Annotated in this window: 43 protein-coding genes and 1 tRNA gene (1 of these 44 running past the window's edge); 18 read left to right on the top strand and 26 right to left on the bottom strand. The window is 72.3% G+C overall.

Going from position 1 to position 57,671, the window contains the following annotated elements; all coding sequences use genetic code 11:
* Window positions 1–973, bottom strand: partial view of a tRNA (N6-isopentenyl adenosine(37)-C2)-methylthiotransferase MiaB gene (miaB, locus tag A6A06_RS07500; RefSeq protein ID WP_073760337.1) — the 5' portion only. The gene continues 518 nt to the left of window position 1, outside the view; the window shows 973 of its 1,491 coding nt (coding positions 1–973); its start codon is at window positions 971–973; the stop codon falls past the left edge of the window.
* A 219-nt stretch (window positions 974–1,192) separates the two neighbouring features.
* On the opposite strand from miaB, the gene A6A06_RS07495 reads away from it, so the two are divergent.
* Window positions 1,193–2,191 (top strand): TAXI family TRAP transporter solute-binding subunit, encoded by a 999-nt coding sequence (locus tag A6A06_RS07495; protein WP_073760335.1) that lies wholly within the window; start codon window positions 1,193–1,195, stop codon window positions 2,189–2,191.
* Between the two features lie 102 nt (window positions 2,192–2,293).
* Here the strand turns inward: A6A06_RS07495 and A6A06_RS07490 are convergent, their stop codons facing one another.
* The 4 genes from A6A06_RS07490 to A6A06_RS07475 form a co-directional block, all read right to left on the bottom strand.
* Window positions 2,294–3,877: a DEAD/DEAH box helicase gene (locus tag A6A06_RS07490; RefSeq protein ID WP_199930743.1), complete on the bottom strand. Its 1,584-nt coding sequence runs from the start codon at window positions 3,875–3,877 to the stop codon at window positions 2,294–2,296.
* 58 nt (window positions 3,878–3,935) lie between these two features.
* A complete protein-coding gene (locus tag A6A06_RS07485; protein WP_030020343.1) occupies window positions 3,936–4,139 on the bottom strand; it encodes a cold-shock protein in 204 nt (67 codons plus the stop codon).
* Between the two features lie 225 nt (window positions 4,140–4,364).
* Complete coding sequence (locus A6A06_RS07480; protein ID WP_073760333.1) at window positions 4,365–5,774, bottom strand: sensor histidine kinase; 1,410 nt, start codon at window positions 5,772–5,774, stop codon at window positions 4,365–4,367.
* 19 nt (window positions 5,775–5,793) lie between these two features.
* A complete protein-coding gene (locus A6A06_RS07475; protein ID WP_073760331.1) occupies window positions 5,794–6,534 on the bottom strand; it encodes a response regulator transcription factor in 741 nt (246 codons plus the stop codon).
* 339 nt (window positions 6,535–6,873) lie between these two features.
* Here A6A06_RS07475 and A6A06_RS07470 point away from each other — a divergent pair, with 339 nt between their 5' ends.
* The 8 genes from A6A06_RS07470 (at window position 6,874) to A6A06_RS07440 (ending at window position 13,805) form a co-directional block, all read left to right on the top strand.
* Window positions 6,874–7,659: an amino acid ABC transporter ATP-binding protein gene (locus A6A06_RS07470; RefSeq protein WP_073760329.1), complete on the top strand. Its 786-nt coding sequence runs from the start codon at window positions 6,874–6,876 to the stop codon at window positions 7,657–7,659.
* A gap of 55 nt (window positions 7,660–7,714) precedes the next feature.
* The gene (locus A6A06_RS07465; RefSeq protein WP_073760555.1) at window positions 7,715–8,623 is read left to right on the top strand and encodes a glutamate ABC transporter substrate-binding protein; all 909 of its coding nucleotides are present in this window, start codon (window positions 7,715–7,717) and stop codon (window positions 8,621–8,623) included.
* 268 nt (window positions 8,624–8,891) lie between these two features.
* The gene (locus tag A6A06_RS07460) at window positions 8,892–9,539 is read left to right on the top strand and encodes an amino acid ABC transporter permease (protein ID WP_073760327.1); all 648 of its coding nucleotides are present in this window, start codon (window positions 8,892–8,894) and stop codon (window positions 9,537–9,539) included.
* A complete protein-coding gene (locus tag A6A06_RS07455; protein WP_073760325.1) occupies window positions 9,536–10,507 on the top strand; it encodes an amino acid ABC transporter permease in 972 nt (323 codons plus the stop codon). Before A6A06_RS07460 ends, A6A06_RS07455 begins: the two co-directional genes overlap by 4 nt.
* Before the next feature lie 163 nt (window positions 10,508–10,670).
* Window positions 10,671–12,695 carry an FAD-dependent monooxygenase gene (locus A6A06_RS07450; protein ID WP_079193859.1) on the top strand — a complete coding sequence of 675 codons (2,025 nt, stop codon included), beginning with the start codon at window positions 10,671–10,673 and terminating at the stop codon, window positions 12,693–12,695.
* Between the two features lie 33 nt (window positions 12,696–12,728).
* Complete coding sequence (locus tag A6A06_RS43700; protein WP_324607239.1) at window positions 12,729–12,815, top strand: putative leader peptide; 87 nt, start codon at window positions 12,729–12,731, stop codon at window positions 12,813–12,815.
* A gap of 76 nt (window positions 12,816–12,891) precedes the next feature.
* Window positions 12,892–13,431, top strand: a complete 540-nt coding sequence (locus A6A06_RS07445) for a cysteine dioxygenase (protein WP_073760322.1) — start codon at window positions 12,892–12,894, stop codon at window positions 13,429–13,431.
* Window positions 13,428–13,805: a rhodanese-like domain-containing protein gene (locus A6A06_RS07440; protein WP_073760320.1), complete on the top strand. Its 378-nt coding sequence runs from the start codon at window positions 13,428–13,430 to the stop codon at window positions 13,803–13,805. The genes A6A06_RS07445 and A6A06_RS07440 overlap by 4 nt, the downstream gene beginning before the upstream one ends.
* 80 nt (window positions 13,806–13,885) lie before the next feature.
* Here the strand turns inward: A6A06_RS07440 and A6A06_RS07435 are convergent, their stop codons facing one another.
* On the bottom strand, window positions 13,886–14,791 hold the full coding sequence (locus A6A06_RS07435; protein WP_073760318.1) for an NmrA family NAD(P)-binding protein: 906 nt from the start codon (window positions 14,789–14,791) through the stop codon (window positions 13,886–13,888).
* Window positions 14,792–15,142: 351 nt separating this feature from the next.
* Here A6A06_RS07435 and A6A06_RS07430 point away from each other — a divergent pair, with 351 nt between their 5' ends.
* Complete coding sequence (locus A6A06_RS07430; RefSeq protein ID WP_073760316.1) at window positions 15,143–16,219, top strand: helix-turn-helix transcriptional regulator; 1,077 nt, start codon at window positions 15,143–15,145, stop codon at window positions 16,217–16,219.
* Between the two features lie 280 nt (window positions 16,220–16,499).
* Here the strand turns inward: A6A06_RS07430 and recX are convergent, their stop codons facing one another.
* The 4 genes from recX to A6A06_RS07410 all read right to left on the bottom strand — a co-directional run bounded on the left by recX (window position 16,500) and on the right by A6A06_RS07410 (window position 20,416).
* Window positions 16,500–17,192: a recombination regulator RecX gene (recX, locus tag A6A06_RS07425; protein ID WP_073760314.1), complete on the bottom strand. Its 693-nt coding sequence runs from the start codon at window positions 17,190–17,192 to the stop codon at window positions 16,500–16,502.
* A 6-nt stretch (window positions 17,193–17,198) separates the two neighbouring features.
* Entirely contained in the window at window positions 17,199–18,326 is a 1,128-nt protein-coding gene (gene recA / locus A6A06_RS07420) for a recombinase RecA (RefSeq protein ID WP_073760312.1), read from the bottom strand.
* 278 nt (window positions 18,327–18,604) lie between these two features.
* A complete protein-coding gene (locus A6A06_RS07415) occupies window positions 18,605–19,897 on the bottom strand; it encodes an AI-2E family transporter (protein ID WP_079193858.1) in 1,293 nt (430 codons plus the stop codon).
* A 324-nt stretch (window positions 19,898–20,221) separates the two neighbouring features.
* A complete protein-coding gene (locus A6A06_RS07410) occupies window positions 20,222–20,416 on the bottom strand; it encodes a DUF3046 domain-containing protein (RefSeq protein ID WP_073760308.1) in 195 nt (64 codons plus the stop codon).
* 365 nt (window positions 20,417–20,781) lie between these two features.
* Between A6A06_RS07410 and A6A06_RS07405 the strand changes: the two genes are divergently transcribed.
* A complete protein-coding gene (locus A6A06_RS07405; protein ID WP_073760307.1) occupies window positions 20,782–21,708 on the top strand; it encodes a hypothetical protein in 927 nt (308 codons plus the stop codon).
* On the opposite strand, the gene A6A06_RS42590 is transcribed toward A6A06_RS07405, so the two are convergent.
* The gene (locus tag A6A06_RS42590; protein ID WP_073760305.1) at window positions 21,695–23,059 is read right to left on the bottom strand and encodes a helix-turn-helix domain-containing protein; all 1,365 of its coding nucleotides are present in this window, start codon (window positions 23,057–23,059) and stop codon (window positions 21,695–21,697) included. The genes A6A06_RS07405 and A6A06_RS42590 overlap by 14 nt on opposite strands.
* A gap of 357 nt (window positions 23,060–23,416) precedes the next feature.
* Here A6A06_RS42590 and A6A06_RS07395 point away from each other — a divergent pair, with 357 nt between their 5' ends.
* Both A6A06_RS07395 and A6A06_RS07390 read left to right on the top strand, forming a co-directional pair.
* On the top strand, window positions 23,417–24,901 hold the full coding sequence (locus tag A6A06_RS07395; RefSeq protein WP_242440622.1) for an alkyl sulfatase dimerization domain-containing protein: 1,485 nt from the start codon (window positions 23,417–23,419) through the stop codon (window positions 24,899–24,901).
* Window positions 24,902–24,948: 47 nt separating this feature from the next.
* The gene (locus A6A06_RS07390; protein WP_199930742.1) at window positions 24,949–26,253 is read left to right on the top strand and encodes an MFS transporter; all 1,305 of its coding nucleotides are present in this window, start codon (window positions 24,949–24,951) and stop codon (window positions 26,251–26,253) included.
* Between the two features lie 173 nt (window positions 26,254–26,426).
* Here the strand turns inward: A6A06_RS07390 and A6A06_RS07385 are convergent, their stop codons facing one another.
* The 3 genes from A6A06_RS07385 to A6A06_RS07375 form a co-directional block, all read right to left on the bottom strand.
* The gene (locus A6A06_RS07385) at window positions 26,427–26,735 is read right to left on the bottom strand and encodes an AzlD domain-containing protein (RefSeq protein ID WP_073760301.1); all 309 of its coding nucleotides are present in this window, start codon (window positions 26,733–26,735) and stop codon (window positions 26,427–26,429) included.
* A complete protein-coding gene (locus tag A6A06_RS07380; RefSeq protein ID WP_073760554.1) occupies window positions 26,732–27,484 on the bottom strand; it encodes an AzlC family ABC transporter permease in 753 nt (250 codons plus the stop codon). Before A6A06_RS07380 ends, A6A06_RS07385 begins: the two co-directional genes overlap by 4 nt.
* Before the next feature lie 125 nt (window positions 27,485–27,609).
* The gene (locus tag A6A06_RS07375; protein WP_079193855.1) at window positions 27,610–28,581 is read right to left on the bottom strand and encodes an AraC family transcriptional regulator; all 972 of its coding nucleotides are present in this window, start codon (window positions 28,579–28,581) and stop codon (window positions 27,610–27,612) included.
* 134 nt (window positions 28,582–28,715) lie between these two features.
* Between A6A06_RS07375 and A6A06_RS07370 the strand changes: the two genes are divergently transcribed.
* The 3 genes from A6A06_RS07370 to hemC all read left to right on the top strand — a co-directional run bounded on the left by A6A06_RS07370 (window position 28,716) and on the right by hemC (window position 36,480).
* The gene (locus tag A6A06_RS07370) at window positions 28,716–33,479 is read left to right on the top strand and encodes a DEAD/DEAH box helicase (RefSeq protein ID WP_073760299.1); all 4,764 of its coding nucleotides are present in this window, start codon (window positions 28,716–28,718) and stop codon (window positions 33,477–33,479) included.
* A gap of 301 nt (window positions 33,480–33,780) precedes the next feature.
* Window positions 33,781–34,614 (top strand): Fpg/Nei family DNA glycosylase, encoded by an 834-nt coding sequence (locus tag A6A06_RS07365; protein WP_073760552.1) that lies wholly within the window; start codon window positions 33,781–33,783, stop codon window positions 34,612–34,614.
* An 891-nt stretch (window positions 34,615–35,505) separates the two neighbouring features.
* Window positions 35,506–36,480, top strand: a complete 975-nt coding sequence (gene hemC, locus A6A06_RS07355) for a hydroxymethylbilane synthase (RefSeq protein WP_073760297.1) — start codon at window positions 35,506–35,508, stop codon at window positions 36,478–36,480.
* A gap of 217 nt (window positions 36,481–36,697) precedes the next feature.
* Here hemC and A6A06_RS07350 read toward each other — a convergent pair whose 3' ends face one another.
* Window positions 36,698–37,117, bottom strand: a complete 420-nt coding sequence (locus A6A06_RS07350; protein ID WP_073760295.1) for a PPOX class F420-dependent oxidoreductase — start codon at window positions 37,115–37,117, stop codon at window positions 36,698–36,700.
* Between the two features lie 366 nt (window positions 37,118–37,483).
* Here A6A06_RS07350 and A6A06_RS07345 point away from each other — a divergent pair, with 366 nt between their 5' ends.
* On the top strand, window positions 37,484–38,653 hold the full coding sequence (locus A6A06_RS07345) for a methyltransferase domain-containing protein (protein WP_242440620.1): 1,170 nt from the start codon (window positions 37,484–37,486) through the stop codon (window positions 38,651–38,653).
* A 38-nt stretch (window positions 38,654–38,691) separates the two neighbouring features.
* Here A6A06_RS07345 and A6A06_RS07340 read toward each other — a convergent pair whose 3' ends face one another.
* The 9 genes from A6A06_RS07340 to A6A06_RS07300 all read right to left on the bottom strand — a co-directional run bounded on the left by A6A06_RS07340 (window position 38,692) and on the right by A6A06_RS07300 (window position 53,714).
* Window positions 38,692–39,162 carry a Dps family protein gene (locus A6A06_RS07340; protein ID WP_073760293.1) on the bottom strand — a complete coding sequence of 157 codons (471 nt, stop codon included), beginning with the start codon at window positions 39,160–39,162 and terminating at the stop codon, window positions 38,692–38,694.
* A 505-nt stretch (window positions 39,163–39,667) separates the two neighbouring features.
* On the bottom strand, window positions 39,668–40,051 hold the full coding sequence (locus A6A06_RS07335; protein ID WP_073760291.1) for a helix-turn-helix domain-containing protein: 384 nt from the start codon (window positions 40,049–40,051) through the stop codon (window positions 39,668–39,670).
* Between the two features lie 109 nt (window positions 40,052–40,160).
* The gene (locus A6A06_RS07330) at window positions 40,161–40,664 is read right to left on the bottom strand and encodes a CinA family protein (RefSeq protein ID WP_073760289.1); all 504 of its coding nucleotides are present in this window, start codon (window positions 40,662–40,664) and stop codon (window positions 40,161–40,163) included.
* Between the two features lie 126 nt (window positions 40,665–40,790).
* Complete coding sequence (pgsA, locus tag A6A06_RS07325) at window positions 40,791–41,480, bottom strand: CDP-diacylglycerol--glycerol-3-phosphate 3-phosphatidyltransferase (RefSeq protein ID WP_073760287.1); 690 nt, start codon at window positions 41,478–41,480, stop codon at window positions 40,791–40,793.
* On the bottom strand, window positions 41,477–42,970 hold the full coding sequence (rimO, locus tag A6A06_RS07320; RefSeq protein WP_073760285.1) for a 30S ribosomal protein S12 methylthiotransferase RimO: 1,494 nt from the start codon (window positions 42,968–42,970) through the stop codon (window positions 41,477–41,479). The genes pgsA and rimO overlap by 4 nt, the downstream gene beginning before the upstream one ends.
* 80 nt (window positions 42,971–43,050) lie before the next feature.
* Entirely contained in the window at window positions 43,051–43,860 is an 810-nt protein-coding gene (locus A6A06_RS07315) for a helix-turn-helix domain-containing protein (RefSeq protein ID WP_073760283.1), read from the bottom strand.
* Between the two features lie 380 nt (window positions 43,861–44,240).
* Window positions 44,241–47,051, bottom strand: coding sequence for a DNA translocase FtsK (locus tag A6A06_RS07310; protein WP_199930741.1), 2,811 nt, complete (start codon window positions 47,049–47,051; stop codon window positions 44,241–44,243).
* A 236-nt stretch (window positions 47,052–47,287) separates the two neighbouring features.
* Window positions 47,288–47,947 (bottom strand): response regulator, encoded by a 660-nt coding sequence (locus tag A6A06_RS07305; protein ID WP_073760279.1) that lies wholly within the window; start codon window positions 47,945–47,947, stop codon window positions 47,288–47,290.
* Between the two features lie 253 nt (window positions 47,948–48,200).
* Window positions 48,201–53,714 carry a HAMP domain-containing protein gene (locus A6A06_RS07300; RefSeq protein WP_073760277.1) on the bottom strand — a complete coding sequence of 1,838 codons (5,514 nt, stop codon included), beginning with the start codon at window positions 53,712–53,714 and terminating at the stop codon, window positions 48,201–48,203.
* A 287-nt stretch (window positions 53,715–54,001) separates the two neighbouring features.
* Between A6A06_RS07300 and A6A06_RS07295 the strand changes: the two genes are divergently transcribed.
* Window positions 54,002–56,644, top strand: a complete 2,643-nt coding sequence (locus tag A6A06_RS07295) for a SpoIIE family protein phosphatase (protein WP_242440619.1) — start codon at window positions 54,002–54,004, stop codon at window positions 56,642–56,644.
* An 83-nt stretch (window positions 56,645–56,727) separates the two neighbouring features.
* On the opposite strand, the gene A6A06_RS07290 is transcribed toward A6A06_RS07295, so the two are convergent.
* Window positions 56,728–56,803: transfer RNA gene (locus tag A6A06_RS07290), tRNA-Thr, on the bottom strand.
* Between the two features lie 99 nt (window positions 56,804–56,902).
* Entirely contained in the window at window positions 56,903–57,589 is a 687-nt protein-coding gene (locus A6A06_RS07285; RefSeq protein WP_073760272.1) for a DegT/DnrJ/EryC1/StrS family aminotransferase, read from the bottom strand.
* Between the last annotated feature and the right edge of the window lie 82 nt (window positions 57,590–57,671).

Below are 57,671 nucleotides of genomic sequence, written 5' to 3'. Positions count from 1 at the left end.
TGTGCAGGGTCTGCTCGAAGTCCTCCTCGGTCTCGCCGGGGAAGCCGACGATGATGTCCGTGGAGATGGCGGCGTCCGGCATCGCGGCGCGCACCTTCTCGATGATGCCGAGGAAGCGCTCCTGGCGGTACGAGCGGCGCATCGCCTTGAGGACCGTGTCCGAGCCGGACTGCAGCGGCATGTGCAGCTGCGGCATCACGTTCGGCGTCTCGGCCATCGCGGCGATGACGTCGTCGGTGAAGTCGCGGGGGTGCGGCGAGGTGAACCGGACCCGCTCCAGGCCCTCGATCTTCCCGCAGGCGCGCAGCAGCTTGCTGAACGCCTCGCGGTCGCCGATGTCGGAGCCGTACGCGTTGACGTTCTGGCCGAGCAGGGTGATCTCGGAGACGCCCTCCGCGACCAGCGCCTCGATCTCGGCGAGAATGTCGCCGGGACGGCGGTCCTTCTCCTTGCCGCGCAGGGCCGGGACGATGCAGAAGGTGCAGGTGTTGTTGCAGCCGACGGAGATCGACACCCAGGCCGCGTACGCGCTCTCGCGGCGGGTGGGCAGCGTGGAGGGGAACGCCTCCAGCGACTCCGCGATCTCGACCTGGGCCTCCTCCTGGACGCGGGCGCGCTCCAGGAGCACCGGCAGCTTGCCGATGTTGTGCGTCCCGAAGACCACGTCGACCCAGGGGGCCTTCTTGACGATGGTGTCGCGGTCCTTCTGGGCCAGGCAGCCGCCGACGGCGATCTGCATGCCCGGCCGCGCGGCCTTCTTCGGCGCGAGCTGGCCGAGGTTGCCGTAGAGCCGGTTGTCGGCGTTCTCCCGCACCGCGCAGGTGTTGAAGACGACGACGTCGGCCCCGTCGGCGCCCTGGGGCGCGGGCACGTATCCGGCGTCCTCCAGCAGGCCCGACAGCCGCTCGGAGTCGTGGACGTTCATCTGGCAACCGTAGGTAACCACCGTGTAGTTGCGTGGGAGTTCCGTCATGGAAGAGATCAATCCTGGTCGGTCGGTCGGCGCGTTCGTTACCGCCACGCTCGGTGAACGGCTGGTACGCCAGTCTACGTCCCGGAGCAACCTCCGGACTCTGCGGCTCCTCGGCCTGTGGGCCGCGTCCGCGGGAGACGGCGCCGTCGGCCTGCTGCACGTGCTCCCGCCGCGCCTCGCCCCTCCCTTTCCCGGGCCGGGGCTGGCAGGATCCCGCCCATGGTTTCCGCACTTCCCCGCACCGGCGGTCGTCGGGCGCTGCTCGCGGCGGCCGCGGTGCTGGTCACGCTCGGCCTGGTGCTGTGGTGGCTGCTGCCGCTGGGCAGCCCGCCCGCGCCCGGCGGGCAGCTGACGCTGTCGACCGGCGTGCGCTCCGGTGTGTACGCGCGCTACGGGGAGCTCCTCAAGCAGGATCTGCGCCGGGACCTGCCGCGGGTCGACGTACGGCTGATGAACAGCGCGGGGTCGCTGGACAACCTGGACCAGTTGACGAACGGGAACGCCCAGTTCGCGATAGCGACGGCGGACGCGGTGGTCGAGCAGCAGCGCCGCGCCCCGGAGGCCGCGGCCCGGCTGCGGGCCTGCGCGCGGCTGTACGACGACTACATGCAGCTGGTGGTCCCCGGGGATTCCCGGGTCGGTTCGACCAGGGACCTGAAGAATCTGCGCGTGGGTGTGGGGGCGGACGGCTCGGGCGTACAGCTGATCACCCGGCGGCTGCTCGCGGCGGCCGGACTGGACTTCGACGACGACATCGAGGCGGTGCGGGCCGGTATCGACCGGATGCCGAAGCTGCTGGAGGACGGAAAGCTGGACGCCTTCTTCTGGTCGGGCGGGCTGCCGACCTCGGCCGTGCAGCAGCTGGCCCGGCGGACGCCCGTACGGCTGGTCCAGCTCGGTGATCTGATCCCGGCACTGCACCGGCAGGGCGGGCGGGCCCGCCACTACCGGGCGGCCGTGATGCCGGCCGACGCCTATCCGCAGGTCCAGAAGGGGCAGGCGATCAAGACGATCGCGGTCGCGAATCTTCTGGTGACCACCGACCGGCAGGATCCGGTGCTGACGGAGGCGATCACCCGGACCGTCATAAGGAGCCGGGACCGGATCGGGACCAAGGTGCACGCCGCCCAGCGGGTGGACCTGCGGACCGCGGTGTTCACCGACCCGCTGCCGCTGCACGAGGGCGCGCGGCGCTACTACGTGTCGGAGAAGCCGTAGGCCGGAGACGCCGTAGGCAGGGAAACGTAGGGAGGCCAGGCCAGGGGCCAGGGACCCGGCGCGGGGCGCGTACGGGATCTCCCGTGCGCGCCCCGGCGCGTGTCACGCCTTGGGCGCTCGCGGGGCGCGCGGCCCCTTGGGGGCGCGGGAGGGACGGCGGGACGGGCGGCCGCCGCCCGCGGCGGGGGTGCCGCCGCCCGCCGAGCCGCCGCCACCGGAGCCGCCGCGGCGCGGACGCCGCCGGCCGCTGCCCGCGGGCTTGGGCCGTTCCTGCTGTGCGGGGACGGCGAGCACCACCGGCTGCCCGGACGGGGCCTGTGCCCCGGTGATCCGTATCAGCTCGTTGTCGCCCGGCCGGACCCGCGCCGTGCCGGGGGTGATCTTCGCCCGGGACATCAGCCGGGACATGTCCCGGCGCTGGGCGGGTGTGACCAGGGTGACGACGGTGCCCGACTCGCCGGCCCGCGCGGTGCGGCCGCCACGGTGCAGGTAGTCCTTGGCCTCGGTCGGCGGGTCGACGTTGACCACGAGGTCGAGGCCGTCGATGTGGATGCCGCGGGCGGCGACGTTGGTGGCGATCAGCGCGGTGGCCTGGCCGGTGCGGAACTGCTCCAGAGTGCGGGTGCGCTGCGGCTGGGACTTGCCGCCGTGCAGCGCCGCGGCCCGTACGCCCTGCGACAGCAGGTGCTTGGTGAGCCGGTCGGCGCCGCGCTTGGTGTCCACGAACATGATCACGCGGCCGTCGCGGGCGGCGATCTCGGTCGTGGTGGCCCGCTTGTCGGTGTCGTCCACGTACAGGACGTGGTGCTCCATGGTGGTGACCGTCGCGGCCGACGGGTCCACGGAGTGGGTGACCGGGTCGGTCAGGAACCGGCGCACGAGCTTGTCGACGTTGCGGTCGAGCGTCGCGGAGAACAGCATCCGCTGGCCGTCCGGGTCCACCTTCTCCATCAGGCGGGTGACCTGCGGCAGGAAGCCCATGTCGGTCATCTGGTCGGCCTCGTCGAGGACCGTGATGGCGACCTGGTCCAGCTTGCAGGCCCGGCGGTCCAGCAGGTCGGCGAGCCGGCCGGGGGTGGCGACCAGGATCTCGGCGCCCTTGCGCAGCGCGTCGACCTGGCGGTTGATCGAGGTGCCGCCGACGACCGTGGTGGTGCGCAGGCCGACCGCCGTGGCGTACGGGGCGAGCGCCTGGGTCACCTGGGTGGCCAGCTCACGGGTGGGCACGAGCACCATCGCGAGGGGGCTCTTGCTCTCGGCGCGGCGGCCCGCCGTACGGCTGAGCATCGCCAGTCCGAAGGCGAGGGTCTTGCCGGAGCCGGTCCGGCCGCGGCCGAGGACGTCCTGGCCCGCGAGGGTGGCGGGCAGTGTCGCCGCCTGGATGGGGAACGGCTCGGTGACGCCCTGCGCGCGCAGCGCGGTGAGAAGAGCCGGTGCCAGCGGCAGCTCGTCGAAGGAGACGGCGGGCGGCTGGGGGGCCGTCCGCGTGGACGGCTTGGGCGCGGCGCTCTGTCGCGGTGCGGTCGCTCGGGTCACTGAAAGCCCTTCTGTGGCGGGGAGGCCGAGCGCGTACGGCGCGGTGCCGTGCGGTCTCGGGGCCGCATGGGGTACGAGACGTACGCATGCGGGTCGTGCGGCTGCGGTGCGGTCGTGCGGTGGGGGGCCCGTAGGGCCGGCGGGCCGCACGGATGCGGACGGGGCCCGCACCGGCCGGTGCGGGCCCCGTCCACGGACGTTGTGTCCGTCAGGCGGGGACGATGTTCTCCGCCTGCGGGCCCTTCGGGCCCTGGGTCACGTCGAAGCTGACCTTCTGGCCCTCCAGGAGCTCACGGAAGCCCTGAGCCTGGATGTTCGAGTAGTGGGCGAAGACGTCGGGGCCGCCGCCGTCCTGCTCGATGAAGCCGAAGCCCTTTTCCGCGTTGAACCACTTCACGGTGCCGGTAGCCATGTGTTTCTCCTTCTTGGGGCGCAAACCGGAGACCGCACTGCACGGCCTCCCTGTCGCCGAGATGATCGCCCCACACCGGAGGAAGGTCCGGAAAACAAGGAACGCCCGGGGCTTCCAGCCTCCGGGCGCGCACAAAGTTCATGGGTACCACAACTGCAACGCCGTCAACGGTAACACATGTCCTCGGCCACGAACGATGGTGCGAGGACGGGGCCGGGTCCCAGGTCACGGCGCGGTGCGCGGCATCACCACGGTCACCCGCAGTCCGTGCGGCCGGTTCGGCGCGAAGGAGAGGGTGGCGCCTCCGGCGGCGAGCAGCGCGCGGGAGATCGACAGGCCCAGGCCGGAGCCGGAGACGTTCTGGTGGCGGCCGCTGCGCCAGAAGCGGTCGCCGATGCGGGCCAGCTCGTCCGCGGTGAGGCCGGGCCCGTGGTCGCGGACGGTGATCCGTACGCTCTCGCCGTCGGGCGCCGCGCCGACGGTGACCCGTTCCCCGGCGGGCGTGAACTTCAGGGCGTTGTCGACCAGCGCGTCGAGGGCACTGGACAGGGCGACGGGGTCCGCCCAGCCCGTCACGGCCCGCTGGCCCTCGTAGGACAGCAGTACGCCCTTGTCGTCGGCGAGCGGGCGCCAGGAGTCGACGCGTTCGGCGGCGAGCGCGGCGACGTCGGTGAGCTGGAGGTCGGCGGCGGCGTGCTCGGCCAGGGCCAGGTCCAGGAGGTCGTCCAGGACGCGGGCCAGGCGCTTGCCCTCCGTACGGACGGAGGCGATCTCCGGGTTGCCGTCGGGGAGATCCAGGGCGAGCAGCTCGATACGCAGCAGCAGCGCGGAGAGCGGGTTGCGCAGTTGGTGGGAGGCGTCGGCGACGAAGGCGCGCTGCTGTTCCAGCACGTCCTCGACGTTGTCGGCCATCTCGTTGAACGATCGGGCCAGGCGGCGCAGTTCCGGTGGCCCGGAGGCGGCGGCGACCCGGGACTTCAGGCGGCCGGTGGCGATGTCGTGGCTCGCGGCGTCCAGGATGCGCACCGGGCGCAGTACCCAGCCGGTGAGCCGGAAGGCCGCGCCCACCGCGACGAGCATGGCCGCGCACTCCCCCGCTCCGATCAGCAGCCATCCGTGCAGGGTGCGCGAGCGCATCCGCCCGGTGGGCGAGTCGGTGACGACGACGGCCACCACGTCGCCGTCCCGGACGACGGGTGAGGCGACCGGAATCCGGCCGCCTTCGTCCCAGGGCCAGACCTGGCGGGGATCATGGCTGCGGCGGCCCGCCAGCGCCTCGCTGAAGGCCCGCGCGCCCTCTCCCCGCTCGGGTACGCGCCAGTCGGCGGGGGCGGCCGCCATGGGTGTCCCGTCGCGGAAGAAGACGCCCGCGCGAATGCCGTACAGCTCTTGGTAGCGCTTGAGTTCGGAGCCCAGCGTGGACTGCCGTTCGTCCTCGTCGGGGTTCTTGCGCCCGGCGCCCGGCCGGGCGGTGACGTACTGGGCGAGGGAGGCGAAGCGCGCCGCATCGTCGATCCGGTCGACGACCACCCGCTGCTGTTCGACTCCGGCGGTGATGCCGGCGAGCGGGAAGCCGAGTGCGAGCAGCACGCCGGCCAGCAGGACGATCAGGAGCGGGAGGAGTCGGGTGCGCACGGGTCGCTGCCGCCGGCCGTCAGGCGTCCGGGCCGGCCGGTGGCCCGGCGGCGGGGGGCGTGACGAGCCGGTAGCCGACGCCGCGCACCGTCTCGATCAGCGCGGGCATCCCCAGCTTGGCGCGCAGCGAGGCGATGTGCACCTCCAGGGTCCGGCCGGTCCCCTCCCAGCTGGTGCGCCACACCTCGCTGATGATCTGCTCCCGGCGGAAGACGACGCCCGGCCGCTGCGCGAGCAGGGCGAGCAGGTCGAACTCCTTGCGGGTCAGGGGTACGGCGGTGCCGTCCACGGACACCTGGCGGGTGGACAGGTCGACCGTGACGGCGCCGAGCCGCAGTCCGTCGCGCGGGCCGCTCTCCTCGGCGGGCGGCTCGCCCCCGGCGGCGGGCTCGGAGGCGCGGCGCCGGCTGACGGCGTGGATGCGGGCGAGCAGTTCGCCGGTGTCGTAGGGCTTGACGACGTAGTCGTCCGCGCCGAGGTTCAGGCCGTGGATCCGCGACCGTACGTCCGCCCGCGCGGTCACCATGATCACCGGGCTGCTGCTGATCCGGCGGATCCGTCCGCAGACCTCGAAGCCGTCCTGGTCGGGCAGGCCGAGGTCGAGCAGGACCACCCCGAAGGGGGACCGGTCACCCGGGAGCAGGGCCCGCAGCGCCTCCTCGCCGCTGCGCGCGTGGGTGACGTCGAAGCCGTGCCGGGACAGTACGGCGGACAGGGCGGCCGCGACATGGTCGTCGTCCTCCACGAGCAGCAGCCGCACCGGCCCCCTCCTCACGATGTGTGCCCGGCCGCGCATACCTGGACGCGCGGGTGCATAGGTGTACACCCGCACGCGGATGCGTACAGGCCACGGGCCGTCCACGGAGCGGCCAAAAGGCATCTATGACGATGGACGGCGCGCACGTCAAGGGGGTATTCACGGCGGGGCGGTTCCGTTATGCAGCCGGTACACCGGGGCGCCGGGTCCGCGCGCCCCGTTCACACCGCGTGTCCCTCCGCAGCCGTATCGTTATGCTCAAATCCCGCTCAGATGTAATGACGCTGGTCGCAGGGCGTTACTAGGGTCCTCCCCAACCGAGGAGGACGGAGCTGTACGCCGATGAGCGAAGTATCGGTGACCAAGAACGACGAGGGACCCGCGCCGGCGGGCGACCCGCTGGTCGTGCTGGACAACGTGAACAAGCACTTCGGCGCGCTGCACGTACTCCAGGACATCGACCTGACCATCCGGCGCGGTGAGGTGGTCGTGGTGATCGGGCCCTCCGGGTCCGGCAAATCGACCCTGTGCCGCACGATCAACCGGCTGGAGACCATCGACTCCGGCTCCATAGCGATCGACGGCAAGCCGTTGCCGCAGGAGGGGCGCGAGCTGGCACGGCTGCGCGCCGACGTGGGCATGGTCTTCCAGTCCTTCAACCTCTTCGCGCACAAGACGGTGCTGGAGAACGTGATGCTGGGCCAGACCAAGGTCCGCCGCACGGACAAGAAGGCGGCCGAGGAGAAGGCCCGGACCCTGCTGGACCGGGTGGGGGTCGGCACCCAGGCGGACAAGTACCCCGCCCAGCTGTCCGGCGGACAGCAGCAGCGGGTGGCCATCGCACGGGCCCTGGCGATGGACCCCAAGGTCATGCTTTTCGACGAGCCGACCTCCGCACTCGACCCGGAGATGATCAACGAGGTGCTGGAGGTCATGCAGCAGCTCGCGCAGGACGGCATGACGATGGTCGTGGTCACGCACGAGATGGGTTTCGCCCGCTCGGCCGCCAACCGCGTCGTCTTCATGGCGGACGGCCGCATCGTCGAAGAGGCCGAGCCGAACCAGTTCTTCAACAACCCGCGCAGCGACCGGGCCAAGGACTTCCTTTCGAAGATCCTCCACCACTGACCCCGCGGCCGGTCATCATGATTGCCAACTTCCGCTGAACCGAAGGATGTTCACCATGAGGATTCGTAAGACGGCCGCGGCGGGTGCGGTGGTGCTCGCGCTGACGGCGACGGCGACCGCATGCGGCGGCGAGTCGGGCACGGCCGGCGACAAGGCGTCCGGCACCAAGGTGTTCAGCGGGACGTACCCGGTCGACGACAAGGCCAACCTGGACTCGGCGACCTGGAAGGCCGCCCACAAGGCCCAGAAGATCACCATCGGCGCCAAGGCCGACCAGCCCTACCTCGGCTTCCAGGACACCACCGGCAAGCGGACCGGCTTCGACATCGAGATCGCCAAGATGATCGCCGCCGACCTCGGCTTCTCCGAGAAGCAGATCGAGTTCAAGACGGTCGACTCCAACGTCCGCGAGACCACCATCTCCAAGGGTCAGGTCGACTACTACGTCGGTACGTACACGATCAACGAGGAGCGCAAGAAGCAGGTCGACTTCGCGGGCCCGTACTACACCGCGGGCGCGGACCTCCTGGTCCGCCAGGACGACAAGTCGATCACCGGGCCGGACTCCCTCAAGGGCAAGAAGGTCTGCTCGATCGTCGGCTCCACCCCGCTCCAGGAGATCAAGAAGCCGAAGTACGGCGCGCAGACCACCGAGCTGGCCAAGTACTCGCTGTGCGTCAAGCAGCTGCTCGACGGCCAGGTGGACGCGGTCACCACGGACGACGCGATCCTCAAGGGGTACGCGGCCGAGCGGCCCAAGAAGCTGCGGGTCGTCGGCCAGAAGTTCACCAAGGAGCCGTACGGCGTCGGCCTGAAGAAGGGCGACAAGGTGCTGCGCGACGCGATCACCGACGCGCTGGAGAAGCACATCAAGAACGGCGACTACAAGAAGGCGTACGAAGGCACCCTCGGCAAGTCCGGGACCAGCTTCGTCCCGCCGGAGACGCCGCTGCCGCGCGGCTGACCCAGGTCGCGCACCCCTGTCGGCTCCGCGCGCCCCGTACGCCGCCTCGGCGGGCGTGCGGGGCGCGGGTGCCTGAGGATCCACGCGCCGGGCCGCCCGTGCGCACACCGTCGCGGGCCGCGCCCGCACACCCGGCCGTACATCTGTACGCCGCGCACGCAAACGCCCGTACGCCGGGCCGCGCTCCCGTACCCCGCGCGCCGCGCACGCCCCGCGCCGGCCCGTCCACCCGTCCGCCGCTGACCCTGACCGCTACCGCGGAGAACCCATGAACGTACTCCTCGACTACCTCCCCGAGTTCCGCGCCGGGTTCCTCGGAACCGTGTCGCTCACCGCGGCCAGCGGGGTGCTCGCCATCCTGCTGGGCCTCCTCATAGCCGGTTTCCGGGTCTCGCCGGTGCCTCCGCTGCGCGCCTTCGGGACGGCCTGGGTGACGCTGCTGCGCAACACCCCGCTCACCCTGCTGTTCCTGGTCGCCTTCTTCGTCGTCCCGCAGATCCTCTTCCCGGGCACCAGCCCGTTCGTCCTCGCGACCCTGGCACTCGGCTTCTACACGTCCTCCTTCGTCTGCGAGGCCGTGCGATCGGGCATCAACACCGTGCCGCTGGGCCAGGCGGAGGCCGCGCGCAGCATCGGGATGACCTTCATCCAGACGCTGCGCGTGATCATCCTGCCGCAGGCCACCCGTACCGTGATCCCGCCGCTGAGCAGCATCATGATCGCGCTCACCAAGAACTCGGCCATCGCGGGCGCCTTCAGCAACGCCGAGCTGTTCAACGTCTCCAAGCTCCTGAACGACCAGGGCCGGCCGATCGCCTGGATCTTCCTCTGGGTCGCCCTCGCCTACTTGATCATCACGTTCGCCATCAGCGGCATCTTCCGGCTGCTCGAACGCCGCCTGGAGGTGGCCCGATGACCAGCGTCCTGTACGACGCCCCGGGGCCCAAGGCCAAGGTCCGCAACCGTGTCTACACCGTCGTGGGCGGGCTCGCCGTCCTCGGCCTGATCCTCTTCGCCGTGCTGCGGCTGGCCGACAAGGGCCAGTTCGAGCCGGAGATGTGGAACATCTTCAACAACGCGGGCGTGCGGACCAACATCCGCAACGGCATCCTGACGACCCTCCAGGTCTTCGCGGTGGCCGCGGTGCTCTCCCTCGCGCTCGGCGCGCTGCTCGCCGTCGCCCGGCTCTCCGACCACAAGCCGGTGCGCTGGCTGGCGACCGGCTTCATCGAGATCTTCCGGGCCGTCCCGCTGCTGATCACGATCTACGCCCTGTGGGTGATCCTGCTCTCCTACAAGGAGGAGCTGGGCCTGACCGGCGACACCCCGCAGTTCTGGGCGCTGGTCGTCGGTCTGACCGTCTACAACGGCGCGGTGCAGGCGGAGGTGCTGCGCGCCGGAATCAACGCGGTGCCCAGGGGCCAGCGCGAGGCGGCGTACGCGCTCGGCATGAGCAAGACGCAGGTCATGACGACGGTGCTGATCCCGCAGGCCGTCCGGGCGATGCTCCCGACGATCATCAGCCAGCTGGTGGTGACCCTCAAGGACACCTCGCTCGGCTACGTCATCACCTTCGAGGAGCTGCTGTACACGATCCAGCAGATGGCCAGCACCATCGTCGTCAACGACGAGAACCCGTACGTCCCGATGATCATCGTGGCCGGTGCGATCTACGTGGCGATGTGCCTGGCGCTGTCCGGGCTGGCCAACTGGATCGAGCGGCGCGGCCGGCGGGCCAAGACCGGCATCGCCGTCGCCGGTGTGGGCGAGCCGATCACCGCGTCGGACGCGCTGGAAAGCGCCGACGGCACACTCGGCGGCCCGATCGACACCCGGCGGCCCCCGGACATCCCGCCCGTGGGCGGGGGCGGCGCCGGAGGCTGACGGTGTGACACCGTGGGCGGGGGCGGTGCCGCGTGCGCCACTGCCCCCGTCACTTGACGCGGGCGCCCGCAATGGGTTGCATACGCTGTGTGATCGCGCACCGGGTTCCAACTGCCAGTTCCTGTACGTCTCGTCAGTACCTGCGGACCGGGGGAGCCACGCCGTGGACCCGGTGATCGTCGTCGGGGCCGGCCCCGTCGGCCTCGCACTCTCCCTCTCCCTCGCCCGCCTCGACGTGCCGTGCGTGGTCCTGGACGAAGCTCCCGGAGCCTGCGACCCGCGGCCCGCCCGCACGGTCGTGCTGCGCCCCGACACCACCGCGTTCCTGGACAGGCTGGGCTGCGGCACAGCTCTGGACCTGGCGGGCACCCGCTGGACGGCCTGGCGCTCGGTGCGCCGACGGCGGCTCCTGGAGCGGGTGGAGTTCGGCCCGGACAGCCCCTCCCCCGTCCACGTGCCGCAGCACGCGCTCACCCGGGCGCTGCGCACCGCCCTCGCCGCGCAACCCCGCGTCCGGATCGTCGCCGGCAGCAGGCTCGACGAGCTGCGGCAGGACGAGTACGGGGTCAGCGCCCACACCCGCGGCACGAACAGCACCTGGTGGCGAGCCAGTTACCTGGTCGGCTGCGACGGCCCGCGCTCGACGGTCCGCAAGCTGCTGGAGATCCGCTTCCCCGGCCGTACGGCGGTCGAGCGCCATGCGGTGGCGGCGCTGCGTACGGAACTTCCCTGGCCCGGAGAGGCGTTGCTGCACCGTTCGCCGGCCCGGCAGGGCGGCGGCGGGTCCGGCGGCGAGGTGACGGCCCGGCCGCTGTCCGGCGGGGTGTGGCGGCTGGACTGGCTGCTGCCGCCCGGCCGGGACCTGGTCACTCCGGACGCGCTGGTGGCCCGTATCCGCGACTCGCTGGCGGTGTGGTCCGCGGAGGCGGGTACGGGTAGTGCGGCTGGGGTGGGGACGGGGATCGGTCCGGGAGGCAGCTTCGGGGCGGGGGCCGGTTCAGGGGTGGGTGCGGGGCAGTCGTACGGGCCTGGGGGCCTTGGGAGCCCTGGGGGCGCGGGTGATCCGCGCGTACCGGCCTTGCCACCGTACGAACTCCTCGACACCGGCGTGCACACCGTGCACCACCGGCTGGCGCGGCGCTGGCGGCGCGGGCGCGCCTTCCTCGCCGGGGACGCCGCCCACCTGCTCGGCGCGCTCGGCACCCAGGGCCTGGACGAGGGCCTGCGGGACGCCGAGAACCTCGCGTGGAAGCTGGCACTGGCCTGGCACCAAGGCGCTTCGGAAGCGCTGCTCGACAGCTACCAGGCGGAGCGCAGGGGCGCCGTCACGGCCCGGCTGCGCGCCGCCGACCGGGCGCTGCCGCTGCTCCGCGACGGCGAGCGGGGCGGCCGCTGGCGGGCCGTGCTCCCGGGAGCCGCCCGCGGGCACACGGCGATGCTCACCGACGGGCATTTGGGGCGCGGGCCGCTCGGTGCGCCCCCCGCGTACGCCCGCTCCCCGCTCGCCCCGGTCATCGACCCGTCGTGCGCGATGACGGTGGGGACGCAACCGGGCGCGCCGGTCGCGGACGTCCCCGTGACGACTTCGGACGGGTCCCTGGTACCGCTCCGCTCACGGCTGGGCCCACGGCTGCTGGTGGTGCTGGTGGCGCCGGGCACGGGCGTGTGGGACCAGCGGCACTGGAAGTCGGCCGGTCTGATGCCGCGGCTGTCGAAGACGGTGGAGGCGCTGCCGATGCGTGCCGAGGTGCTGGTCGCCGAGGCGTACCCGGGCGCGGTCGCGCACACGGTCCTGGTCGTACGGCCGGACGGGCACCTGGTCGCGGCGATGGGCGGCGTCCGCCCCGCGGAGCTGTACGCGTGCGCTGACGCGGTACGGGGCGGGGGATCGGGGGGGACTGGGAGTACTGGGAGTGCGGGAGGTACGGGGGGTGCAGGGGCCGGTGGGGCCGGGGCTGGTGATGGAGCCGGGGCCGGTGGGGCTGGTGCGGCTGGTGACCGGGCCGGTGGGGCTGGTGACGGGGCTGGTGGGGCTGGTGACGGGCCTGGTACGGCCGCGGAGGGGGCTTCCCAGGAGGCGGCACGGGCGGCCGGTGGGCCACCGGCCGCCGAAGGGGCGTACCCGGGGGCCGACAGGGATGTGTCCCGGGGAGTGACGGAGGCGCAGGTCCGGTCGGTCGGCGGTTGACCCTGCGGGAAGCCCCGTGCTTGACTCCGGAACGTGACGGAGAACGGTTCGCGCTTCTGGCGGAGGGTCCACCTGGACCTGGTCCGCTACGCGGGCTGTGTGTGTCGTCCGTCCTGCTGATCCGCATCCCTGCCCCGCGCGCCGCCGCGTTCCACGCTGCCCGCGCGCCTCTTCGCGATCACTCAGGACGGTTCCTGTGCCCGACGTACGTACCCCCGCGCGCCCGCGCCCTGCCGCCACCGGCGGTCCCAGCGCCGCCGAACTCCTCGACTTCGCCCGCCGTACCGCCGCCGACGCCCCGCTCGTCGCCTCCCTGCCCCTCGACCCCGAAGGCCGTACCTGGATCCGCCTGGAAGGCCCCGGCGGCAGCGAGGCGTGGCTGATCGGCTGGCCGCCCGGTACGGGCACCGGCTGGCACGACCACGGCGGCTCGCACGGCGCGTTCGCCACCGCCGCGGGCGAGCTGACAGAACAGTCGCTCGCCGCCCAACTGCCCACCGAGGGCTGGAAGACACTGGAACTGGCGGACGGCGTGGACCGGCAGCGGACGCTGCCCGACGGCCGCGGCCGCGCCTTCGGCCCGCACCACGTCCACCAGGTGCTCAACCTCTCCGATGGCGTGCACGCCGTTTCGGTGCACGCCTACTATCCGCCGCTGCCGCTGATGCGCCGCTACAGCCGCACCGGCCCCGTACTGCGCCTCGAAGAGGTCGAGCGCCCCGAGGCCTGGGTATGAGCGCCGTCGACGCGCTCCTGGAGGCGGCGCGCGCCGGGCTGGACCGGGTGTCGCCCGCGCAGGCCGCGGCGGTCCAGCGGGACGGCGGGCTCCTGGTCGACATCCGCTACGCGGCCCTGCGCGAACGCGACGGCACCATCCCGGGCGCGCTGATCGTCGAACGCAACGAACTGGAATGGCGCCTGGACCCCACCGGCGCCCACCGCGCGCCCGAAGCCACCGGCCATGACCTGGCGGTGGTGGTCGTCTGCAACGAGGGCTACGCGTCGAGCCTCGCGGCGGTCTCCCTGCAACAGCTGGGCCTGTACCGGGCGACCGACCTGGTGGGCGGCTTCCAGGCGTGGCGGGAGGCGGGGCTGCCGGTCAGCGGGTGAGGCGGGGGCCTGCCCTGGAGGGGCCGCTGGGGTGGGCCCACCGGGAGGTGCGGGGGCCCACCGGGGGGGTGCGGGGGGGCTCACCGGGGGGTCCGCCTGCCCTGGGCTGCCAGGAACTCCTCCAGACGGGTGGGCGTGCTGGTCCGGGCCGTACGAGGCTGCTCCATGCGGATGCGGCCCGTGTTGATGGCCTCGGCCGCCTCCATCATCATGCGTGCCACGTTCTCGGAGACACCGCCGTCCCGCAGGTGCCGGTGGAAGCTGTCCAGGCTGATCCGCTCGTAGTCGATCCGGCCGTACGCCAGAGCGTCCCGCCCGGAGGCCGCGGCCAGCATCTCGGCCGCCTCACGCATACTCAGATCCCGTTCGCCCTGGAGTTCCAGCACGTGCGTGCCGTGCCAGCCGCCCGCGGCCAGTTCGTGTGCGGCGCGGCGGCCCAGGTCATGGGTGGCGACGAAGGGCAGCGGCAGGTCCGGGTCGAGGGGGGTGGTGATACGGCCCCGGGTTTCCACGTCCGTCACGTGGTCCAGCAGGTTCTCCATGAAGTAGCCGGCGCGCAGCCACAGCACGTCGATGTCCGGCACGGAGGCGAGCCGCCGTTCGAACCGGTGCAGCCCGGCGACCGGGCCGGTACCGGAGGAGTGCTGCGCGCCCCAGCTGCTCAGCCCGACCACGCGCGGAACGCCGGACGCCGCGACCGCCTCCGCAAGGCTCTCCCCCACCCGGTCCTGGAAGGCGCCGAAGTCCGGGTGATCGGGCAGGTAGTTGGGCTGGAGCACCAGGTAGGCGCCGTCCGCGCCGTGGAAGGCCTCCGTCAGGGCGACGGGGTCGGTCGGGGCGGCTTCCCGCACGTCCGCTCCCCGCTCCGCCAGCGGCCGCAGGCGGGCCGCCGACCGGCCCACCACGCGCACGGGGTGCCCGGCGGCCAGCAGCTCCTCGGCGGCGGCGCGGCCGGTCCGGCCGCCCGCTCCGGTGATCACGAACATCGGTACTCCTTCGGCTCGGTACGCGCCGCGGCTCCGGGCCGTACGCCCGGGACGGGGCGCGACGCGGCCCCCACGCTAGAAACGGCCGACGACCGCGGGGTAGGAGTGCCACACCCACGCCCGCTCGTGCCACCGTCGGGGCGGGGCGTTGTCGGGGCGGGCCGTCGTGGGGCGGGCCGTTGCCGGGGCAGGCCGTCATGGGGGCGGGCCGTTGCCGGGGCGTACCGCCGTCGGGGCGGGCCGTCGTCGGGTCGGGCCGTCGTCGGGTCGGGCCGTCGTCGGGTCGGGCCGTCGTGGGACGGGCGGGCCGTACTCGGCGTGGTGCAAGTGGGGGCGTGGCACAGTTGTGGCATGGCAGCCGCACCGCCCGGCACAGGAGCCGGTCCACCAGTCGCCGACCGGCTTACGGCGAGGGCCGCCGCGTCCGCGCCGTCCGGCGTACGGGGAGCGGATGACCGGCGCGGGGAACTGGCCGCCTTCCTGCGGTCGCGCCGGGCGCAGGTCCGGCCCGAGGCGCACGGTCTGGCCGGCGGTCCCCGGCGTCAGGTCCCGGGGCTGCGCCGCGACGAGGTGGCGTTCCTGGCCGGGATCAGCACGGACTACTACATACGTCTGGAGCAGGGCCGGGAGGCCCGCCCCTCGGACGCGGTGCTGACGGGACTCGGCGGCGCCCTGCTGCTGGACCCGCTGGAACAGCGCCATCTTCACGTCCTGGCCCGCGCCGATGAGTCCGTACCGGAACCGCGCCTGGACACCGCGCGGGCCACGTCCACACGGCAGATGCTCGACTCCCTGCCCTTCCCGGCCGTCCTGGTCGACCACCGGCTCGACCTGGCCGCCCGGAACGCGGCAGCGACCGACCTGCTGGCACCACTGCTCTTCCCGTACGACGATCCAACTGCCGGGGACGCCGACTTTGAAGGCCCCGAAGGTCCCGAAGGCTCCAGAAGTCCCGGAAGCCCCGAAAGCCCCGGAGGCCCCGGCGGTCCCGAAGGTCCCAGAAGTCCCGGAGGCCCCGAAAGCCCCGGAGGCTTCAAGGACTACGGCGACAACTACGCCCGTGCGGTCTTCCTGTCCCCTTCCGCCCACGCGTTCTTCGAGGACTGGGCACAGGCAGCCCACTGCACCGCCGCGACACTACGGACCCAGACCGGCGGCAACCGGACATCCCGACGCCTGGCACAGCTCCTGACGGAACTGCACGAGCACAGCGAGACATTCACCCGCCACTGGGAAGATCACGCCCTGCACCGGAAGACCACGGGAGACAAGCGGTTCCACCATCCCCGCCTGGGGACGCTGGACCTCACACAGCACACGATGGACCTGCCGCACGGCGGGGGCCACAGCGTCTGGCTCTTCCAGCCCCGAAACGCGGCCACGGCCGAGGCACTGCGCTCCCTTCCCCCGTCGCCCGCGGACAACTGAGGCCGACAGGCGGACAAGGGCGGCCGACAGCCCCATGACCGCATCAGCCCCTGCCCCGTCAGCCCCCTGACCGTCTCCCCTCCCGCGCCGCTCCCCCGGCCCCGGCCCTCGCAGCCCCGGCCCTCGCAGCCCCGGCCTTCACGGCCTCCGCCCTTATGCCTCCACGCTTCCCCCTCATTCCTGCGTCCCTGGGCCTCCGCCCCTAAGCCTTCACCCCTGGGCCTTCGCCGCTTACTCTCTCTCCCCCCCGCCCTTGCGCCTCCCCCTTACGCTTTCGTCCTCACGCCTCCGGCATGTGGTACTCCATCAGTTCCGAATCCTCGCCCTCTTCCTCCAGCGCCTGCCGGACCACCCGCAGGGCGAGTCCTTCCCCGTAGCCCTTGCGAGCCAGCATCCCCGCGAGGCGGCGTATCCGCTTCTCCCGCTCCAGGCCCCGGGTCGTCCGCAGCTTGCGGTCGACCAGTTCGCGGGCCGTGCGCTCCTCCTGCTCGGAGTCCAGCTGCCCGAGGGCCTCGTCGGCCGTCGCCGGGTCGACGCCCTTGGTGCGCAGTTCGCGGGCGAGCGCGCGGCGCGCCAGCCCCCGGGCGTGGTGCCGGGACTCCACCCAGGCTTCGGCGAACTTCGCGTCGTCGATCAGCCCCACCTCCTCGAAGCGGGACAGCACCTCCTGCGCGGCGTCCGCGGGGATGCCCCGCTCGTGCAGGGCGTCGCCGAGCTGCTTGCGTGTGCGCGCGGACCCGGTGAGCAGGCGCAGGCAGATGGCCCGCGCCTGCTCCTCGGGCGTACGCGGCGGCCCCGCCTCGGCCCTCGACGAGGAGGAACCACCGCCGTCCTTGCGTCTCCTACGGTTCTCGGCGCCGCCCGCGGCGCTGCCGCTCCCGCCCCGGCCGTCGTCGTCACGCCCCCCGACGTGACCGACTCCGCCGCCGTGGCCGTAGCCGTGGTCGTCGGGCCATTCCGTTCGCCGCGTCACGATGGACTAGCTCTTGGCCGCGGCGGCCTTGGAACCCTTGGCGCCCTTGACGGCCGGTGCCGGTACGGACTTGGCCGGGGCCTCCGCGTCGGCCGCCGCACCCGCCGCGTCCGCGCCGGGCTCCGCCAGGGCCTCCGGCTTCACACCGATGCCCAGCTTCTCCTTGATCTTCTTCTCCACCTCGTTGGCGAGGTCGGGGTTGTCCTTGAGGAAGTTGCGGGCGTTCTCCTTGCCCTGGCCGAGCTGGTCGCCCTCGTAGGTGTACCAGGCGCCGGACTTGCGGATGAAGCCGTGCTCCACACCCATGTCGATCAGGCCGCCCTCACGGCTGATGCCCTGGCCGTACAGGATGTCGAACTCGGCCTGCTTGAAGGGCGGGGCGACCTTGTTCTTGACCACCTTGCAGCGGGTGCGGTTGCCGACCGCGTCGGTGCCGTCCTTGAGGGTCTCGATACGGCGGATGTCGATGCGCACCGAGGCATAGAACTTCAGGGCGCGGCCACCGGTCGTGGTCTCCGGCGAGCCGAACATCACGCCGATCTTCTCGCGGAGCTGGTTGATGAAGATCGCGGTGGTCTTGGACTGGTTGAGCGCGCTGGTGATCTTCCGCAGCGCCTGGCTCATCAGCCGGGCCTGGAGACCCACGTGGGAGTCGCCCATCTCACCCTCGATCTCGGCCCGGGGCACCAGCGCGGCGACCGAGTCGATCACGATGAGGTCGAGCGCGCCGGAGCGGATCAGCATGTCCGTGATCTCCAGGGCCTGCTCGCCGTTGTCCGGCTGGGACAGGATCAGCGCGTCCGTGTCCACGCCCAGCTTCTTGGCGTACTCGGGGTCGAGCGCGTGCTCCGCGTCGATGAAGGCGACGGAACCGCCGGCCTTCTGCGCGTTCGCCACCGCGTGCAGGGTCAGGGTCGTCTTGCCGGAGGACTCCGGGCCGTAGACCTCCACCACACGGCCGCGCGGGATGCCGCCGACGCCGAGCGCGACATCGAGTGCGGTCGACCCGGTGGGGATGACCTCGATGGGCTCATTCGGGCGCTCGCCCATCCGCATCACGGCGCCCTTGCCGAATTGCCGTTCAATCTGTGCGAGCGCGGCGTCCAGCGCCTTCTCGCGGTCAGTCCCTGCCATGGCTTCCACCCGGTTTGCTTGAGTCGATCGCTTCACGTCCATGACGCTAACGCCTGCCACTGACAATGCGCCCGGACCCGGCTCCGGCCTGTGGATAACTCCCGGGAACTCCGGGTGGAAACACGGGTCGGACGTCTCATAAGAATAGATGTTCGATTTTGATGTCAAGCGCACCACGCCCGGCCCATCGCACTGCCGCACCGCCGACCGCGGTCGCCGCGTGGCCGGCCGCAGTCGTCGCGCCGCTGATCATGGTCGCCGCGCTCCGCCCCGTCCGCTCAGTCGCCCTTGCCCCCGGCGCCCGGCTCGTCCCCGTCCTGCCGGTCATGGCCGTCCGGCCCCGGCCCGTCGGCACCGCGCCCGTCGGCACCGCGCCCGTCGGTTCCACGGTCGTCGGCACCGCGCCCGTCACCGTCCCGAGCGCCGCCGGTCCCCCGGCCCTCCAGCGGCGCGGCCGGGGGCTCGTCGTGCAGGGACCGGCGCAGCCGCCGCAGGGCCGAGGACGCGCTCCGGCGCCGTCCGCCGCCCCGTACCCGTACGTCGTCCGTGACCTCGTACCGCTTCACGTACGCCCCCAGGAACGCCTGCAGCGTCGCGGTCGCCGGGATGGCGATCAGCGCGCCGACCGCGCCCATCAGCGCCGTACCGGCGATCACCGAGCCGAAGGCGACGGCCGGGTGGATGTCCACGGTCTTGGCCGTGATGCGCGGCTGGAGCAGGTAGTTCTCGAACTGCTGGTAGATCACGACGAACCCGAAGACCCACAGCGCGAACCAGGGGTCGACGGTGAAGGCGATCAGGATCGGCAGCGCACCGGCGAGGTACGTACCGATGGTCGGGATGAACTGGGAGACGAGCCCCACCCACATACCGAGCGCCGGGGCGTACGGCACCCCCAGGACCTCCAGCAGGACGTAGTGCGCGACACCGGAGATCAGCGCCATCAGGCCGCGGGAGTAGAGATACCCGCCGGTCTTGGCGACCGCGATCTCCCAGGCGCGCAGCACCTCGGTCTGCCGGGACGGCGGCAGGACCGAGCACAGGGCGCGGCGCAGCCGGGGGCCGTCGGCGGCGAAGTAGAAGGAGAACAGCGCCACCGTCAGGAGGTTGAACAGGCTGCCCAGGACGGTCGCGGAGACGGCGAGCACGTTGTTGGCGCTGTCCTGGACGTACTTCTGGAGCCAGTCGGACTTCAGCAGATTGTTCTGCACCTCGACCCGCGAGAGGTGGGTGTGGAAGGTGGTGTTGATCCAGCTGATCACCGAGTCCAGGTACTGCGGGAACTCCTGGACCATATTCGCGATCTGGCCCGCGAGCATCGAACCGAGCAGTGCGAAGAAGCCCACGGTCCCGACGAGGATGCCGAGGAAGACCAGAGCGGTGGCGGCTCCGCGCCGCATTCCGCGGGCCGCCATCCAGTCCACGGCCGGCTCGACGGCCAGGGCGAGGAAGAAGGCGATCAGCACGTTCAGCAACAGCGAGATCAGCTGGTGGAACGCCCAGCTGGCGAGCTGGAAACAGGCCACGAGGGCGAGCGCCAGCACCATGGCGCGGGGCAGCCACCTCGGCATCCGCTGGGCGGGGCCCCCGGGTCGTGGGTCGTCGTGGCTGGTGGGGGGATTCTCGGTCGCTGGCACGGGCCCAGTGTCGCGCACAGGTCCGACAACGCCCGCCCTGCCCCGCTCACCACAGCCGCCCGCCGCCGCCGGATACCTCCGTGCGGCTCTTTTTCGCCCCCTGCACCGCCCCCGAACCGCCCCCCGAACCTCCGCCAGGCCCTCCGAGCCCCCTCCGGGCCATCCAGACCCTCCCGGTCCGCCCCGGGCCGCTCGGGTTCGTTCCGGTCCGCTCCGGCTCGTTCCGGCTCGTTCGGATCCGCCCCGGTCCGCCCTCCGTCAGCGCTTGTCGTACGGCACGTCCATCGTCCCGCAGACCACCCGCCACACGTCCTTGGCCTCCCACCCGTCCGCCAGCGCCTGGTGGACGGTCCGCCCGCCGAGCCCGGCCATCACATGATCGCGCGCGAACGAGTCGGCGTAGGACTCACCGAAGTGGTCCGCCATCCGCTCCCAGAAGACCGTCAACCGCATAAAACCCACTCCGCACTCGCTTTGCCTGCACGTTTCCCACGCTGCGCACTCCCCGCGGCCGGACGGCCTCCCCATGGTGGCCCGGCCTCCCCATGGTGGCGCGGAGCGCGTGCATGTACGCAGAGTAAAGCCCGGGTCGGCGTACCGGAGCCGTCGGGTGAGACGGGCGGCCGCCCCACCGGCCCGGACAGACAGCGCCCGCGGCCGGGCGGGAGCTTTCCGGGTTTGCGGCAGCCGGGGCCGGCCGACGGCGGGCCGTCCGCCGCCGGGCGTCCGTCAACCGCATACGTCCGGTACCCCGCCCCTGAGAGTGCAGCCGCGTCCACGCCGGTGCCGGGCGGCGTCCGCGGCCCTACCGTCGGTCCATGGCGGAAAACGGAGCACCACAGCCGACCTCACTGGCGCGTGCCGAGCGCTTCATCTGGCTCACTGCCCGGGTGCTCGAACAGCGCCGTTTCGCGTATCACTTCCTGGGCGGGAGCGCGGACGGTGTCGATGCCGCGCTCGCCGCGTACGCGAATCCTGACGGCGGTTACGGGTACGCCCTGGAACCCGACCTGCGCGGACCGGTAAGCCAGCCGCTGCACACCGCACACGCCCTGCACGTCCTCGACCTCATCGGGCGCTGCGGCGGACAGCGGGCCGAGCGGATCTGCCGCTATCTGACCGGGGTGTCCACCCTGGAGGGGGCGCTGCCCGCCCTGCATCCCTCCTTGCGCGGATATCCGGCCGCGCCGTGGATGCCGGTGCCCGACGACCCGCCGAGCGACCTCCTGGCCACCGGGCCCGTGGTGGGCCTCCTGCACCGCAACGAGGTGTGGCACGCCTGGCTGTTCCGGGCCACGGACTATTGCTGGCAGGCGGTGGAGTCCCTGGAGAAGACCCATCCGTACGAGGTCCAGGCGGCGCTCGCCTTCCTGGAGGGCGCGCCGGACCGGTCGCGCGCCGAGGCCGCCGCGCAGCGCCTGGGCACGATGGTGCGTGAGCAGCAGCTGGTCCTCCTGGACCCGGGCCGGGCGGCCGTCGCCCCCGTACCCGACGGTTACGCGCCCGGTGAGCACCACTTCGCGTACGACTACGCCGCCACGCCGGGCTCGCTTGCCCGCCGCTGGTTCACGGACGAGGAGACGGACCGGGCGCTGGACCATCTCGCCGCCCTTCAGCGAGAGGACGGCGGCTGGCCCGTGAACTGGCGTGTGTGGGCTCCCGGAACGGCTCTGGAGGGCCGGCCTGTGGTGACGGTCAAGGCGCTGCTGACACTGCGCGCGTACGGGCGTGTCACCGCCCGGTAGCGGGCGGCGGCGGGCCGGTCCCGTTCCCGTCCTCCTGGCGCAGCAGCAGAGCCGTCAGAGCGAGTGCGGTCCCGCGCGGCGATGTCAGGTCGATGCCGGTCAGTTCGGTGATACGGGCGAGCCGGTTGTCGACCGTGTTCGGGTGCAGTCCGAGGGCGCGGGCGGTCGCCCGGCGGCCCTGCCGCTTCTCCAGATGCGTGCGGAGGGTCCCGGTCAGCTCGGGCCGGCCGTCGAGCGGGGAGAGCAGCGCGGCGATGGGGCCGCTGCTCTCGTCGCGGCGCGAGAGGTGGTACTCAAGCAGCACGTCGTCGAGACGGTGAAGTCCGGCGGGCCGGCCGCAGGCGTGGGCTATACGGACGACTTCGGAGGCGGTGCGGGCGGCGTACGGAACGCCCGCGGGGCGCTCGGCGCGCGCGGCGGCGCACCGCACCTCCTCGCCGCACGCCTCGCGCAGCCGCTCCCCCAGACCGTCACGGACACCGGCTCCACCTGGTACAAGGGCGTGCCCGCCGTCGGCATCCATCAAGGAGAGCACCTCGGTACCGAACTCCCGGTCCAGTGCGGTCTGCAGGCGCCGCAGCCTCCTGCGTACGGCTACGGGGGAGGATGCCGCCTCGCGGGGAGCGGGCACGGCGCCCTCGGGGGACAGAGCGCCTCCGCCCTCAGGGGGCAGGGGGCCTGCGTCCTCAGGGGGTAGGGGGCCTGCGTCCCCGGGAGGTACGGCGGCTCCGCCCTCAGGAGACACGGGGCCTGCGCCCTCGGGCGGCGCCGGGCCGAGGCGTACGGCGATCACCGTGGCCGGGCCGTGCAGCCCCAGCTCCTCCAGAGCGGCCGGGTCCCGGTGCGGCACGCCGTCGAGGAGGCAGCGCGCCAGGGTACGGCGGTGCTCACGGCGTTCGGCGTCCAGGGCCGCCCGCTCGTCCAGGTAGGTCTCGGCGACCGCGCCGAGGATGCCGCCCTGGGCCCGGAAGAGGAAGTCGCCGAGTTCGATGAGCGCCTCCGCCTCGCCGGGGCCGGCCTCCTGGCGCAGCGCCTGCCACAGCGCGTACTCCCCCATTGCATGGGTCCGCAGCAGCAGCTGCAGCGACATGCCCTCCTCGGCGCGCTGCGCGGCACGCTCACGGAAGACGCCGTAGTCACCATGCCGCCCCTCGGGGTCGCGGACCCGCCGCAGGAACAGACGCAGGCCGTGCCGGGCCGTGGCGGCGACCTCCATGTCCTTCAGGTCGGCGGGCAGCTCGGCGTACCCGGGGAGGTCCTCGAAGTCGCCCCGCGACATCCGCCGGGCCAGTTCGTTGACCCGGGGCTCGCAGCGCAGGGCGAGGGCACGGGCGGCGTCGGACAGGGGCACGGTGGCTCCTTCGCTGCGGGACGGGGCGGTGCGATGGGGGCGGTGCGATGGACGCGTGCGGTGGGTGCGATGAGTGCGGTGCGGGTGACTGTGACGCGTCACAGTACGCAGCGGGTACGGGTGTGACACCGGCGGGTGCCGCCAGGCCCGGCGGGATACCAGAATCGTGCTCACGGGGGACCGACCGGAGGGCCGGCGAGGGGGCCGCCCGGAGGACTGCCCCGGAAGACCGCCGCAGCAGACCGCCCCGGAGGACCGATCATCGGGAACCTGTCAGCGCAGGTGTCCGGCGCACACGAGGAGCCGCTCGGCATGACGGATGGTATGACACAGCACAGTCCGCACACAGACACCGGCGTGACCTGTACCGAGACCGTCGGTACCGAGCCCCTCGGTACCGAGGCCCCCGGATATCTTGCCTACGCGGACCGCGTCTGGACGGGCGAGGACACCTTGATGGCCCACTTCGAGGGCTCGTACGCCGGTGAGGGCCTCGTCCGTGTCGGGGAGCGCACCGGCTTCTTCCCCGCCTTCGCGAACGTCGCGGTCTTCGACACCGGCCCCGAGGGGCTGGTCATGGTGGACTCCGGCGAAGCCCGTACCGCCGACCGGCTGTACGCGGCCGTGTCCGCGTTCGGCGGCTCTGGGCGCGAGGTGCGCACGGTCGTCCACACACACGGCCACATCGACCACGTCTTCGGCGTCGGCCCCTTCGACGCCGCCGCGCGGGCGCGCGGCACCGCGACGCCGGAGGTCGTCGCCCATGAAGCCGTTGCCGCGCGCTTCGACCGTTACACCGCCACCGCCGGGTACAACTCCTGGATCAACCGTCGGCAGTTCGGCGTCCCCGGCATCGAATGGCCCACCGACTACCGGTACCCGGACACCACCTACCGCGACCGTCTCACCCTGCGACGCGGCGAACTGACCTTCGAACTCCACCATGCGCGCGGTGAGACCGACGACGCCACGTACGTGTGGGTGCCGGAACTCAAAACCCTCTGTACGGGTGATCTGTTCATCTGGAACGCCCCCAACGCGGGCAACCCTCAGAAGGCGCAGCGCTACCCGGAGGACTGGGCACGGGCACTGCGCGCCATGAGCGCGCTGGGAGCGGAGGTGCTGCTGCCGGGGCACGGGGTGCCCACCCGGGGCGCCGGCCGCGTCGCGACCGCGCTGGACGACTGCGCCGGGCTGCTGGAGTCGCTGTGCACGCAGACCCGCGAGCTGATGAACGCCGGGCTGCGGCTGGACGAGGTGATCCACCGGGTGCAGGCCCCGGCGGGGCTGCTGGACAAGCCGTACCTGCACCCCGCCTACGACGAGCCGGAGTTCGTCGTCCGTAACCTGTGGCGCCTGTGGGGCGGCTGGTACGACCAGAATCCGGCCCACCTCAAGCCCGCCCCGGAACGGGCGCTGGCCGCCGAACTCGCCGACGCCGCGGGCGGCGCCCCCGTACTGGCGCGCCGGGCGCTGCGGCTGCTGGCCGGCGATGAACAGCGGCTGGCCGCCCACCTGGCGGAGACCGCGGCGCTGGCGGCCCCCGAGGACCGCGAGGTGGCCCGTATACGGGCCAAGGTGTACGCGGCGCGGGCCGCCGCCGAGCCGTCCACGATGGCTCGCGGGATCTTCAGCTGGGCGGCGGCGGAGTCGGCTGCCGTGGCGGAAGGGACGGATGTGGCGACCGAGTTGACACGTACCGAGGAAGGACGGCGGCGGGCGGCCGGCGCGATCAGCGTGGGCGTGGTCGACGAGGACGCGTGCTCCTGCGGAGGCGGAAGCGAAGGCGGAAGCGAAGGCGAAGCAGGCGGCGCGGGACGGGACGGGGGGACCGTGCGGTGACCCGTACGGCCGCCGGGGCCGGGGCGCGGCCCGGCGCACCTTCCGGAATGACCGCTTCCGTACGTCGGCGGGCCTGGCGCACCACCTGGCTGCTGGTCGCGTTCATGCTCATCAACTTCGCCGACAAGACGGTGATGGGCCTGGTCGCGAACCCGGTGATGGCCGAACTGCACCTCACCCGTGAACAGTTCGGCGCCGCGTCCGCCGCGTTCTTCGCCCTCTTCAGCCTGGCGGCACTCGGCGGCTCCTTCCTCACCCGTGCGGTGCGCACTCCGGTCCTGCTGCTCGCCATGGCGCTGCTCTGGTCCGCCGCTCAGCTGCCGATGCTGCTCGGCGTGGCCGGGTTCGGCGTCCTGGTCGCCACCCGGGTGCTGCTGGGCGCGGCGGAGGGACCGGCGACCCCGGTGGCGGTACACCATCTGCACGGCTGGTTCGAGCAGCGCGACCGTACGCTGCCGACCGCCGTGTTCCTGGTCGGCGCGGCGGCGGGTGTCGCCATCGCGGCGCCGGTGCTCGGCGCGGTCACCGCCGCGTGGGGCTGGCGCTGGGCGTTCGGCGTGGTCGGTCTCGTCGGCCTGGTGTGGGCCGCGCTGTGGTTCCGGTACGGCGAGGAAGGGCCGCTGGCGCCCCCGGTGGGGCGGCGGTCCACCGGGAGCGCCCCCGGGGGCGGCGGCTCCGCCCCGTACCGGAAGCTGCTGCTCTCCGGCACCTGGCTGTCCGCGGCCCTCGGCGCGTTCGCCGCCTTCTGGACGGTGTCGGCCACCCTCACCTGGGCCGCGGACTACTTCCAGGAGGTCGGTGGGCTGGGACTGCGCCAGGCGAGCCTGCTGATCATGCTGGCAGCCCTGGCCAAGGGCACCGCGATGCTGGTCCACGGCCTGCTCGTACAGCGCGCGGGCAGGCGTGCGGCAGCCGGTCTGCGCCCCCGCATCCCGCTCCCCTCAGGTGTGAAGAACGGGCTGGTGCTGCTGCTCTCCGGTGCGGCGACCCTGGCCTTCGCGACGACGGACGCGCTGTGGCTGAAGGCCGTCCTGCTGCTCGGTCCGATGGCCGTCTCGGACATCATCCTGACGGTGGCGCAGACCTCGGTCTCCCGGATCTCCCCCGCGGACCGGCGCGGCGTCGTCCTCGGCGCACTGACCTGTGTCTTCGCCCTCGCGGGCATCCTGGCACCGGCGGTGACGGGGCGGCTGGTGGACGCCGGGGAGACCGTCGCGGACGGGTACGTCGGCGCGTACGGGACGATGGCGGGCCTGACGATCGTGGCCGGGATGGCCGTCACGCTCTTCCTGCGCCCCGAGCGGGACGCGCGGCGACTGGGGGTGGCGGAGGCGACGGTGGTGAAGGGGTGAGGGCGGGGAGTGCGACGGGCCTTCGAACGCCGGGCGCTCGTCTCCGAACGCGCCCCGCGCCCGTACCCAACGCCTCCCCCCTCCCGCGCCCGTGCCCGTCTCCGACCGCACCCGTACCTCCGCGCCCCCCGCGCCCCTCGCCCCTCGCCCTTCGCACCTCTCCCCTTCACCCCTCACCCACCCAGCGCCCGCACCCCCGCCGTCACCGCCACCGCGACCGCCACGACCAGCAGGAACGGTGCGCGCAGCAGCAGTGCGACGACCGCGGCGGCGACACCCGCCACCCTGGCGTCGAACAGCAGCTGGTGTCCGTCGCTGAACGTCTCCTGCGCGGTGAGCGCGGCGAGCAGGGCCACCGGCAGCAGGGCGGCGAGACGCTTCACGAGCGGCCGTTCCAGGACACCCGCGGGCATCAGAAGGCCGAGGTACTTCACCAGGTAGCAGCCCACGGCGGTGACGCCGATCGCGATCCAGACACTCATCGTGCGTCCGCCTTCCGTGTACCGGTACCGGCCCGGCGCCCCTCCAGGTACAGGACGGCCGGTGCGGCGAGCGCCGCGACCAGGACCGGTACGCCCGCGGGCAGCAGCGGCAGCGTCACCAGGAGGAGCACGGCCGCGAGTCCCGCGACGGCGCGTTCCGCCGCCGGCCGGAGCATGGGCGCGAGCAGCGCCACGAAGACCGCGGGACCGGCCGCGTCCAGCCCCCATGTCTCCGTGTCACCGAGGGCTTCGGCGCCCGCGGCCCCGGCGAGGGTGGTGAGGTTCCACAGGACGTACAGGGCCAGGCCGGTGACCGTGAATCCGAGGCGCGCGCTGCGCCGGTCGGGCTGGGCCAGGGCGACGGCCGAGGTCTCGTCGATGACCCAGTGGGCGGCGAACGGCCTGGCCGCGGCCCGGTATCCGAGGAGACCGGACAGCCGCAGGCCGTAGAACGCGTTACGGGTGCCCAGGAAGAACGCCCCGGCCGCCGCGGTGAACGGGTTGCCGCCCGCGGCCAGCGCGCCGACCAGCGCGAACTGTGAGGCGCCGGTGAAGACCAGCAGGCTCAGCGCGCAGGCCTGCACCACCGTCAGCCCCGCGCCCGCGGCAGTCACCCCGAAGGCGAAGCCGGACAGCCCGACGGCGACGCCGACGCCGAGCGCGTCCCTGACGACCGCGGAGGGGGGTCTGGCGTCGGCCGCGGGTTCCGGAGCCGACCGTGTTCGCTGTACCCGCTCAGTTCCCTGTATCTGCTCAGTTCCCTGTACCTGCTCAGTTCGCTGTGTCACGCCCCGGACACTAGAAAGCCCTCTGCCCACGGGTCTTGTACGTTCTTGCGCCGCCCCCTGAGCCGTCACGCCGCCCGCCCACGTCGCTACGCCCCCGCCCGCCCACGCCGGTACGCGCCCGGCGGCACCCCCACGATCCGGGTGAAGTGCCGGTTCAGGTGCGGCTGGTCGGTGAACCCGACGGCGACGGCGGTCTCCGCCGGTGCCGTACCGGCCTCCAGGAGCAGACGCGCCCGGCGTATACGGGCGTCCGTGAGCCAGGCGTGCGGCGGCATCCCGTACGCGTTCTTGAAAGCGCGCAGCAGGGCGAACGGGCTGGTGCCCAGTTCCTGAGCCAGTTGCTCCAGGGTCGGGGGTGCGGTCAGCCGCGATTCCAGGAGCGCCCTGGCGCGTTCGGCGGTACGTGCCCCCGCCGCCTGGGGCGTACGGACCGGCAACGTGCCGCCGTGGCGCCTCAGCAGCCGGGCCACCACGATGCGTAACAGGCTGTCGGCGGCCAGCGCGTTGCCTTTTTCAGCCGCGCGGTGCACGCCGTTGATCAGGTGTACGGCGTGGGCGTCGTCCGTGAGCGTCTCGGCGAACGCGGCGGTGCCGGTCAGGCCGGTCGTCTCGGCGGCGATAGCGGCGACGAGCTGTTCGGAGGGGTAGAGCGTGGAGTACGCCCAGCCCTCCGGCGCGCCGGCCTGCGCGGTGTGCGGCACCTCGGGGTTGATCATGACGATGCCGCCGTGCCCTGCATCCGTGACGCCGTCCGGCAGCCCGACCCGCTCGACGCCGCCGGTGACGGCGGCCAGGACGTAGCCGTCGTGGGAGTGGCGGGGGAAGGCGTGCCGGACGTAGCGGGCGCGCAGCAGGTCCAGGCCGGGCAGCTCGGCGTACCGCCAGTGCCGGGCCCACTCGCCGCCCTTCCGGCCAGTGCGCGCCGGGGCCGGAGACCCGCCGACGGCGGCTTCCGCGTCCGCCGCCACGACGCTCTCCGCGCTCTCCGCGTCCTCCGCGCGTTGCGATCCCGCCGTACCCGCCGTGCCCTCCGTGGCCTCCGCCCCGTTCCCCGTCATGGCGTCATTGTGTTCCGGCGCGGCCCGCCCCGGTGCCCCCGTCCGGCACATGGACGCCGCCACCGCTCGGAGATCACCGCAGGTGAGCGGCGGGTCACCGCCGATTGTCAGTGGTCCGTTGCACGATGGGGGACATGGCCAAGGCAGCGCTCGACTCGTTCTCCCCCGCGACCCGCGAATGGTTCACGGGGGCCTTCCGCGCGCCCACCGCCGCGCAGGAAGGTGCCTGGCGGGCCATCGGCGAGGGCTCGGACGTGCTGGTGGTCGCGCCGACCGGCTCCGGCAAGACCCTGGCCGCCTTCCTCGCCTCGCTCGACCGGCTCGCGAGCGTCCCCCCGCCCGCCGAGCCGAAGAAGCGCTGCCGCGTGCTGTACGTCTCCCCGCTGAAGGCCCTGGCGGTCGACGTGGAGCGCAATCTGCGCAGCCCGCTGACCGGCATCCGCCAGGAGTCCGTCCGCCTCGGACTGCCCGAACCCGACATCCGGGTGGGCATCCGCTCCGGCGACACCCCCGCCGCCGAGCGCCGCTCCCTCGCCAACCGGCCGCCGGACATCCTCATCACCACCCCCGAGTCGCTCTTCCTCATGCTGACCTCCTCCGCCCGGGAGGCCCTGGAGGGCGTCGAGACGGTGATCGTGGACGAGGTGCACGCGGTCGCGGGCACGAAGCGCGGCGCCCACCTCGCCCTCTCCCTGGAGCGGCTCGACCACCTGCTGGAGCGCCCGGCCCGGCGCATCGGCCTGTCGGCGACCGTGCGCCCGGTGGAGGAGGTCGCCCGCTATCTGTCGCCGCAGCGCCGGGTGGAGACCGTCCAGCCCCCGTCCGGCAAGGAGTTCGACCTGTCGGTCGTCGTCCCCGTCGAGGATCTTGGCGAACTGGGCGGCTCCCCCGTCCAGGAGGGCGACACCGGCGAGAAGCCGTCCATCTGGCCGCATGTCGAGGAGAAGATCGCCGACCTGGTCCAGGCACACCGCTCGACGATCGTCTTCGCCAACTCCCGGCGCCTCGCCGAGCGCCTGTGCAACCGGCTGAACGAGATCGCGTACGAGCGCGCCACCGGCGAGTCGCTGCCCGAGGACCACTCCCCGGCCGAGCTGATGGCCGAGGCCGGTGCCGCCAAGGGGGCGCCGGCGCTGCTGGCCCGCGCCCACCACGGTTCGGTGTCCAAGGAGCAGCGCGCCCAGGTGGAGGAGGACCTCAAGGCAGGCCGGCTGCCGGCCGTCGTCGCCACGTCCAGTCTGGAGCTGGGCATCGACATGGGCGCGGTCGACCTGGTGGTGCAGGTGGAGTCCCCGCCGTCGGTCGCCTCCGGCCTCCAGCGGGTCGGCCGTGCGGGCCATCAGGTCGGCGCGGTGTCCCGGGGGGTGGTGTTCCCCAAGTACCGCGGCGACCTCGTGCAGGCCGCGGTCGTCACGGAGCGGATGCGCACCGGGTCCATCGAGTCCCTGCGCGTCCCCGCCAACCCGCTGGACGTCCTGGCCCAGCAGTTGGTCGCGATGGTTTCGATGGACACCTGGGACGTGCCGGAGCTGCTGAGCCTGGTCCGTCGTTCCGCGTCCTTCACGGCCCTGCCCGAATCGGCGTTCAACGGCGTCCTGGACATGCTCGCGGGCCGCTATCCCTCCGACGCCTTCGCCGAGCTGCGTCCCCGCGTCGTCTGGGACCGCGTGGCCCAGACGGTCACCGGCCGTCCCGGCGCGCAGCGGCTGGCCGTCACCTCCGGCGGCACGATTCCCGACCGGGGCCTGTTCGGCGTCTTCCTGGCCGGAGCCGACCCGAAGAAGGGCGGCGGCCGGGTCGGGGAGCTGGACGAGGAGATGGTCTACGAGTCCCGCGTCGGCGACGTCTTCACGCTCGGTACGACGTCCTGGCGCATCGAGGACATCACCCGCGACCGGGTGCTGGTCTCCCCCGCCCCCGGTGTGCCCGGCAGGCTGCCGTTCTGGAAGGGCGACCAGCTCGGCCGCCCTCTCGAACTGGGCCGCGCGCTCGGCGCGTTCCTCCGCGAGATCGGCTCGCTCGCTCCGGAGGCCGCCCGCGGGCGGCTGGCCGCCGCCGGCCTGGACGACTGGGCGACGGGCAACGTCCTCGCGTACCTGACCGAGCAGAAGCAGACCTGCGGCCATGTGCCGGACGACCGCACCATCGTCGTCGAGCGCTTCCGCGACGAGCTGGGCGACTGGCGGGTGGTGGTGCACTCCCCGTTCGGCGCGCAGGTGCACGCCCCCTGGGCGCTCGCCCTCGGCGCCCGCCTCTCCGAGCGCTACGGCATGGACGCCCAGGTCATGCACGCCGACGACGGCATCGTGCTGCGCCTGCCGGACGCCGACCTGATGGGCCTGGACCTGCTCGACAGCGACACCGGCGACTTCGACCCGGCGGCCCGCGGCCTGGAGTACGACCCGGAGCAGTCCCCGGTGGGCGCCGCCGACGTCGTCTTCGACAAGGGCGAGGTCGACCAGGTGGTCACGGACCAGGTGGGTGGCTCGGCCCTGTTCGCCTCCCGGTTCCGCGAGTGCGCGGCCCGCGCCCTGCTGCTGCCCCGGCGCACCCCCGGCAAGCGCACACCGTTGTGGCAGCAGCGCCAGCGCGCCTCCCAGCTCCTCCAGGTGGCGGGCGAGTTCGGGTCGTTCCCGATCGTGCTGGAAGCCGTCCGCGAATGCCTCCAGGACGTCTTCGACGTGCCGGGCCTGACGGAGCTGATGGGTGACATCGAGGCCCGCCGGGTCCGTCTCGTCGAGGTCACCACGCCCGAGCCCTCCCCGTTCGCCCGCTCCCTGCTGTTCGGGTACGTGGCCCAGTTCCTGTACGAGGGCGACTCCCCGCTCGCCGAGCGCCGGGCCGCCGCCCTCTCCCTGGACTCCCGGCTGCTGGCCGAACTCCTCGGCCAGGCCGAGCTGCGCGAGCTGCTCGACGCCGACGTCCTGGCCGAGCTGGAGAGCGAGCTCCAGTGGCGTACCGAGGACCGCCGGGTCAAGGACGCCGAGGGCGTCGCGGACCTGCTGCGGATGCTCGGCCCGCTCACCGACGACGAACTGGCCGAGCGCGGCGCCGACCCCGGGTGGGTCCGGGAGCTCGCCCCGGCCCGCCGGGCGATCACGGTCCGGATCGCCGGCCGGGACCACTGGGCCGCGATCGAGGACGCGGGCCGGCTGCGCGACGCCCTGGGCACGGCCCTGCCCGTGGGCGTCCCCGAGTCGTTCACCGAGCCCGTCAAGGACCCGCTGGGCGACCTCCTGTCCCGCTACGCCCGTACGCACGGCCCCTTCACTTCCGACCAGGCCGCCACCCGCTTCGGCCTCGGCACGGCCGTCACGGACGGCGCCCTGCAGCGCCTGGCAGCCGCCGGCCGCATCGTCCAGGGCGAGTTCCACCCCTCCGGCATCGGACAGGAATGGTGCGACGCCCAGGTACTGCGCCGGCTGCGCCGCCGTTCCCTGGCAGCGCTCCGGCACGAACTCGAACCCGTACCGCCCGCCGCCCTCGCGTCCTTCCTCCCGCAGTGGCAGCAGGTGAGCCCGCTCACCTCGAAGGTGCCGTACGGGAAGGGGGCACAGCGCGGCGGGTCGTACGGACTGCGGGGCATCGACGGCCTGGTCCGCGCCGTCGAGCAGCTGCAAGGGGCATCCGTGCCCGCCTCCGCCCTCGAAAAGCTGGTCCTGCCCTCCCGGGTCGGCGACTACGCCCCGGCCCTGCTGGACGAGCTGACCTCCACCGGCGAAGTGCTGTGGGCCGGCGCGGGGTCCCTGCCCGGCAAGGACGGCTGGGTGTCCCTCCACCTCGCCGACACCGCCCCCCTGCTCCTGCCACCCCCGCACCCGCTGGAGCTGTCCCCCCTGCACCACTCGGTCCTCCAGGCCCTCGCCCCCGGCTACGGCCTCTTCTTCCGCCAGCTCGCCGACCAGGTCCGCGCCACCACCCACCCCGACTGCACCGACCCGCAACTCGCCGACGCCCTCTGGGACCTGGCCTGGTCCGGCCGCCTCACCAACGACACCCTCGCCCCGCTCCGCTCCCTCCTCGGCTCGGGCCGCACGTCCGGTTCCACCGCCCACCGGGCCAAGCGCGCGGTCCCCCGCGGCCGGTACGGCACACTGACCGCGGCCACCGGCCGTACCGGCCGCCCCACCGCGTCCCGCTCCGGCCCGCCGACCGTCGCCGGCCGCTGGTCGCTGCTGCCCGCCCCCGAACCGGATCCCACCCACCGCGCCCACGCCCTGGCGCGCACGCTCCTCGACCGCCACGGCGTCGTCACCCGTGGCGCCGTCGCCGCCGAGGGCGTCGAGGGCGGCTTCTCCGCCGCGTACCGCGTCCTGGCCGCCTTCGAGGAGACCGGGCAGGCCCGGCGCGGCTACGTGGTCGAAGGGCTGGGCGCCGCGCAGTTCGCGATGGACGGCGCGGTCGACCGGCTCCGCGCCGTCAACACCAGCCGTGAGCGCGTCGCCGACGAGTTCGCCCAGGACGGCCCGGGAGACCGCCGCTCCGCCGGACCGCAGCGGGCCCTGGTGCTGGCCGCCGCCGACCCGGCGAACGCGTACGGAGCCGCCCTGTCCTGGCCCGAGCCGCCCGACGGCTCGACGCACAAGCCGGGCCGCAAGGCGGGCTCCCTCGTCGTCCTCGTCGACGGCGAGCTGACGCTCTACATGGAGCGCGGCGGCAAGACGCTGCTGGCCTGGACGCAGTCCGGTGACGGCACCGCGCCCGACAGCGGCTCCCCCGCCGGCACCCGCCTGCGGCTCGCCCTCGAAGCCCTCACCGACGCCGCCCGCGCGGGCGCCCTCGGCACAATCACCGTGGAGCGCGTCAACGGCACCGCCGCGCTCACCGCCCCGCTCGCCCCTGCCCTGGAGACCGCCGGATTCCACCCCACCCCACGCGGCTTCCGCCTCCGCCCCTGACCACCACGACCACCCCGCACGCCCGACCACGACCACCCGACGCGCCGCACACCCGATTACGCCCGCCCCACACACCGCACGCCCGATCACGACCACCCCACGCCGCACACGCCGTAGGCCACACGCCGTACGCCGTACGCCGCACTCCGCACTCCGCACTCCGCACTCCGCACTCCGCACTCCGCACTCCGCACAACACCCATCGCACGCCGCACGACATCGGATACGGCCCGATCAGCGCCCGCGCCCCACCCACGTGCGCCCGGCCGCCGCGCACGCCCCCACCCGGCACAATGTCCCCATGCCCGAAGGCGACACCGTTTGGCGCGCCGCCCGCCTCCTCCACGAAGCGCTGGCCGGCAAGCCGCTGACCCGAACCGACCTGCGCGTACCGAAGCTGGCCACCACCGACCTGTCCGGCCGTACGGTCCTGGAGGTGGTCCCGCGCGGCAAGCACCTGCTCACCCGCGTCGAAGGCGGCCTGACCCTCCACTCGCACCTGCGCATGGACGGCGCCTGGAAGATCTACGCACCCGCGGAGCGCTGGCGCGGCGGTCCCGCCCACCAGATCCGCGCGATCCTCGCCACCGCCGACCGTACCGCCGTCGGCTACCGCCTCCCCGTACTCGAACTGCTGCACACCGCCGACGAGGACGACGCCGTGGGCCATCTCGGCCCCGACCTCCTCGGCCCCGACTGGGACCCGGCCGAGGCCTTGCGCCGACTGCTCGCCGACCCCGCGCGCCCCCTCGGCGAAGCCCTGCTCGACCAGCGCAACCTGGCCGGCATCGGCAACGTCTTCAAGTGCGAACTGTGCTTCCTGCTGCGCGCCTCCCCCTGGCTGCCGATCGGCCGCCTGCCCACGCCCGAGCGCGCCACCACCCTCGCCAAGAAGCTCCTCGAAGCCAACAAGGACCGCCTCGCCCGCGTCACGACGCCGAGCGCCCGCCCGGACCGCCGCCAGTGGGTCTACGGCCGCGCGGGGCGCCCCTGCTTCCGGTGCGGCACACCGGTCCGTACGGGAGAACAGGGCCCACCCACCCAGGAGCGCGTCACCTACTGGTGCCCCACCTGCCAACCGGACGGGACACCCGCCCCGGCAGACGGCAACACCTCACCCGGCACGAGCACCTGACGGTACGTCACCCAACCGCCTCACCCGGTTCGAGCGCCTGACGCCCCGCCACTCGGCCACCTCTCCGGGACTCCATCAAGCCACCCTCGCAACGGCCGTCCTCCCCCACCCGCATCAGACCCACCCCCCTCCCGTCCGACAACACACCTCACCCCCGCTCCACGCACCCGTCTCCCCTACGCCAACCGGGTGACCCAACGACATCCGCCCGCCCCATCCACCCGTCCCATCACACCCACCAGCCCAAGCCCCCCCACACCCCCTACGCCCGACCACCAGCCCCTCCACCGCGCCCCCGACCCCGACCCCGACCCCGACCCCGCCCCCGGCGCCGCCACGCCTTGGTCCCCCCGTCCCCACCCCTGCCCCGCCTCCGCTCCGCCCACGGGACGCAGTGCACCGGCAGCAGGCTCAGCCCCCATCCCCCGGCCGCCACCATCCCCTCGACGGTCCCCGACGCATCCGGCCACAGCGTCATCCGCAGTACGGCCCAGCACCACAGGCCCCCCGCGGCGGCCCCGGCCGCCAGCCGGACCGGGGATATGCCGAGCCGGGCGAAGAAATCGCACCCCCTAGCCATGGCTGCCTCCTCCGGTCGACGCTAGACGGGCGCGGCCACCCAGCGGGAGGGCGCACCGGGGCACAACCGGCGCGAACGTTTCGACGGGGCCCGCTCGTCCATGCCCCGTTCTCCGGGATCTCGGTCTCCCCCGGTATTTTCGCCCCCCGCCACCCGGCCCGCATCCAGACGGCTGCCCGCGCCCGCCCGTCTTCGCACGCCAGCGCATACACGTGCCTCCCCGGCACGCCGCCCGGTGTCTCTTACGCTGCACTGATTGATCACCGCCCCGCGGCGGGCACCGCCCGAGATCCACCGAACGGAGGCCTTCCGTGAGCGCCGATTCCCCCGCCCGCGAGCTGCGCATCGGAACCCGTACCAGCCCCATGGCCCTCGCCCAGACCGACCACGTCACCCGGCTGCTGCACCGGCTCGACCCGCAGCTGCGGACCGTGACCGTCCCGGTCCAGACCGAGGCCGATCTCTGGCACGGCGACCTGTCCGGCACCGGCGGCAAGGGACTGTTCGTCAAAGCCATCGACGCGCAGTTGCAGAGCGGCGACATCGACCTCGCCCTGCACTGCCTCAAGGACGTGCCCGGCGACGTGCCGCTCCGCGCGGGTCTGGTCGTCGCCGCCCACTTGGAGCGCGCCGACGTCCGGGACGTCCTGGTCGTCCCCGCGCACTCGGCGGCGCGCCACCTCGACGACCTTCCGCCCGGGGCCCGGATCGGCACCGCCTCCGTACGCCGCCGGGCCCAACTTCTGCGTATCCGCCCCGATCTGCGGATCGTTCCCGTACGCGGCGCCGTCGGCACCCGCCTGGACCTCCTGGACGGCAAGCGGGACGCGCACGTCGAGCTGGACGCGATGGTTCTGGCGAGCGCCGGGCTGGCCCGGCTGGGCCTGACCCACCGGGTGCGGCAGGTCTTCGAGGTCGAGGAACTGCTGCCGGCCGTCGGGGCAGGCGTCCTGTCGCTGGAGTGCCGCCGTGCCGACGGTGACGTGGCCGCGCTGCTGGAGCGGCTCAACCACGAGCCCACGCTCACCGAGGCGACCGCCGAACGCGTCATGCTCCAGGGCCTGCGCGGCCACTGCAACAGTCCGATCGCGGGATACTGCGTCACCGGTTCCGACGGCCGGCTGTCCCTGCGCGGCCTGGTCTTCTCCCCGGACGGCACCGCCTTCGCGCAGGTGCACCTGAGCAGCGACGCACCGCACGACCCGGCCGCGCTCGGCGCGCACGCCGCCACCGAACTCCTCAGCCAGGGGGCACGCTCCCTGATCGACACGGGAACACCGCTCTGATCCCCCGCCCGTACGGCGCTCCGGCACCGCATCCCCATCCGCATCCCCATCCGCGTCCGGCATCCGCACCCGCACCCGCACCCGCACCCGCACCCGCACGAGAAGAGACCTCCCCGGGCTTCCCGGAGGAGGTCTTCCGCTCGTCGGACCACGACACGACCGTCAGCTCATCGGCCTCCGGTCGGACTTTGGCCGGACTCCGATCGGACTCCGGCCGTCAGCCGGCCTGGCTGCTGTCCTTGAGGGTGCCCCAGCCGTGCCAGCGGTCGATCTCGATCCAGGCGCTGACCCGGGCGCGGTCGCGCCGCGGGTAGGCATCGCCGAGGTAGTGGTGGGCCAGCCGGTCGATGTCGGCCAGGTTCTCGTCCTCGCGGAACTCGGTGACGCGGCCGATGATGCTGATGTGGGTGTACCAGCTCGACTCGTCGAGGATGGTGATCGTCACCCGGGGGTCGTTGCGCATGTGCTGCAGGCGCTTGCGGCCCTCGTCCATGTTGACCAGCACCCGGCCGTCGTCCCAGAGGTACCAGGTCGCCGTGGAGACCGGCTGGCCGTCCGACCGCAGGGTCGTGATGACGGACGGGTTGGCCTTCTCCAGCATGGCGACCGCCTCGCGCGGCAGCGGGGGTTTCGACATAGCGGACACTCCTCCATACGTTGCTGATCCGGCGTTCGTTTGCCCACCATGATCGTCCGCCCCCACCCTCCCGAACCACAGACACGCCACCCGCACGCTCACCCAGCCGGTTGCACGCCGAACATTTCTCTACGGCATCAGCAACGGCGCACGTCGGCTGCATCTGGGGACGATCATCCGCACCCGGTGCGCGGGGCGTGCGCCCTCCCTCCGGCCCGTCACGCTCCGCTACCGTCGGCACCTCGGACACGGCAACCAACGGGGCCGCATCATGGACATGAAGCACAGGAGCCCGATCGGGGATGACGGGCAGCAGCCAGGTCGGCCGATTCCGCCACCTGAACCGCAGCCCAAGCCGGACCAGAAGTGACCACCCCCACCCCAACCCCCGCCACCCTCCTCTCCCACCTGGCCAACGCCCTCGGCCACCCCGTTCCGGCCCCCTGGGCCCAGGCCGTGCACGCCGTGCCGCGGGACCGGTTCCTACCGGAGCGGGTCTGGATTCGCGACGGTGCCGGTGGCCATGCGCCCTGTGACCGCTCCACGGACCCGGTCCGCTGGGCCGAGGCCGCGTACAGCGACGTACCGCTCGTCACGCAGATCGCCGAGGACGACGACGGGTTCCGGGAGCCCACCTCGTCCGCTTCCGCCCCCGGCACGGTGCTGCGCATGATCGAGGAGGCCGCGCTCGCCGACGGGCACCGCGTACTGGAGATCGGGACCGGCACCGGCTACCACGCGGCTCTCCTCGCCCACCGGCTCGGGGCCGACCACGTGGTGAGCGTCGAGATCGACCCGGTACTGGCCGACACCGCCCGCGCCAACCTGACGGCCGTCGGCCTCGCCCCCACGGTCGTCACCGGCGACGGAGCCCTCGGCCACGCCGCCGCGGCCCCGTACGACCGGATCATCTCGACCTGCTCCGTACGAGCCGTCCCCGCGGCCTGGCTCGCCCAGACGCCGCCCGGGGCCCGCCTCGTCGTGCCGTGGAGCACCAGCTGGATCACGTACGGCACGCTGGTCCTCACCCGCGGTCCCGACGGCACGGCCATCGGGCAGTTCGCGGGCTACGGCTCCTACATGGTCATGCGCGGCCATCGCGCGACCGCCGACCTCGACCGCGACATCCTGAAGGCGGGGCAGCGGCCCAGCCGTTCCAGTACGGCACTGTCTCCCTGGGCCGTGGCGGGGAACAGTCTCGACGCACAGTTCGCGGTCGGCCTGCGCGTGCCCGACGTGTGGCACTCCTGGGACACCGGCACGGACGAAGCGCACACCCGCCTGTGGCTGGCCGACGACGACGCGACGTCATGGGCGTCGGTGGACTACGACGGCCGGCAGACCGCCGCCTTCCCCGTACGGCAGCACGGCCCGCGCCGCCTCTGGGACGAGGTGGAGGCGGCTCACCGGCAGTGGGCGAGCGTCGGCGAGCCGGCCATCGCCCGCCACGGCCTCGTCGTCACAGCCGAAACGCAGCAGGTCCGGGTTACGGCGACAGCGCCAAGCGCCCCCCTGGCCATGCCGGAGGGGCGCTGATGCGGCGCTGACCGCCGTGAGTGAGTGACCGTGAACGGTCAGGCGGACTCCGCCTGGAACATCCAGTGGTGCTTCTCCAGATCAGCGGTCAGGCCGATGAGGATGTCCTGGGTGACCGGGTCGGGCTTGTCCGTGGTGCCGATGCGCTCGCGCATCCGGGCGATCACGGCGCCGAGCGCGTCGACCATGACGCGTACGACCTCGGCATCCTTGATCCAGTTGTCCTGCACCGTGTCGATACCGCTGGTCTTCGCGACCGTCTCGGCCCGGCCGTCCGGGGACACACCGATCGCCGAGGCGCGCTCGGCAACCGTGTCGGCGTACGCGCGCGCCGTGTCCACGACATCGTCCAGCTGGAGATGCACGGACCGGAAACGCGGACCGATGATGTTCCAGTGGACCTGCTTCGCCACGAGCGAGAGATCCACCAGGTCGACGAGGGCTCCCTGCAGTGCGTCCCCGACCACCTTGCGGTCGTCGTCGGACAGCGTGCTCTTGACGACAGACATCCTTTTACTCCTTTTCGGGCGAATGACTCCGCTTCGCCCATCGTACAAACGATTAATCCTGTCTGTACGGATCGGGTACCCAGAAGCGACGCAGTAATGCGCGCACGTGTCCCACCCGATTCCACCTGATGACGAAAGTCCCAGCAGCCCCTGACGAAAGTCCCCGCACCCCCTTCCCTTCGGCCCGACCGAAGGCCCCGGAAAGCCCTGAGCCCCGTACAGCGGCTGCCGTACGGGGCTCTGGGAAGTCTTTGGGTCGCACTCAGGGAACGCCTACGGAGGCGCCGAGGCGAGGAAGGGAGTGGGGATCACGTTGGGGGGGGTGGGTGGCAGTGGGAAAAGCGAGGAGGCTGGACGGCCACGTGAGAGGGCGAACGCCGCCACTCCTCGCCGGACGCCGGAGGCGCAACCCCCGGGCCGACCGTCGGCAGCTGCCCACCGGGCCGAGCCACCGCCCGACGCACCACCGGCCGATGCACCCGCCGATCCGGCGGACGCGGCAGGCTCAGGCCGCGACGACGTCGACGGCCTCCGCGGGCGCCTTGATCGTCACGCGGTCCTCCGGGACCCCGGCCAGCGAGGCCACGGACACCGAGTTGAGCTTGGGGCGGACCGGCGCGGGCACCGGGTCGCTCGCGGCCGCGGACCGTGCCAGCTCCGCGAGTGCCAGTTCGTCGCTGACTTCCCGCATGAGCTCGGACATGCGTACATCGAGCGCGTCGCAGATCGCCGAGAGCAGTTCGGAAGAGGCTTCCTTCTGTCCCCGTTCGACCTCGGACAAGTAGCCGAGCGACACCCGGGCGGAGGAGGAGACCTCGCGCAGGGTGCGGCCCTGGCGCTGACGCTGTCGGCGCAGCACGTCACCCAGCAGGCGACGAAGCAGAATCATCGCTGGCTCCCTCCTCGGACCTCGGATCCGGATCCTTCTCGCCCCACCGTACCGCCTTGGGCCTCGGCCGTGCGGGGCGCGAGTTCGTGTTCACTCAGGGCTGCAAACATCAAATTTCCCCCCGTTGTTCCGTATCCTGTGCCGTCGCATTCTCTGTCAGTTCGCTCACCAGCAGCCGGAGCGCTGCCGCCACCGTGTCCTGCCGGATCCGCTCGCGGCCGCCGTCAAGCGTGAGGCGCAGCACGCCGCCCGCGCCGCCGGGGCCGTCGGCCGCGACGAAAACGGTGCCCACGGGCTGTCCGTCCTGAGGGTCCGGTCCGGCAACCCCTGTAGTGGCGATACCCCAGTGCGCGCCCAGCACACGCCTTACACCACGGGCCATCTGGCGGGCAACCTCCGCGTGAACAGCTCCGTGCGTGTCGAGGAGCGGCCCGTCGACACCCAGGATGTCCCGTTTGAGCCCGGTCGCGTACGCCGTCACGGAGCCCCGGAAGACCCGGGAGGCTCCGGGTACCCCGGTGAGCGCTCCGGCCACCAGGCCGCCCGTCAGGGACTCGGCCACCGCCAGGCTCTGCCCGCGCGCCGCGAGCACGTCGAGCGCCCGCGCCGCCACGGAGCGCGTTCCGGAGCCCTCTCCGGCCCCTCCGCCCGCTTCCCCACCGGCCCCACCGGCCCCGCCGGTTTCAGCGTGCATTTCCGCAGCCACTTCGGAAGGTCGCCCGTGCGGCCGCCGCCGGCCTCACCGCGCGGATTCCCCGTCGCGGTGCGCCTCCGCGGCCGTCCTGGCCCGCTCCTCGGCCTGTACGGCCCGTGCCTCGGCCAGTCCGGCCCGCCGCAGGACGACCGCCTGCCGTACGTAGTCCAGCCCGGTCACGACGGTCAGCGCCACTGCCACCGCCATCACCCACCACCGGAACGACGCCAGCGGCCCGGTCAGCACGAGCACGTACATGCCCACCGCGGTGCCCTGCGCGAGCGTCTTCAGCTTCCCGCCGCGGCTGGCGGGGATCACTCCGTGTCTGATCACCCAGAACCGCATCAGCGTGATGCCCAGCTCGCGGAAGAGGATGACGCCCGTCACCCACCACGAGAGATCGTCCAGCACGGACAGACAGATGAGCGCCGCGCCCATGATCGCTTTGTCCGCGATCGGGTCGGCGATCTTCCCGAAGTCCGTGACCAGGTTGTACTGGCGCGCCAGATGGCCGTCGAACAGGTCGGTGATCATGGCGATGGCGAACGCCGCCCAGGCGAACGAGCGCCAGGCCGGGTCGTAGCCGTCGCCGTGCATCAGCAGCATCACGAAGCCCGGTACGAGCAGCAGCCGCACCATCGTCAGGACGTTGGCGATGTTCCACAGCCCGACCGTCCGGACGGCCGGCGCCGGGCGGTGGTGCCCACCGGCCGCGGAAGCCGGGACTCCGGTCATCTGCCCGCCTCCTCAGTACACGGCGCGCCGTCCACCGACAGCACCTCGGCCACCAGGTCGACGCCTTCACTGGACACGACCTTTGCTTCGACCATACGACCCGGCGCAAGGTCGAGTGCGGTCCGCAGCAAGGTGACGCCGTCGGTCTCGGGGGCCTGGTGCGCGGCGCGCCCCACGATCCCGTCCTCCTCGTCGACGCTGTCCACCAGGACCGTGAGGGTCTCCCCCAGCCGCTCCTCGGCGCGCTGCGCGGTCAGCTCCTCGGCCAGCCGGGAGATGTGCGCGAGGCGCTCGGCGACCTCGTCCGGGTCGACCTTCTTCTCGTAGGTGGCGGCCTCGGTGCCGTCCTCGTCGGAGTAGCCGAACACGCCGATCGCGTCCAGCCGCGCCCCGGTCAGGAAGCGCTCCAGCTCGGCGACGTCGTCCTCGGTCTCGCCGGGGAAGCCGACGATGAAGTTCGAGCGGGCACCGGCCTGCGGCGCCTTCGTACGGATCTGCTCCAGCAGGCCCAGGAAGCGGTCGGTGTCGCCGAAGCGCCGCATGGCGCGCAGCACGCCCGGCGCCGAGTGCTGGAAGGACAGGTCGAAGTACGGGGCGACCTTCTCCGTCTGCGTCAGCACGTCGATCAGGCCGGGACGCATCTCGGCGGGCTGCAGGTAGCTGACCCGGATGCGCTCCAGGCCGTCGACGGCCGCCAGCTCCGGCAGCAGCGTCTCCAGCAGGCGGATGTCGCCCAGGTCCTTGCCGTAGGAGGTGTTGTTCTCGGAGACCAGCATGATCTCCTTCACCCCCTGCTCCGCCAGCCAGCGGGTCTCACCGAGCACGTCGGAGGGGCGGCGGGAGATGAAGGAGCCGCGGAAGGACGGGATGGCGCAGAACGAGCAGCGGCGGTCGCAGCCCGAGGCCAGCTTCACGGAGGCCACCGGGCTGGTGCCCAGGCGGCGCCGCAGCGGCGCGCGGGGGCCGGAGGCGGGCGCCACGCCTTCGGGCAGGTCCGCGGGGGCCGGGGCCGGGGCGGCCTCGCCGTGGCCGGGCAGGGCGACGCCCGCGGCGTCCTGACGCTCGGCCGGGCTGATCGGCAGCAGCTTGCGGCGGTCGCGCGGGGTGTGAGCCTCGACGTTGCCGCCGCTCAGAATCGTCCGCAGCCGGTCGGAGATGTCGCCGTAGTCGTCGAAGCCGAGCACGCCGTCGGCCTCCGGGAGGGCGTCGGCCAGCTCCTTGCCGTACCGCTCGGCCATGCAGCCCACGGCCACCACCGCCTGGGTGCGGCCGTGGTCCTTCAGATCGTTCGCTTCGAGCAGGGCGTCGACGGAGTCCTTCTTCGCGGCCTCGACGAATCCACAGGTGTTGACGACGGCGACATCGGCATCGGCGGCTTCCTCGACGAGGTCCCAGCCGTCCGCTGCCAGGCGGCCTGCGAGCTCCTCCGAGTCCACCTCGTTACGGGCGCAGCCAAGAGTGACAAGGGCGACGGTACGGCGTTCGGGCATGGAGTCAGCCTACTTTGTCCCGGCAACCTCCCTCGCTGCCAGGGTTGCCCCGTCCGCCCGGCGCCCCGGGACGGGCCTGTTCAGCCCGCCTGCGGGCCTGCCGAGTAGCTCAGCCGCTCGACCGCACCCTTGTCCCCGACCTTCTCGACCTCCTTGCCGTTGACGAACAGCTGCACGACACCGGCATTGCCGACGACCAGGTCGATCCGCTTCTTGTCCGTGAAGGTCTTCGACTCGCCCTTCTTGAGCAGGCCGTCCTCCAGCAGGCGGCCGTTGCCGTCCTTGGCGGAGATCCAGCTCTGCCCGTCCTTCGCGATGATCTTGATGGTGACCTTGCCCTTCGGTACGCCCGCGACGGCGCTCTCCGAGGGCCCGGGGGCGGTGGTGGGCTTGGCCGTCCTGCCGGACTTGCCGGCGGCGGGCTTGGTCGGCTGCACCGGCGCCACGGTGTTGTCACCCTCGGCGACCGCGCTCCCCTTGTCACCACCGCTGAAGAGGGTGAAGCCCACGAAGCCGACGACCGCGACGATGGCCGCGACCATCGCCGCCGTCCAGTTCGGGCGGCCCCGCTCGGGCCGGATGCGCTCGGCCTCGAAGAGCGGCGCGGCGGGGGTCGGCTCGGGGCGGCCGCCCCGGTCCCCGTCGAACTGCGCGATCAGCGGTTCCGGATCGAGCCCGACGGCGCGCGCGAGGGTGCGCAGATGCCCCCGCGCGTAGACGTCGCCGCCGCAGCGCGAGAAGTCGTCCTGCTCGATGCCCTGCACGATGGGCACGCGCACCCGCGTGGAGGCACTGACCTCTTCGACGGTCAGTCCTGCGTCGATACGGGCCTGCTGGATGGCGCGGCCGATGGAGGGCCGGTCGTCTTCGGGGGAGTTGCCGATGGACACGTGGGCGCCTTTCGAGCGTGAGCCACCTGCTGGAGGTTCAGTCTAGGGGTGTACCGAAAGGGTCGGGCAAGCGGAAGTGCGGTCTTTGTACGCCATCAGAAGGCCGCAGGAGGCCGCCGGACGCCCGGTCCGGGTGCCGATGCCGAGACATCCTCCCACCACCTCCCTCAAGTTGACGTATCGGCGGGAGAAACGGTTGCTTACGCTCTCGCACGCCTCCCTCGGACCGCTCGTACGAGTGAATCTGGAGCGTGGCTACTGGACTTCCGCGGCTACGGGGCTTCCGCCCTCGCCACCACAGGCGCCGCCCGTAGGGCGCCCTACGGGCGGGCAGCAGCCACGACGGCCCCAGGAGTGATCGGCGCTGCCCCGGCACGCCCCTAGGAAGGCGTCTCCCCCCGAATGACCGCCAGTACGCCCTCCAGTTCGTCGGGCTTGACCATGACGTCGCGCGCCTTCGACCCCTCGCTCGGCCCGACGATGTTGCGCGACTCCATCAGGTCCATCAGCCGGCCGGCCTTGGCGAAGCCCACCCGCAGCTTCCGCTGGAGCATGGACGTGGACCCGAACTGGGTGGAGACCACCAGCTCCGCCGCCTGGCACAGCAGGTCCAGGTCGTCGCCGATGTCCTCGTCGATCTCCTTCTTCTTGGCGGTGCCGACCGTGACGTCGTCCCGGAAGACCGGCGCCATCTGGTCCTTGCAGTGCTGGACGACCTCCTGGACCTCGTCCTCCTGTACGAACGCGCCCTGCATCCGCACCGGTTTGGTCGCGCCCATCGGCAGGAACAGGCTGTCGCCCTTGCCGATGAGCTTCTCCGCGCCGGGCTGGTCGAGGATGACCCGGCTGTCGGCGAGCGAGGAGGTCGCGAACGCCAGCCGGGACGGCACGTTCGCCTTGATCAGGCCGGTCACCACGTCGACCGACGGGCGCTGGGTGGCCAGCACCAGGTGGATGCCGGCGGCGCGCGCGAGCTGGGTGATGCGGACGATGGAGTCCTCCACGTCCCGCGGCGCGACCATCATCAGGTCCGCCAGCTCGTCCACGATGACCAGCAGGTACGGGTACGGCGACAGGTCGCGCTCGCTGCCCTCCGGCGGCTTCGCCTTGCCGCTGCGCACCGCCGCGTTGAAGTCGTCGATGTGCCGGTAGCCGTACGCCGCCAGGTCGTCGTAGCGCAGGTCCATCTCGCGCACGACCCACTGCAGGGCCTCGGCGGCCTTCTTGGGGTTGGTGATGATGGGGGTGATCAGGTGCGGGATGCCCTCGTACGCCGTCAGCTCGACGCGCTTGGGGTCGACCAGCACCATCCGCACCTCGTCGGGGGTGGCCCGCGCCATCACGGAGGTGATCAGGCAGTTGATGCAGGACGACTTGCCGGAGCCGGTGGCGCCCGCGACGAGGATGTGCGGCATCCGCGCCAGGTTGGCCGAGACGTACCCGCCCTCGACGTCCTTGCCGAGCCCGACCAGCAGCGGGTGGCTGTCCTCCACCGACTCCGCCGAGCGCAGCACGTCGCCGAGGTTGACCATCTCCCGGTCGCTGTTGGGGATCTCGATGCCGACCGCGGACTTGCCGGGGATCGGGCTGATGATCCGTACGTCCGGGCTGGCGACGGCGTACGCGATGTTCTTGGCCAGCGCGGTGATCTTCTCGACCTTGACCGCGGGGCCCAGCTCGATCTCGTAGCGGGTGACCGTCGGGCCGCGGGTGAAGCCGGTGACCGCCGCGTCGACCTTGAACTCCTGGAAAACGGTGGTCAGCGACGCCACGACGGCGTCGTTGGCGGCGCTGCGGGTCTTGCCCGGACCGCCGCGGGTGAGCAGGTCCAGCGACGGCAGGGAGTAGGTGATGTCGTTGGACAGCAGCAGCTGCTCGGCCCGCGAGGGCAGTTCGCCGGACGGTTCCGGCGCAGCCTTCGTGAAGTCCGGCACCGGGCCCGACTGCTTGTCCTCATTGCCCTGGCCCGCGCCCCGTGCGGGCGGCACCGAGCCGCTGTCCGGCTGCCGCCCGGCGGCGGACCGCTCGCCGTCGCGGCGTTCACCGTCGCGGCGCTCGCCGGAGATGCTGCTGCTGAGGTCGGCGACCAGCGGGGACGGCTGGACGCCGTGCAGGACGGCGCCGTCCAGCGAGGCGGCGGCCGCGGCGGCGACGTCCACCGCGTCCATGGGCCGGTCGGCGGGCTGCAGAGGCGTACGGCGCCCGCGGCGGCGCTTGGCCAGCGCCGCCTCCTCTATGGCGTCCGGGTCGTCCGCGGGCTCCTGCCCGGCGGCGCGCCGCGCGCCCCGCCCGGACCGGTCGCGCCAGTCCTCGGCGTACTCCTCGGGCTCCACGGCCACCGGCTCGGGCTCGTACACCTCGACGAGGCCCAGCCGGGCGCCGAGCAGCCGCAGCCGCTGCGGGATGGCGTTGACCGGCGTGGCGGTGACGACCAGCAGGCCGAAGACGGTGAGCAGCACCAGCAGCGCCACCGCCAGGGTCTGGCCGACGGTGAAGATCAGCGGTTTGGACGCGACCCAGCCGACGTAGCCCCCGGCGTCCTGCATGGCCGCTATGCCGTCGCCCCGGCCGGGCGACCCGCAGGCCATGGCGACCTGTCCGAGGATGCCGACGACCAGGGCGGACAGGCCGATCACGATCCGCCCGTTGGCCTCGGGCTTCTCCGGGTGCCGGATCAGGCGCAGCGCGATGCCGCCGAGCAGTATCGGCACGACCAGGTCCAGGCGGCCGAAGGCGCCGGTGATCAGCAGCTCGACCAGGTCGCCGACCGGGCCGCTGAGGTTGGACCAGGTGCCGGCCGCGATGACCAGGGCGAGTCCGAGCAGCAGCAGCGACAGCCCGTCCTTGCGGTGCGCGGGGTCCAGGTTCTTCGCGCCGCGCCCGACGCCGCGGAACATCGCGCCGACGCCGTGCGCCACACCGAGCCAGCAGGCCCGGACCAGGCGGTAGACACCGCCGGTGGGCGACGGCGCGGGTCTCGGCGGCGCCTTCTTGGCGGCTGCCTTCTTCGCCGGTGCGCGCTTGGCGGGGGCGGTCTTCTTGGCGGGCGCCCTCTTGGCCGGAGCCGACGCCTTCTTCGCCGGTGCTTTCTTCGCGGCAGCCTTCTTGGCGGCGCCCCCGGACTGTCCGGCGCGCTGCTTCGAGGGGCCCGCCGTGCTCTGGGAACCCTTGCCGGACGTACGTGAGGCCATGGTGACGAGATTACAGGCGACGGCCACAGTGACACGAGCGCTCGGGCCTTCACCCATCCGTGTCGCGCACCGCGTCGGACACTTCACGCCGACGGCTCACGACACCGGCCGTACACACGGCTCATGATGGCACGTCAGGCCGCGCCGGGCACCGGATGGCACCGGATGCCACCGCGACGGCCCGCAAGCCGCCCAGCGGGCCGCTGGAGCGCCTGTCGGCGCCGCGCGGGGCGTACCTAGGAAGCGCCGGTGCCCGTGCCGGGCTCCAGGGCGTCCAGCGCCCGCCGCAGTCCGGTGAGCTTGCGCTCCAGATGCGCCGCCGTCGCGATGGCCGCCGCGTCCGCCGACTCGTCCAGCTGCTTGGAGAGCGCCTCGGCCTGCTCCTCCACGGCGGCGAGCCGGGCGGACAGCTCGGCGAGCAGCCCGGCGGGCTCCTTGGCCTCGTCCGCGGCGGCCCGGCCGCTCTCCAGCTGGAGCCGCAGCAGTGTCGCCTGCTCCCGCAGTTGACAGTTCTTCATGTACAGCTCGACGAAGACCGAGACCTTGGCGCGCAGCACCCACGGGTCGAACGGCTTGGAGATGTAGTCGACCGCTCCCGCCGCGTAACCACGGAAGGTGTGGTGCGGGCCGTGGTTGATGGCGGTCAGGAAGATGATCGGGATGTCGCGTGTGCGCTCGCGCCGCTTGATGTGCGCGGCCGTCTCGAATCCGTCCATCCCCGGCATCTGCACATCGAGCAGAATCACCGCGAAATCGTCGGTGAGCAGTGCCTTGAGCGCTTCCTCCCCGGACGATGCCCGCACCAGCGTCTGATCGAGCGCCGAGAGGATCGCCTCCAGCGCCAGCAGATTCTCCGGCCGGTCATCGACCAGGAGGATCTTGGCCTTCTGCACCATGGCCCGTCCTCCTCGCCCCGGCAATGAACCGGACGCCGCCCCAGGGGACGGCTCTGTCATGCCGCCCGTCCTTGTGCCGGTCATCGTAGCCGCACCCCGCCTGTCGCCACACCCTGTCACCGCGATGTCACTGTGTACGTAGCACAAACGCAGTGAGAGACCAGAAGGTTCCCCGAATACCGCTCTCCCACACGTGGCCGGCCACACTGAGTCAACATGCGGGGAACCTTACGAGCCTCATTTGACGAACGTGTCACCGCGTGCGCATCCATTGCTCCATCACCGTCAGCAGGTGGTCGGTGTCCACCGGCTTGGTCACGTAGTCGGACGCCCCGGACTCGATGCTCTTCTCCCGGTCGCCCTTCATCGCCTTCGCGGTCAGCGCGATGATCGGCAGCCCGGCGAACTGCGGCATCCGCCGGATCGCGGCCGTGGTCGCGTAGCCGTCCATCTCCGGCATCATGATGTCCATCAGGACGAGCACCACGTCGTCGTGCTGCTCCAGGACCTCGATGCCCTCCCGGCCGTTCTCCGCGTACAGCACGGACAGCCCGTTCTGCTCCAGCACGCTGGTGAGCGCGAACACGTTGCGGATGTCGTCGTCGACGATCAGCACCTTCTCGCCGTGGAAACCGCCGTCGAAACCGGACGACACCAGGTCCTGGCCGTTGCCGATCCAGGGCTCCTCGGCGGGCGTCTGCGAAGGCGCCTCGACCGGCTGCGGTGCCGGCGGCGGCGTGGGCGCGGCCGGCAGCGCGGGCCGCGGCCCCGCAGCGGCGACCGGGCGACGGCGCCGGTGGTTGGGCCCCGGCCCGCTGCCCCGGGACTGCACGACGCCGGCCTGCGCGGCCTCCTCGGCGGCCGCCCGGCCGATCTCCGCGTCCCGCGCCTCGGCGTCCATCGCGAGCCCGCCCGCGACCAGTTGCGGGTAGCCCTGCGGCGGCAGCCCGCCCGGGTTGTGCGGCAGGTAGAGCGTGAAGGTCGAGCCGCGGCCCGGCTCACTGGCGGCGTGGATCTCGCCGCCGAGCAGCCGCGCGATCTCCCGGCTGATGGACAGGCCCAGGCCGGTACCGCCGTACTTGCGGCTGGTGGTGCCGTCCGCCTGCTTGAACGCCTCGAAGATCACCCGCATCTTGCTGGACGCGATGCCGATGCCGGTGTCCGTCACCGAGAACGCGATCATGTCGGCGTCCGGCTCGCGCAGCGCGCCGTGCTCCAGCAGGTGCTCGCGGATGTCCGCCGGCACGTCGTCACCGGCCGGCCGGATGACCAGCTCCACAGCGCCGCTGTCGGTGAACTTCACCGCGTTGGCCAGCAGGTTGCGCAGCACCTGGAGCAGCCGCTGCTCGTCGGTGTGCAGCGTGGCGGGCAGTTCCGGGGAGACCCGTACGGAGAAGTCGAGTCCCTTCTCCGCGGTCAGCGGCCGGAACGTTGCTTCGACGTAGTCGACGAGCTGGACCAGCGCGATACGCGTCGGGCTGACGTCCATCTTGCCGGCCTCGACCTTCGACAGGTCCAGGATGTCGTTGATCAGCTGGAGCAGGTCGGAACCGGCGCCGTGAATGGTCTCGGAGAATTCGACCTGCTTCGGGGAGAGATTCCCCTCCGCGTTGTCGGCGAGCAACTTGGCGAGGATCAGCAGCGAGTTCAGCGGCGTACGCAGTTCGTGCGACATGTTCGCCAGGAATTCCGACTTGTAGCGCATCGAAACGGCCAGCTGCTCGGCGCGCTCCTCCAGAACCTGCCGCGCCTCCTCGATCTCGGTGTTCTTCACCTCGATGTCGCGGTTCTGCGCGCGCAGCTGCTCGGCCTTCTCCTCCAGTTCGGAGTTGGACAGCTCCAGCGCCTTCTGGCGGCTCTCCAACTCACCCGAACGCTCCTTGAGTTGTTCGGTCAGCTCCTGGGACTGCTTGAGCAGCACCTCGGTCTTGGTATTGACGGAGATGGTGTTGACGCTGGTCGCGATCATCTCGGCGATCTGGCTGAGGAAGTCCTTCTGGATCTGGGTGAACGGCTGGAAGGAGGCCAGCTCGATCACGCCGAGCACCTTGTCCTCGAAGAGCACCGGCAGCACGATCACATTCGCCGGCGGTGCCTCACCGAGCCCGGAGGCGATCTTCAGATAGCCGGAGGGCACGTTCTCCACCAGGATCGTGCGCTTCTCCTCGGCCGCCGTGCCGATCAGGGTCTCCCCCGGCCGGAACGTCGTCGGCATGGTGCCCATCGAGTAGCCGTACGAGCCCATCAGCCGCAGCTCGTAGACGCCCGGCTCCCCGCCGTCCGAACCGATCTCCCTGCTGTCGCCGGGCTGCGCGGCGAGGAAGAACGCGCCGTGCTGCGCCGAGACCGCCGGGGACAGCTCGCTCATGATGAGCGTCGCCACGTCCTTGAGGTCGCGGCGGCCCTGCATCAGGCCGGAGATCCGGGCCAGGTTGCCCTTGAGCCAGTCCTGCTCCTCGTTGGCGAGGGTGGTCTCACGGAGCGTGGCGATCATGGTGTTGACGTTGTCCTGGAGCTCCAGGATCTCGCCCGCCGCGTCCACGTCGATCCGGACGTTGTGGTCGCCCAGGGTCACCGCGGCGGCGACGGCGGCAATCGCGCGCACCTGGCGGGTCAGGTTGCCCGCCATCTCGTTCACCGACTCCGTCAGGTCCTTCCAGGTGCCGGCTACCCCGCGCACCTGGGCCTGGCCGCCCAGCTGACCGTCGGTGCCCACCTCGCGGGCCACCCGGGTGACCTGCTCGGCGAAGGACGACAGCTGGTCGACCATCGTGTTGATGGTCGTCTTCAGGGCCAGGATCTCGCCCCGCGCATCGATGTCGATCTTCTTGGTGAGGTCGCCCTTGGCGATGGCCGTGGTGACCATCGCGATGTTGCGCACCTGGCCGGTCAGGTTGTTGGCCATCGAGTTCACCGACTCGGTCAGGTCCTTCCACGTACCGGCGACGCCGGGTACGCGGGCCTGGCCGCCCAGGATGCCGTCGGTGCCCACCTCACGGGCCACCCTGGTGACCTCGTCGGCGAACGACGACAGCGTGGTGACCATGGTGTTGACCGTGTCGGCGAGCTGCGCGACCTCGCCGCGCGCCTCGACCGTGACCTTCTTGGTCAGGTCGCCGTTGGCGACCGCCGCCGAGACCTGGGAGATGTTGCGCACCTGGATGGTCAGGTTGTTGGCCATCAGGTTGACGTTGTCGCTCAGGTCCTTCCAGATGCCGGTGACGCCGGGCACCCTGGCCTGGCCGCCGAGCTGGCCCTCGGTGCCCACCTCACGGGCGACGCGCAGCACCTGTTCGGCGAACAGGGACAGCTGGTCGACCATCGTGTTCACGGTGGTGACCAGTTCGAGGATCTCGCCCTTGGCATCGACGGTGATCTTCTTGGACAGGTCACCGCGCGCGACCGCGGTGGTCACCTCGCCGATGCTGCGCACCTGGGACGTCAGGTTGTTCGCCATGAAGTTGACGGACTGCGTGAGGTCCTTCCACGTACCGCTGACGCCCTGCACCTCGGCCTGGCCGCCGAGGATGCCCTCGGTGCCGACCTCGCGGGCCACCCGCGTCACCTGGTCGGCGAACGAGCCGAGCTGGTCGACCATGGTGTTGAGGGTGTTCTTCAGCTCCAGGATCTCGCCCCGGGCGTCCACGTCGATCTTCTGCGACAGGTCGCCGCGCGCGACCGCCGTCGCGACCTGCGCGATGTTGCGGACCTGGGCGGTCAGGTTGCCGGCCATGCCGTTCACCGAGTCGGTCAGATCGCGCCAGACGCCCGCGACGCCGGGCACCTGCGCCTGTCCGCCGAGCCTGCCGTCCGTACCGACCTCGCGGGCCACTCTGGTGACCTGCTCCGCGAAGGCCGAGAGCTGGTCGACCATCGTGTTGATGGTGTTCTTCAGCTCCAGGATCTCGCCGCGCGCGTCCACGTCGATCTTCTGCGACAGGTCACCGCGCGCGACCGCCGTCGTCACCTGCGCGATCTGCCGCACCTGGGACGTCAGGTTGCCCGCCATGAAGTTGACGGAGTCGGTCAGTTCCTTCCACGTACCGCTGACGCCGTCCACCCGGGCCTGACCGCCCAGCCGGCCCTCCGTGCCCACGTCCCGCGCCATCCGCGTGACCTGGTCGGCGAACGAGGACAGCTGGTCCACCATCGTGTTCACGGTGTTCTTCAGCTGGAGCATCTCGCCGGAGACGTCGACGGTGACCTTCTGCGACAGATCGCCGTTGGCGACCGCCGTCGTCACCTGCGCGATGTTGCGCACCTGGCCGGTGAGGTTGCGGAAGGCCGTGTTGACGGAGTCCGTGAGGTCCTTCCACGTTCCCGCGGCGCCCGGCACCGCGGCCTGGCCGCCGAGCTCGCCCTCCACGCCGATCTCCCGCGCGACCCGCGTGACCTCGGCGCCGAACGAGGAGAGCTGGTCGACCATCGTGTTGACGGTGTTCTTCAGCTCCAGCATCTCGCCCGCGACATCGACGGTGATCTTCTGGGACAGGTCACCGTTGGCGACCGCCGTCGTCACCTGCGCGATGTCACGGACCTGACCCGTCAGGTTGCGGAAGGCGTTGTTCACCGAGTCGGTGAGGTCCTTCCACGTACCCGCGGCGCCCGGCACCTGCGCCTGCCCGCCGAGCTGGCCCTCGGCCCCGACCTCGTTGGCGACCCGCGTGACCTCGTCCGCGAACGTGCGCAGCGTCTCGGTCATCGTGTTGATCGTGTCGGCGAGCTGCGCGACCTCGCCGCGCGCGCTGACGGTGACCTTCTGCGACAGATCGCCGTTGGCCACCGCCGTCGTCACCTGGGCGATGCCGCGCACCTGCGCGGTGAGGTTGCCGGCCATCAGATTGACGGAGTCCGTGAGGTCCTTCCAGACCCCCGCGACACCCGGTACCTGGGCCTGGCCGCCCAGCTCACCCTCCGTGCCGACCTCGCGCGCCACGCGGGTCACCTCGGAGGCGAAGGAGGAGAGCTGGTCCACCATCGTGTTGACGGTGTTCTTCAGCTCCAGCATCTCACCGGCGACATGGACGGTCACCTTGCGTGACAGGTCGCCCTTCGCGACGGCGGTGGTGACGAGCGCGATGTCCCGCACCTGCGCCGTCAGCCGGGACGCCATCGTGTTGACGGACTCGGTCAGGTCCTTCCAGGAACCGGACATGCCGCGCACCCGCGCCTGCCCGCCCAGCTTGCCCTCCGTACCGACCTCGCTGGCGACCCGCGTCACCTCGTCGGTGAACGCCGACAACTGGTCCACCAGGCCGTTGACCGTACGGCCCACCTTCAGGAACTCCCCGCGCAGCGGATGCGCCGAGGTCCCGTCCGTGCCGCGCGAGCGCAGGTCCATCCGCTGTTCGAGGTCGCCCTCGGACACCGCGGAGAGCACCCGGCCCACCTCGGACACCGGTCGTACGAGATCGTCGACCAGGGCGTTGGACGCGTCGATGGCCGCCGTCCAGGAGCCCTCGCAGGCTCCCGACTCCAGCCGTTCCGTGAGTTTTCCCTCACGTCCGACGACCCGGCGCACCCGCGCCAGCTCTCCCGTCAGGTGCAGATTGCGATCCGCCACCTCGTTGTAAACAGCGGCGATCTCCGACATCACTCCGTCGCCGGAGACCGTCAGCCGCTTACGGAAATTCCCGTCCCGCATCGAGACGAGAGCAGCCAGCAGCCGGTTCAGCGCAGCCGTATCCACCTCAGTCGTCCCGTTGCTCCGGGAACGTCCGCCTTTCGCGCGCGTGCTCGTGCCCCGCGCCGCTGCGCCAGACTCCACCGTGTCCCTCCCGCAGGGTCGACCGTTCTAACCGGGCCTTCTCTTTGAGCTTGCCCAGTGTTTCACCATGCCCCAACCAGGCCATAACAGTTCGGCAGCATCGCATACCGTCCCGAGCACGATCGGGGCGGAAACACACGTGACCGGCATCCGCACGCGCGGCGAAGGTAAGTAACCTGGCATCCGGCTGTCCACCCGCCCTGGCCGTCCAGCACGGGCAGTGGGCGAGCACACCAGGCTTTCGGAGGGGCGCCGCCATGGTGGGAGAGCAGATCACCGACACACGCATGAGGAGACCAGTGATCACCGCGCGGGCCGCTGCCACGTTCGAGCCGGTCGGCCGCTCGGTCGCCACCGCCCGCGCCTTTGTGCGCGACACCCTCCAGGGCTGGGGCTACGGCGACATCGTCGACGACGCCGTCGTCCTGACCAGCGAACTGGTCACCAACGCCGTCGTCCACGCGGGCACCGCCGCCGACGTACTGTGCCTGCGCACGGACGGTGGCGTACGCATCGAAGTCGCGGACCGCTATCCGGAGCGTGAGATCCCCCTCCAGAACACCGGCCGCGCATTCGCCCATCCGGATCGCGAGGGCGGCCGCGGGCTCCTGCTGTGCGGCGCGCTGGCCAGCCGCTGGGGCGTGGAGTACACCGCCTCGCAAAAGCACGTCTGGTTCCAGCTCGACCTGCCCGAACGCCCGGCCGGCACCCGCTCGGCGGGCCCCGCCCTGCCCGTGGACGCCCTGCCCGTCGCCGACAGCCGGGCCCGCGTCGCCGTCGTCCAGATCGACCGCGGCGGCTGCATCAGCTTCTGGAACGAGGACGCGCGGGACCTCTTCGCGTACGACCCCGAGCAGGTCGTCGGCAAGCCGCTCACCGACTTCGCCGCCTGGCCGCACACCCCCGGCACCGGCACCGGCATCGCCGAGGCGCTGCTGCTCTCCCGCTGGGAAGGCTCGTACGGAATACGGGGCGCCGACGGCCGCGTCGTCCCGGTCTACGCCTCCCACCTGCGCGTCCGCGACGCCGACGGCGAGCCGTACACGGTCTGCCTCCTGGTGCGCGACCATGAGCGCGCCATCCTGCAGAGCCCGCTGCGCACCCCCGCCCCGGACACGGCCGCCCAGCCGCCCGAGGGCCGCGGCCCCGCCGACCCGTTCGAGGTCTTCATCGGCTCGCCGGCCCCCGACGACCTGGACGGCCTGCTCCAGCGCACCGTCGAACGCGCCCGCGACATGCTCGACGGCGACGCCGCGTACCTCCTGCTGGCCACCGACGACGAGACCGAACTGGAGGTACGGGCCTCCACCGGCCTGCCCTCGGCCCGCCAGCGCTTCGCCCGGGTCCCGGTCGAGGCGGGCTCCGGCCGCTACGGCTCCGCCCGTATGCCGGCCGTCCACGAGGATCTGACGGCCGTCCCCGGCGCCGTCCCGCTGCTCTCCGGCACGGGCATGCGCTCGGTCGTCACGGTCCCCCTGAAGGTCGAGGGCCGCCTGACCGGCTCCCTGGGCGTCGCCGCCGAAGCCCCCGGCCGCTACACGAACGAGGAGGCCCTGCGCCTCCAGTTCGCCGCCGACCGCATCGCGCTGGCCGTCGAGCGGGCCCGCCTGACCGAACTGGAACGGCTGCGCCGCGGCTCCCTCTCCTTCCTCGTCGAGGCCTCCGACCTGCTCGCCGGCACCCTCGACCGGGACCAGACGCTGGCCCTGATGGCCCAGATGACGGTCCCCACCCTGGCCACCTGGTGCGCCGTGTACACCGTCGCCGACCAGGCGTCCGAGCCGGAGCTGTCCTACGTGCTGCACGAGGACGAGGACCGCATCGACGGCCTCAAGTCGCTCCTGATGAAGGTCGACCCGCCGGAGCCGGTGCCCACGCCCGGCGCCCGGCTGTGGAACGCGCCCACCGACGCCGCCCACGACGCGGCCCTGCGGACCTCCCTGCGCAGCCTCGGCCTGGGCAACTCGGCCCGCCCCTCCACGGGCCCCGGCGCCACCCTCGCGACCGCCTCGGCGGTCGGCGGCGAGACCGTCGTGCTGCCCCTGGTCGCCCGCAACCGCGTCATCGGGATGCTCACCCTCGGCAAACCCAGCGAGGAGCACTTCCGCCAGGAGATCCTGGAACTCGCCGAGGACCTCTCCCGGCGCGCCGCGCTCGCCCTGGACAACGCGCGCCTGTATTCGGAGCGCACGGCCATCAGCCAGTCCCTCCAGCGCAGCCTGCTGCCCCCTGAGCTGCCCGAGGTGCCCGGCGTCGAGGTCGAGGTCATCTACCGCGCGGCCGGCGAGGGCAACGAGGTCGGCGGTGACTTCTACGACCTCTTCCCCATCCGCGACGGCGCGTACGGCTTCGCCATCGGCGACGTCTGCGGTACGGGCCCGGAGGCCGCCGCGGTCACCGGCCTGGCCCGGCACGCGCTGCGCCTGCTCGCCCGTGAGGGCTTCGGCGGCCCCGCCGTCCTGGAGCGCCTGAACGCCGCGATCCTCGACGAGGGCGCCCGCAGCCGCTTCCTGACGCTGCTGTACGGCGAGCTGTGGCCGCAGCGCGACGGCAGCGCCGTCCTGAAGGTCGTCTGCGCCGGTCATCCGCTGCCGCTGCGCCTGCGCCAGGACGGCACGGTCGAGCCCGCGGCCGAGCCGCAGCCCCTGCTGGGCGTCATGGACGACCTGGAGCTGTACGAGCAGACCGTCACGCTCGATCCGGGCGATGTCCTGCTGTGTGTCACCGACGGCGTCACGGAGCGCCGTGAGGGCACCCGGATGCTGGGCGACGACGGGCTCACGGACGTCCTGACGACCTGTACGGGCCTGACCGCCGGTGCCGTGGCCGCCCGCATCCTGCGCGCGGTGGAGCGTTTCGCCGCCGAACCGGCGTCCGACGACATGGCCATCCTCGCCATGCGTGTCCCCGAGGTCCCGCTCACCGCGTGACCCGGGGGCCCGCCGGGCCTTCCCCCTGAATCTTTCCCGGGAATGCGAAAAGGCCCCCGCCATCTGGCGGGGGCCTTTTACCGTGGAGCCCCAATACGGAATCGAACCGTAGACCTTCTCCTTACCATGGAGACGCTCTGCCGACTGAGCTATTGGGGCGCGGCAACGGGATAAACCTTACCCGAACGAGGCCGGTAAACCGAATCGCGTCCCGCTCACCCCGAAGAGTGCATCCGCACTCCCCCGCAAAAGGGATTTTCAGAACGCCGGCTGCAGCAGTCCGCCGAGTGCGTTGCAGGCAGCGGCCATCCTTTGCAGCTCGCGCCGCGACAGCTCGGCACGCACCGGCAGCGCCAGCGTCTCGTCCACGGCCCGCTCGGTCTGCGGCAGGAACACGTCCCGCCGCAGCGCCGGCAGCCGGTACACGGGCGCCTGTACGGGCACCTTGCACGTGACGCCGCGCGACCGCAGGGCACGCGCGAAGGCGTCCCGGTCCGGCCTGCCGTTCCCCGGCACCCGCACGACGTACTGCTCGTACGTGTGACCCGCGACGGCATGCGGCGTCAGTACGCCGGTCAGCCGCCCGTCCAGGTAGGCGGCGCGATGCTGCCGACGCCGCACGCCGTCCCGGTCCGCCCCCTCGGCACCGGGTTCGTCGGCGGCCACCACGAGCAGGCCGTGCCGCCGCCCTGTCTCGCGGATCCAGCCCAGGTCCGCCGGCCGGCCAAAGCGGTGTACGGCGACGACCGCGGCCGTCCGCGGCGTGACCGCGTCGGCCACCGCGGCCGGGTCGAGGCAGAGGCTGTCCGCGTCCACATCGGCGTAGACCGGCAGCGCACCCAGCTCCACGACTGCCTCGGCGACCTCGGAGTTGCCGTACGCCGGCACCACCACCTCGTCGCCTTCGCGGACACCGGCCGACCTGAGCGTTCCCACTGTCCCCATACCGCGGATACTGACCACATGAAGTGAACATGAAGTAACGCGGCGGACTGCACCATGAGAACAAAAAAGCTCCGGTCCCTGA

Origin of the sequence: Streptomyces sp. CB02923 (genome assembly GCF_001905005.1) — a bacterium.
GTDB lineage: Bacteria > Actinomycetota > Actinomycetes > Streptomycetales > Streptomycetaceae > Streptomyces.
This window is presented reverse-complemented; position numbering and strand designations above follow the sequence as displayed.

Bases quoted from the DNA above. Each gene is read 5' to 3' on its own strand.
- A6A06_RS07415 (WP_079193858.1), bottom strand. From the start codon at position 19,897: ATGCCGAGGTGGCTGCCCCGCGCCATGGTGCTGGCGCTCGCCCTCGTG.
- A6A06_RS07470 (WP_073760329.1), top strand. From the start codon at position 6,874: ATGAGCGAAGTATCGGTGACCAAGAACGACGAGGGACCCGCGCCGGCG.
- A6A06_RS07405 (WP_073760307.1), top strand. From the start codon at position 20,782: ATGGCGGAAAACGGAGCACCACAGCCGACCTCACTGGCGCGTGCCGAG.
- A6A06_RS07460 (WP_073760327.1), top strand. From the start codon at position 8,892: ATGAACGTACTCCTCGACTACCTCCCCGAGTTCCGCGCCGGGTTCCTC.
- A6A06_RS07305 (WP_073760279.1), bottom strand. From the start codon at position 47,947: ATGGTGCAGAAGGCCAAGATCCTCCTGGTCGATGACCGGCCGGAGAAT.
- A6A06_RS07440 (WP_073760320.1), top strand. From the start codon at position 13,428: ATGAGCGCCGTCGACGCGCTCCTGGAGGCGGCGCGCGCCGGGCTGGAC.
- A6A06_RS07435 (WP_073760318.1), bottom strand. From the start codon at position 14,791: ATGTTCGTGATCACCGGAGCGGGCGGCCGGACCGGCCGCGCCGCCGCC.
- A6A06_RS07410 (WP_073760308.1), bottom strand. From the start codon at position 20,416: ATGCGGTTGACGGTCTTCTGGGAGCGGATGGCGGACCACTTCGGTGAG.
- A6A06_RS07285 (WP_073760272.1), bottom strand. From the start codon at position 57,589: ATGGGGACAGTGGGAACGCTCAGGTCGGCCGGTGTCCGCGAAGGCGAC.
- A6A06_RS07335 (WP_073760291.1), bottom strand. From the start codon at position 40,051: ATGATTCTGCTTCGTCGCCTGCTGGGTGACGTGCTGCGCCGACAGCGT.
- A6A06_RS07310 (WP_199930741.1), bottom strand. From the start codon at position 47,051: ATGGCCTCACGTACGTCCGGCAAGGGTTCCCAGAGCACGGCGGGCCCC.
- A6A06_RS07430 (WP_073760316.1), top strand. From the start codon at position 15,143: ATGGCAGCCGCACCGCCCGGCACAGGAGCCGGTCCACCAGTCGCCGAC.
- A6A06_RS07390 (WP_199930742.1), top strand. From the start codon at position 24,949: ATGACCGCTTCCGTACGTCGGCGGGCCTGGCGCACCACCTGGCTGCTG.
- pgsA (WP_073760287.1), bottom strand. From the start codon at position 41,480: ATGACCGGAGTCCCGGCTTCCGCGGCCGGTGGGCACCACCGCCCGGCG.
- rimO (WP_073760285.1), bottom strand. From the start codon at position 42,970: ATGCCCGAACGCCGTACCGTCGCCCTTGTCACTCTTGGCTGCGCCCGT.
- A6A06_RS07340 (WP_073760293.1), bottom strand. From the start codon at position 39,162: ATGTCTGTCGTCAAGAGCACGCTGTCCGACGACGACCGCAAGGTGGTC.
- A6A06_RS07385 (WP_073760301.1), bottom strand. From the start codon at position 26,735: ATGAGTGTCTGGATCGCGATCGGCGTCACCGCCGTGGGCTGCTACCTG.
- recA (WP_073760312.1), bottom strand. From the start codon at position 18,326: ATGGCAGGGACTGACCGCGAGAAGGCGCTGGACGCCGCGCTCGCACAG.
- A6A06_RS07350 (WP_073760295.1), bottom strand. From the start codon at position 37,117: ATGTCGAAACCCCCGCTGCCGCGCGAGGCGGTCGCCATGCTGGAGAAG.
- A6A06_RS07485 (WP_030020343.1), bottom strand. From the start codon at position 4,139: ATGGCTACCGGCACCGTGAAGTGGTTCAACGCGGAAAAGGGCTTCGGC.
- A6A06_RS07370 (WP_073760299.1), top strand. From the start codon at position 28,716: ATGGCCAAGGCAGCGCTCGACTCGTTCTCCCCCGCGACCCGCGAATGG.
- A6A06_RS07365 (WP_073760552.1), top strand. From the start codon at position 33,781: ATGCCCGAAGGCGACACCGTTTGGCGCGCCGCCCGCCTCCTCCACGAA.
- A6A06_RS07295 (WP_242440619.1), top strand. From the start codon at position 54,002: ATGAGGAGACCAGTGATCACCGCGCGGGCCGCTGCCACGTTCGAGCCG.
- A6A06_RS07455 (WP_073760325.1), top strand. From the start codon at position 9,536: ATGACCAGCGTCCTGTACGACGCCCCGGGGCCCAAGGCCAAGGTCCGC.
- A6A06_RS07375 (WP_079193855.1), bottom strand. From the start codon at position 28,581: ATGACGGGGAACGGGGCGGAGGCCACGGAGGGCACGGCGGGTACGGCG.
- A6A06_RS07465 (WP_073760555.1), top strand. From the start codon at position 7,715: ATGAGGATTCGTAAGACGGCCGCGGCGGGTGCGGTGGTGCTCGCGCTG.
- A6A06_RS07495 (WP_073760335.1), top strand. From the start codon at position 1,193: ATGGTTTCCGCACTTCCCCGCACCGGCGGTCGTCGGGCGCTGCTCGCG.